This is a genomic window from Candidatus Symbiopectobacterium sp. NZEC151, assembly GCF_025962655.1.
Classification (GTDB): Bacteria; Pseudomonadota; Gammaproteobacteria; order Enterobacterales; family Enterobacteriaceae; genus Symbiopectobacterium.
Map to the genome: position 1 here is coordinate 57,672 of NZ_JAGFPE010000008.1, position 57,671 is coordinate 115,342.

General features: G+C 55.5%; 51 protein-coding genes (2 of these 51 cut by a window edge). 33 read left to right on the forward strand and 18 right to left on the reverse strand.

The window, feature by feature from the left end:
* The 3 genes from J5067_RS19855 to J5067_RS19865 form a co-directional block, all read left to right on the forward strand.
* Positions 1-110, forward strand: partial view of a M20 peptidase aminoacylase family protein gene (locus tag J5067_RS19855; RefSeq protein WP_264651843.1) — the 3' portion only. Its footprint begins 1,048 nt before the window's first position; the window shows 110 of its 1,158 coding nt (coding positions 1,049-1,158); its start codon lies off the left edge, out of view; it ends in the stop codon at positions 108-110.
* A 273-nt stretch (positions 111-383) separates the two neighbouring features.
* Entirely contained in the window at positions 384-737 is a 354-nt protein-coding gene (locus J5067_RS19860) for a hypothetical protein (protein ID WP_264645561.1), read from the forward strand.
* A 24-nt stretch (positions 738-761) separates the two neighbouring features.
* Positions 762-2,306 (forward strand): S10 family peptidase, encoded by a 1,545-nt coding sequence (locus tag J5067_RS19865; RefSeq protein ID WP_264651844.1) that lies wholly within the window; start codon positions 762-764, stop codon positions 2,304-2,306.
* A gap of 524 nt (positions 2,307-2,830) precedes the next feature.
* Here J5067_RS19865 and J5067_RS19870 read toward each other — a convergent pair.
* From J5067_RS19870 to hemC, 5 genes are all read right to left on the reverse strand, one after another.
* Complete coding sequence (locus J5067_RS19870) at positions 2,831-4,270, reverse strand: glycoside hydrolase family 1 protein (RefSeq protein ID WP_264651845.1); 1,440 nt, start codon at positions 4,268-4,270, stop codon at positions 2,831-2,833.
* Between the two features lie 141 nt (positions 4,271-4,411).
* Positions 4,412-5,602, reverse strand: coding sequence for a protoheme IX biogenesis protein HemY (gene hemY / locus J5067_RS19875; protein ID WP_264651846.1), 1,191 nt, complete (start codon positions 5,600-5,602; stop codon positions 4,412-4,414).
* A 2-nt stretch (positions 5,603-5,604) separates the two neighbouring features.
* Positions 5,605-6,750 carry a uroporphyrinogen-III C-methyltransferase gene (hemX, locus tag J5067_RS19880; protein WP_264645565.1) on the reverse strand — a complete coding sequence of 382 codons (1,146 nt, stop codon included), beginning with the start codon at positions 6,748-6,750 and terminating at the stop codon, positions 5,605-5,607.
* Between the two features lie 46 nt (positions 6,751-6,796).
* On the reverse strand, positions 6,797-7,537 hold the full coding sequence (hemD, locus tag J5067_RS19885) for a uroporphyrinogen-III synthase (protein ID WP_264645566.1): 741 nt from the start codon (positions 7,535-7,537) through the stop codon (positions 6,797-6,799).
* Complete coding sequence (gene hemC / locus J5067_RS19890; protein ID WP_264645567.1) at positions 7,534-8,475, reverse strand: hydroxymethylbilane synthase; 942 nt, start codon at positions 8,473-8,475, stop codon at positions 7,534-7,536. Before hemC ends, hemD begins: the two co-directional genes overlap by 4 nt.
* A 335-nt stretch (positions 8,476-8,810) precedes the next feature.
* Between hemC and J5067_RS19895 the strand changes: the two genes are divergently transcribed.
* On the forward strand, positions 8,811-11,366 hold the full coding sequence (locus J5067_RS19895; RefSeq protein ID WP_264645568.1) for a class I adenylate cyclase: 2,556 nt from the start codon (positions 8,811-8,813) through the stop codon (positions 11,364-11,366).
* Positions 11,367-11,408: 42 nt separating this feature from the next.
* Here J5067_RS19895 and cyaY read toward each other — a convergent pair whose 3' ends face one another.
* Positions 11,409-11,744 carry an iron donor protein CyaY gene (cyaY, locus tag J5067_RS19900; RefSeq protein ID WP_264645569.1) on the reverse strand — a complete coding sequence of 112 codons (336 nt, stop codon included), beginning with the start codon at positions 11,742-11,744 and terminating at the stop codon, positions 11,409-11,411.
* Positions 11,745-11,821: 77 nt separating this feature from the next.
* Between cyaY and J5067_RS19905 the strand changes: the two genes are divergently transcribed.
* From J5067_RS19905 to J5067_RS19945, 9 genes are all read left to right on the forward strand, one after another.
* Complete coding sequence (locus tag J5067_RS19905) at positions 11,822-11,977, forward strand: lipoprotein (RefSeq protein ID WP_319801690.1); 156 nt, start codon at positions 11,822-11,824, stop codon at positions 11,975-11,977.
* Positions 11,978-12,060: 83 nt separating this feature from the next.
* Entirely contained in the window at positions 12,061-12,885 is an 825-nt protein-coding gene (gene dapF, locus J5067_RS19910; RefSeq protein ID WP_264651847.1) for a diaminopimelate epimerase, read from the forward strand.
* On the forward strand, positions 12,882-13,586 hold the full coding sequence (locus tag J5067_RS19915) for a DUF484 domain-containing protein (protein WP_264645572.1): 705 nt from the start codon (positions 12,882-12,884) through the stop codon (positions 13,584-13,586). The genes dapF and J5067_RS19915 overlap by 4 nt, the downstream gene beginning before the upstream one ends.
* Entirely contained in the window at positions 13,583-14,500 is a 918-nt protein-coding gene (xerC, locus tag J5067_RS19920; protein WP_264645573.1) for a tyrosine recombinase XerC, read from the forward strand. Before J5067_RS19915 ends, xerC begins: the two co-directional genes overlap by 4 nt.
* The gene (gene yigB / locus J5067_RS19925; protein ID WP_264651922.1) at positions 14,500-15,216 is read left to right on the forward strand and encodes a 5-amino-6-(5-phospho-D-ribitylamino)uracil phosphatase YigB; all 717 of its coding nucleotides are present in this window, start codon (positions 14,500-14,502) and stop codon (positions 15,214-15,216) included. Before xerC ends, yigB begins: the two co-directional genes overlap by 1 nt.
* An 83-nt stretch (positions 15,217-15,299) precedes the next feature.
* The gene (gene uvrD, locus J5067_RS19930) at positions 15,300-17,462 is read left to right on the forward strand and encodes a DNA helicase II (protein WP_264645574.1); all 2,163 of its coding nucleotides are present in this window, start codon (positions 15,300-15,302) and stop codon (positions 17,460-17,462) included.
* 47 nt (positions 17,463-17,509) lie between these two features.
* Positions 17,510-18,256, forward strand: a complete 747-nt coding sequence (locus J5067_RS19935; protein WP_264651848.1) for a cyclase family protein — start codon at positions 17,510-17,512, stop codon at positions 18,254-18,256.
* Between the two features lie 393 nt (positions 18,257-18,649).
* Entirely contained in the window at positions 18,650-19,600 is a 951-nt protein-coding gene (corA, locus tag J5067_RS19940; protein ID WP_195314450.1) for a magnesium/cobalt transporter CorA, read from the forward strand.
* 204 nt (positions 19,601-19,804) lie between these two features.
* On the forward strand, positions 19,805-20,863 hold the full coding sequence (locus tag J5067_RS19945; RefSeq protein WP_264645576.1) for an AbrB family transcriptional regulator: 1,059 nt from the start codon (positions 19,805-19,807) through the stop codon (positions 20,861-20,863).
* Here J5067_RS19945 and rarD read toward each other — a convergent pair.
* Both rarD and J5067_RS19955 read right to left on the reverse strand, forming a co-directional pair.
* Positions 20,834-21,742 (reverse strand): EamA family transporter RarD, encoded by a 909-nt coding sequence (gene rarD, locus J5067_RS19950; RefSeq protein WP_264645577.1) that lies wholly within the window; start codon positions 21,740-21,742, stop codon positions 20,834-20,836. The two genes, J5067_RS19945 and rarD, sit on opposite strands and share 30 nt — an antisense overlap.
* A gap of 146 nt (positions 21,743-21,888) precedes the next feature.
* Entirely contained in the window at positions 21,889-22,395 is a 507-nt protein-coding gene (locus J5067_RS19955) for a thioesterase family protein (protein ID WP_319801691.1), read from the reverse strand.
* Between the two features lie 206 nt (positions 22,396-22,601).
* On the opposite strand from J5067_RS19955, the gene pldA reads away from it, so the two are divergent.
* The 3 genes from pldA (at position 22,602) to rhtC (ending at position 26,088) form a co-directional block, all read left to right on the forward strand.
* Positions 22,602-23,468: a phospholipase A gene (gene pldA / locus J5067_RS19960; RefSeq protein WP_264651849.1), complete on the forward strand. Its 867-nt coding sequence runs from the start codon at positions 22,602-22,604 to the stop codon at positions 23,466-23,468.
* A 128-nt stretch (positions 23,469-23,596) separates the two neighbouring features.
* Positions 23,597-25,429 carry an ATP-dependent DNA helicase RecQ gene (gene recQ, locus J5067_RS19965; RefSeq protein ID WP_264651850.1) on the forward strand — a complete coding sequence of 611 codons (1,833 nt, stop codon included), beginning with the start codon at positions 23,597-23,599 and terminating at the stop codon, positions 25,427-25,429.
* 41 nt (positions 25,430-25,470) lie between these two features.
* Entirely contained in the window at positions 25,471-26,088 is a 618-nt protein-coding gene (rhtC, locus tag J5067_RS19970; protein WP_264645727.1) for a threonine export protein RhtC, read from the forward strand.
* 59 nt (positions 26,089-26,147) lie between these two features.
* On the opposite strand, the gene rhtB is transcribed toward rhtC, so the two are convergent.
* A complete protein-coding gene (rhtB, locus tag J5067_RS19975) occupies positions 26,148-26,768 on the reverse strand; it encodes a homoserine/homoserine lactone efflux protein (RefSeq protein WP_222158854.1) in 621 nt (206 codons plus the stop codon).
* Positions 26,769-26,983: 215 nt separating this feature from the next.
* Between rhtB and pldB the strand changes: the two genes are divergently transcribed.
* Together pldB and yigL are read left to right on the forward strand one after the other, a co-directional pair.
* A complete protein-coding gene (pldB, locus tag J5067_RS19980; protein ID WP_264651851.1) occupies positions 26,984-27,994 on the forward strand; it encodes a lysophospholipase L2 in 1,011 nt (336 codons plus the stop codon).
* A 51-nt stretch (positions 27,995-28,045) separates the two neighbouring features.
* Positions 28,046-28,852: a sugar/pyridoxal phosphate phosphatase YigL gene (gene yigL / locus J5067_RS19985; protein ID WP_264651852.1), complete on the forward strand. Its 807-nt coding sequence runs from the start codon at positions 28,046-28,048 to the stop codon at positions 28,850-28,852.
* A 48-nt stretch (positions 28,853-28,900) separates the two neighbouring features.
* Here the strand turns inward: yigL and glpT are convergent, their stop codons facing one another.
* Positions 28,901-30,250, reverse strand: coding sequence for a glycerol-3-phosphate transporter (gene glpT, locus J5067_RS19990; RefSeq protein ID WP_264645582.1), 1,350 nt, complete (start codon positions 30,248-30,250; stop codon positions 28,901-28,903).
* 311 nt (positions 30,251-30,561) lie between these two features.
* On the opposite strand from glpT, the gene glpA reads away from it, so the two are divergent.
* The 3 genes from glpA to glpC are packed head-to-tail and all read left to right on the forward strand — an operon-like array spanning position 30,562 to position 34,674.
* On the forward strand, positions 30,562-32,217 hold the full coding sequence (gene glpA / locus J5067_RS19995) for an anaerobic glycerol-3-phosphate dehydrogenase subunit A (protein ID WP_264651853.1): 1,656 nt from the start codon (positions 30,562-30,564) through the stop codon (positions 32,215-32,217).
* On the forward strand, positions 32,207-33,469 hold the full coding sequence (gene glpB / locus J5067_RS20000) for a glycerol-3-phosphate dehydrogenase subunit GlpB (protein ID WP_264651854.1): 1,263 nt from the start codon (positions 32,207-32,209) through the stop codon (positions 33,467-33,469). The genes glpA and glpB overlap by 11 nt, the downstream gene beginning before the upstream one ends.
* Positions 33,466-34,674, forward strand: coding sequence for an anaerobic glycerol-3-phosphate dehydrogenase subunit GlpC (glpC, locus tag J5067_RS20005; RefSeq protein WP_264651855.1), 1,209 nt, complete (start codon positions 33,466-33,468; stop codon positions 34,672-34,674). The genes glpB and glpC overlap by 4 nt, the downstream gene beginning before the upstream one ends.
* 195 nt (positions 34,675-34,869) lie before the next feature.
* On the opposite strand, the gene J5067_RS20010 is transcribed toward glpC, so the two are convergent.
* A complete protein-coding gene (locus tag J5067_RS20010) occupies positions 34,870-35,145 on the reverse strand; it encodes a type II toxin-antitoxin system RelE/ParE family toxin (RefSeq protein ID WP_264651856.1) in 276 nt (91 codons plus the stop codon).
* Positions 35,132-35,332 carry a stability determinant gene (locus J5067_RS20015; protein ID WP_264651857.1) on the reverse strand — a complete coding sequence of 67 codons (201 nt, stop codon included), beginning with the start codon at positions 35,330-35,332 and terminating at the stop codon, positions 35,132-35,134. Before J5067_RS20015 ends, J5067_RS20010 begins: the two co-directional genes overlap by 14 nt.
* A 236-nt stretch (positions 35,333-35,568) precedes the next feature.
* Here J5067_RS20015 and J5067_RS20020 point away from each other — a divergent pair, with 236 nt between their 5' ends.
* Positions 35,569-36,264, forward strand: a complete 696-nt coding sequence (locus tag J5067_RS20020) for a pirin family protein (protein WP_264651858.1) — start codon at positions 35,569-35,571, stop codon at positions 36,262-36,264.
* 43 nt (positions 36,265-36,307) lie between these two features.
* Here J5067_RS20020 and J5067_RS20025 read toward each other — a convergent pair whose 3' ends face one another.
* Together J5067_RS20025 and J5067_RS20030 are read right to left on the reverse strand one after the other, a co-directional pair.
* Positions 36,308-36,895 (reverse strand): CpmJ protein, encoded by a 588-nt coding sequence (locus J5067_RS20025; RefSeq protein WP_264651859.1) that lies wholly within the window; start codon positions 36,893-36,895, stop codon positions 36,308-36,310.
* A 55-nt stretch (positions 36,896-36,950) separates the two neighbouring features.
* Positions 36,951-37,544: a YhgN family NAAT transporter gene (locus J5067_RS20030; protein WP_195314464.1), complete on the reverse strand. Its 594-nt coding sequence runs from the start codon at positions 37,542-37,544 to the stop codon at positions 36,951-36,953.
* Between the two features lie 356 nt (positions 37,545-37,900).
* Here J5067_RS20030 and asd point away from each other — a divergent pair, with 356 nt between their 5' ends.
* On the forward strand, positions 37,901-39,004 hold the full coding sequence (gene asd, locus J5067_RS20035) for an aspartate-semialdehyde dehydrogenase (protein WP_264651860.1): 1,104 nt from the start codon (positions 37,901-37,903) through the stop codon (positions 39,002-39,004).
* A gap of 104 nt (positions 39,005-39,108) precedes the next feature.
* On the opposite strand, the gene J5067_RS20040 is transcribed toward asd, so the two are convergent.
* Positions 39,109-40,599: a nucleotidyltransferase domain-containing protein gene (locus J5067_RS20040; protein WP_264651861.1), complete on the reverse strand. Its 1,491-nt coding sequence runs from the start codon at positions 40,597-40,599 to the stop codon at positions 39,109-39,111.
* A gap of 286 nt (positions 40,600-40,885) precedes the next feature.
* Positions 40,886-42,511: a thiamine pyrophosphate-binding protein gene (locus tag J5067_RS20045; RefSeq protein WP_264651862.1), complete on the reverse strand. Its 1,626-nt coding sequence runs from the start codon at positions 42,509-42,511 to the stop codon at positions 40,886-40,888.
* Positions 42,512-43,003: 492 nt separating this feature from the next.
* On the opposite strand from J5067_RS20045, the gene nikR reads away from it, so the two are divergent.
* From nikR to opp1C, 5 genes are all read left to right on the forward strand, one after another.
* A complete protein-coding gene (gene nikR, locus J5067_RS20050) occupies positions 43,004-43,402 on the forward strand; it encodes a nickel-responsive transcriptional regulator NikR (protein ID WP_264645593.1) in 399 nt (132 codons plus the stop codon).
* A 215-nt stretch (positions 43,403-43,617) separates the two neighbouring features.
* The gene (locus J5067_RS20055) at positions 43,618-44,415 is read left to right on the forward strand and encodes a class I SAM-dependent methyltransferase (protein WP_264645594.1); all 798 of its coding nucleotides are present in this window, start codon (positions 43,618-43,620) and stop codon (positions 44,413-44,415) included.
* Positions 44,416-44,460: 45 nt separating this feature from the next.
* Positions 44,461-45,993, forward strand: a complete 1,533-nt coding sequence (gene nikA / locus J5067_RS20060; RefSeq protein ID WP_264651923.1) for a nickel ABC transporter substrate-binding protein — start codon at positions 44,461-44,463, stop codon at positions 45,991-45,993.
* Positions 45,994-46,008: 15 nt separating this feature from the next.
* Entirely contained in the window at positions 46,009-46,947 is a 939-nt protein-coding gene (opp1B, locus tag J5067_RS20065; protein WP_264645595.1) for a nickel/cobalt ABC transporter permease, read from the forward strand.
* On the forward strand, positions 46,944-47,804 hold the full coding sequence (gene opp1C / locus J5067_RS20070; RefSeq protein ID WP_264651863.1) for a nickel/cobalt ABC transporter permease: 861 nt from the start codon (positions 46,944-46,946) through the stop codon (positions 47,802-47,804). Before opp1B ends, opp1C begins: the two co-directional genes overlap by 4 nt.
* Positions 47,805-47,846: 42 nt before the next feature.
* On the opposite strand, the gene J5067_RS20075 is transcribed toward opp1C, so the two are convergent.
* On the reverse strand, positions 47,847-48,089 hold the full coding sequence (locus J5067_RS20075) for a type II toxin-antitoxin system ParD family antitoxin (protein ID WP_264628940.1): 243 nt from the start codon (positions 48,087-48,089) through the stop codon (positions 47,847-47,849).
* Positions 48,090-48,172: 83 nt separating this feature from the next.
* A complete protein-coding gene (locus J5067_RS20080; RefSeq protein WP_264645597.1) occupies positions 48,173-49,891 on the reverse strand; it encodes a sensor histidine kinase in 1,719 nt (572 codons plus the stop codon).
* A 450-nt stretch (positions 49,892-50,341) separates the two neighbouring features.
* Between J5067_RS20080 and glgB the strand changes: the two genes are divergently transcribed.
* From glgB to glgP, 5 genes are all read left to right on the forward strand, one after another.
* Complete coding sequence (gene glgB / locus J5067_RS20085; RefSeq protein WP_264651864.1) at positions 50,342-52,522, forward strand: 1,4-alpha-glucan branching enzyme; 2,181 nt, start codon at positions 50,342-50,344, stop codon at positions 52,520-52,522.
* A complete protein-coding gene (gene glgX, locus J5067_RS20090; protein ID WP_264651865.1) occupies positions 52,519-54,516 on the forward strand; it encodes a glycogen debranching protein GlgX in 1,998 nt (665 codons plus the stop codon). The genes glgB and glgX overlap by 4 nt, the downstream gene beginning before the upstream one ends.
* 3 nt (positions 54,517-54,519) lie before the next feature.
* The gene (glgC, locus tag J5067_RS20095) at positions 54,520-55,797 is read left to right on the forward strand and encodes a glucose-1-phosphate adenylyltransferase (protein ID WP_264645600.1); all 1,278 of its coding nucleotides are present in this window, start codon (positions 54,520-54,522) and stop codon (positions 55,795-55,797) included.
* 80 nt (positions 55,798-55,877) lie between these two features.
* Positions 55,878-57,308 (forward strand): glycogen synthase GlgA, encoded by a 1,431-nt coding sequence (glgA, locus tag J5067_RS20100; protein WP_264651866.1) that lies wholly within the window; start codon positions 55,878-55,880, stop codon positions 57,306-57,308.
* A gap of 217 nt (positions 57,309-57,525) precedes the next feature.
* A protein-coding gene (glgP, locus tag J5067_RS20105) for a glycogen phosphorylase (RefSeq protein ID WP_264645602.1) crosses the window boundary here: on the forward strand, positions 57,526-57,671 show its 5' end (the start). It continues 2,302 nt past the right edge of the window; the window shows 146 of its 2,448 coding nt (coding positions 1-146); the start codon lies at positions 57,526-57,528; the stop codon falls past the right edge of the window.

Genomic DNA, 57,671 nt, shown 5'->3' on the forward strand with positions numbered 1-57,671 from the left:
TTGCGCTGCATCACCCGAAATTCCGCGTTGATGACAGTGCGCTGTTCCCTACCGCGCACTACCTCCATCAGTTGGCGAAACAGAGCCTGGAACAACTGGCTTCTCGTTGATGCTTCGCTCCGCGCCGTTCTCACGGCGCGGAGCATCTATTTATATACCCGTCATACTTCTCGTTGCGTTCGCTTGCGTTATTAAGAGAATATCCCTGTTTTTATTTAGACAAAACAGCTAAATACCTTTCATTTGTTGCTCGATACTTCCCTTTTTAATAGTAAACGCAAGTTAAACGATGTGTCATTGATCGTATCAATTGCTATGCAGAGAATGAACCAATAATACGATTTTATGCCGAAGGTAGGAAATCTGTATTAAAAGGAATCGAAATGACGTTTAAATTTACATTATTTTTTGCCACGCTTCTGCTTTCTGGTTGTACGACACAATGGGTAAAAAGCAGCGCAAATGCTGATGATTTCACCATCTCGAAAGGTGCCTGTGAAGCGCTGAGCGAGGAAAAATTCCCCGTGAAAAATGAGGTGGCGCAGCGAACGCAATATACGTCCTACTATTTGCCGTGTGGAAAAAAGGACGACTGTAAAAATGAAAAATATATCAGTGGGCAACGGCCAGAAACACAAAGTTATGTGATGGATGTTAATAGTGGTAGCCGTCAGGCCCTTTTCAATCAGTGCATGAAATTGAGAGGATGGACATCGGAAACCAAATGGTTCCCATAAGGACAGTAATCTAAAAGGAATACCATGAATAACCTGCAACGTTATGTTTTTATATTTTTGTCTTTATGTTTTAGTTCCGCGTTTGCCATGGCGTCGCCGCCGCCGCTACCCGAACAGGCTCAGGCGTTGAATGATGTGGTGGTGAGCGAAGGGAAAGTGAAACTTAGTCAGGGTCGCCTTGACTATCATGCCGAAGCGGGCGCATTAGCACTCAACGCCGACGATCCCGAGGAACCGATCGCGACCTTGTCCTATGTGGCTTACTTCAAGACGGTAGATAAGATGGCGAAGCCGGAGAATCGGCCGGTCACGTTTATTTATAACGGCGGTCCGGGTTCTTCTTCCATCTGGCTGCATATGGGCGGTTTAGGGCCAAAACGGGTGGTCACCAGCACGCCGGACAAACCGGTATTGCCGCCTTATCCCGTTATCGACAATGCCTATTCTCTGTTGGATGTCAGCGATCTGGTCTTTATCGATGCGCCGGGCACCGGGTTTGGTCAGTTTATCAGCCATGCTGCCAATGCTCAGGAGCGGCAGGTGCAGAAGCACCAAAAGGCGAATGACGCCTACAGTATTGATGGAGACGCACAGGCGTTTGCGCAATTTATCACGCAGTTTCTGAGCCGCTATCAGCGCTGGAATGCGCCGCGTTACCTGCTCGGTGAGAGCTACGGCACCACACGCACGGTGGCGCTGGCTAACCGGCTAAAGGTGCAGCACAACGTGGATGTTAACGGTATTATTTTGCTGTCGCAGTATCTGAGCCAGGATATTGATATCGATCGTCCCGAATCCAACCCCGGCATCGATCAGCCCTATTATCTGGCGCTGCCGACCTATGCGGCTATCGCCCATTATTATCAGCAGCCACCACACGTCGCTGAAAACCTGGATCATTTGCTGACTGAAGTTGAGCAGTTCTCCCTCGGCCCTTATGCTCAGGCGTTAACTCAGGGCAATCTGTTGCCAGAATCGCAGAAAGCAGAACTCGCTGAGCAGCTTGCCCGCTACACCGGTATACCCGCGCGCGAGTGGGTTAAGGCCGATTTGCGCATTTCAGGCCCGCTGTTTGTCAAAAAACTGCTGGCAGATCAGGGCGACACCGTCAGCCGCACGGATGGTCGCTACCGTGGCGCTTCGCTGGACAGAATGGCTGCACGAAGCGATTACGATCCCGTTATGACTATCGGCTCGGGGTTTATTTCGGCGTATCGCGACTATCTGGCAAAGGGATTGAACGTGAACACGCTGCAAGACTATGTTTCTGACTCGAATGCCATTTACCATTGGAATATGACGCCAGAAAACCGTTCTTTCAATCTGCTGCCTGCATTGTCCGAAACCATGAAAATGAATCCGCGTATGAAAGTGATGGTGCTCGGGGGGATTTACGATCTGGCGACACCTTACTTTGTCGCGCAATATCACCTTAATCACCTCTCTTTGCCGGAAAAACTGCGCGCTAATCTGCAATTTCATCGGTATGAGTCGGGGCACTTGCCTTATCTTGACGACAAATCGCTGCAACAGTTACACCAGGATTTGCATGGCTTTATTGTGGGGTAGTCCAGCTGACTGTTGGAAAATGGCGACAGAAGCCATGTTTATATGTCTCCATTAGGAGACATATAATTAATTGAAATTAAACAAAAATAAATAAACATTAGCATTGTGTCTCTATATGGAGACAGTTGGTGCATTCGTGCGTGGCGCACGCTGTCACTGATGAGGACGTTGTGCCAACCAGATGACTTTTAAATTATATATTTTTCAATGAGTTAATTTTTATTCTTTTTTTGTTTTTACTATGGCAACGATCTGGCACGTTTCATGCTAGTATAATACTGTAGATGCTCATTCCACCTTCTATGTTTGCTTCGGCTTCATAATCCTGGGAATGATGCAGAGCCGTTTACAGGTGCCTATCGTCCACCGCCAGATGACGTTGTGGTTAGCAGTTTTGCTGCGTTTCACAACACCATCGGACTTTTCGGACATTACGTTGAGTGAGGCACTTAACTGTAGTCTTTTATGACCTGATCTTATTCAACGCTTGCCGTTTATTGGCAAGCGTTTTTTTTGCGCCGTTTTTAGTGCGTGAGATCTTCACCGTGGCTGGCAATGACCTTTTGATACCAGGAGAAGGATTTTTTCTTGTGACGATCGCCGCTGCCTGAGAGGGTGTCATCGAGATCAACATAAATAAAGCCGTAGCGCTTGGACATTTCGCCGGTCGACATGCTGACCAAATCGATACAGCCCCAGGGGGTGTAGCCCATCAGGGTCACACCGTCAGCAATGGCATCAGCCATCGCCTCAATATGCTGGCGCAGATAATTGATGCGGTAATCGTCCGCCACGTAGAGGTTGCTGTCGGGTTTATCGATCGCACCCAATCCGTTTTCGACGACAAACAGGGGTTTACCGTACCGGTCATAAAGCTGATTCAGCGCGATGCGCAGGCCGATCGGGTCGATCTCCCATCCCCATTCGCTGGCCTCAAGGAACGGATTGCGCGTTCCGCCCAGTAAATTGCCTTCAGCATCGTCTCCCTCCGCGTGGGTTTCATCCACGGTGGTCGACATGTAGTAGCTGAAACCGATGTAATCAACGGTATTATTCGCCAGCAGTTCAAGATCGCCGGGCTCGATCTTCAGTGTGACGCCGAGTGAATCCCACAACCGTGGTGCATAGTAGGGATATTTGCCGTTGGCTTGCACATCGGCGCAATAGAAGTTGAAGGATTGCGTGCGTTGCATGGCCGCCAACTGATTCACCGGGTTGCTGTCGTAGGCGTAGGTGGTGGCATAAATAATCATGCAGCCCATCTGGATAGTGGGATTGACCTCGCGGGCAATTTTGGTTGCCAGACTGCTGGCGACAAACTGGTGATGCCATGCCTGAAATTTTGCCTGTGCGTCCCGAGCCCCGGTTTTGACCACCAGCCCTTGGCTCATGATCGGAAAATGCGCCGCGCTGTTGATCTCATTGAAGGTCATCCAATACTTGACCTTCTGCCCGTAACGCTCAAGCACCGTGCGAGAAAAACGCTCGAAAAAACCGACCAGCGCGCGGTTTTTCCAGCCGCCATAGACGGTAGCCAGATGCAGCGGCAGTTCGTAGTGAGAAATCGTGATAACCGGTTCGATGCCGTGGGCGAGACAGGTATCAATCACCGCATCGTAGTGCGCCAGACCCGCTTCATTAGGTGTTTGTTCCACGCCGTTAGGATAGATACGGGTCCAGGCAATGGAAAAACGGTAACACTTGAAGCCCATTTCAGCGAACAGCGCGATATCTTCTTTGAAACGGTGGTAATGATCGATGCCCTTGTGGTTAGGGTAAGTATAGCGCTCGGTATCCAGCGAAAAATCGAAGGATTCAGACGCGACGATGGCTAAGCGTGCTTTGCCGCCAGGGAGGGTGTCCACAATCGACAGTCCCTTGCCCGCTTCATCGTATGCGCCTTCCACCTGATTGGCGGCGGTGGCGCCGCCCCACAGGAATTCGGGAGGAAATCGTGTACTCATGGGCTGCTCCTTTGATTATCTGGTGATCCAAAAATGAAACCGGTTTCATTTTACTGCGCAACAGTACAAAAGCGTGTCTGTTTTGCTGATTTTACGGGGGGGGTAGCGCTGCCCCAGAAGGAGGGGCAGCGGGGAGTGCGATTAAGACGGGGCTTGTAGTGTGAGTAACAGGCCTTCACGACGCATTTGAGCCGCTTCTTCCGGCAGGCGCAGATGGTCAAAGGCATCGGCACGCCAGGCGTAATCAAAGGCATCCGGGCGCAGCGCCAACGCGGCGGCAAACGCATCGCTGGCCTGCTGCCATTCCCCCTGTTTCAGCATTAACTGTCCCAGCGTACTGTGCAGCAACGCGCTGTTATCATGCTGTTTTAGCAACTGGCGCAGGAGTTTTTCCAACGCGGCCGGTTCGCCTGCGGCCAGACGAGGCATCAGCAGTACCAGACGCTCATCGTAGTGGCGCTTCAAACCGTCGATCACGATCTGCTGGGCGGTGTGGTGATCGTCACAGGCGATAAGGTGCTCGGCCATAGCCACTTGCAATGGCAAATCTTGTCGTACCTTGCGGCTTTGTTCTTTCCACCACTGCTTCAGGCCTTCACTGCCGCCTTCCGCCATCGCTTGTTCCATCAGGCCGAGCAAAGCGGATTGGCGCAACGCCTCCACCTCCTCCTCGGTACGGATCTGGGTTTTGCGCATGGCAGGCAGAATATCCAACAGCGCACCGTAAGCGTGGGTACGTTGGAATGCCAGCTCAGCCAGGCGTAATACTTCAGGATGGCGCGGCGCGTATGCCAGTAAACGATCGACGCCATGGCGTGCGGCGTGATCCTCGTTGCGAGCCAGTTGGATGCGCACGCGGGTGATGTCTACCGGCAGCTGATCGGTGTCGGCCATTTCAGCCGCTCGCTCCAGATACTGTCGGGTGCGAAATTCGTCACCACGCTGTTGTGCGGCTTCGGCGGCCAGCAAATAGTTCACCACCGGTTGCTCTGCATGATCCGCGTTACGCGTCAGCAGTTTTTCTACCTGAAGATAATCGCCTTCGGCCAGTTTAAGCAGGGCTGCTTTGGTCTGTTTTCTGGCGCGCGTGCGTTTACGGCCCAGGAACCAGCCGCGGGTGCGCTCGCCGGTACGAAACACGCGACGCAACAGCCACTCCAGTGTAAACAGGACCACCAACAGCAGCACCAGCATGATCGCCAGCGCTGTGATGCTGGTTTCGATATTGTAGGTATCGGTTTGCACCAGCACATAGCCCTGACGCCCGGCGAGCATCGGGCCAATCACTACGCCAGCAACAAGGATCAGGAACAAGAACAGCACTTTCAGCATGATCAGCCCTCCTGTTGCTGCGCAGGCGATTGCGCCAGCAAATTACGCACTCGCGTTTGCATCAGTTTTTCCAGCAGCGGCTGGCTTTGCAGCGTAGTAGGAACATCCAGAGAGACCGGCTGCTGGCTTAAGCTGTCAACCTGTTCCAGAAAGGCTTTGGTGCCGGGATCGCTGGTATCAAAATAAGCCCGAACCCAGGTGGATACCGCTTCCAGTGACTGTTTATACGTCTCGTTCTGATGACGCGGCACGGCTTGTGCGGCGGTCAGCAGGCGTGCACGGATGTTTTCACGCAGGTAGAAATCTTGATTCGGGGCCAGCAGCGGCTCGGCATTGCTGTCACGGCGGCGAATGGTAATAAAATCGGCCATGAAGTTGTGCCAGCTTTTACTCAGATTCTGCCGCCATTCGCTGAGGGTGGCTGAAAGCTCGCCGTCGGTTTCATCCATTGGCGCGTCATCGTCCTGGGTGTTATCGGCCAGACGCAGATTGTCGACCTGATCGGTTAACTGATTCACCCGCAAAATAATGCCGTCGAAATCCACCTGACCGACTGAGGCCAGCGCGCTGATATCATTAGCAATGGCGCGGCGCAGTTCAAGCAGGCTCGGATCGTTCATGTCAGCCAGACTGCCATCGGCACTTTTCAGCAGCGCGCCCGCGGTCAGCACATCTTTATCACTCCACAGCTTGCGTCCGGCCAGTTTGACCAGAAAATCCGCCTGTGCCAGCAGCCAGGTACTGGTATCGTGATTGGAAAGGGCGGCCAGTTTCTGACTGAGTTCGCTGGATTGACGCGTAACCACGTCCAACTGGTGCGCGGCGCTGTCCTGCCACTGTTTTTGTTGTGCCAGCGCGGCCTGCCACGCCGTTTTATCCTGCTGATACTGTTGCTGTAGCGCCGCCAACTCGCCCTTCGTTTGCGCCAGGGACGCGGCGTTTTGTTTCTCCTGCTGCTGTCCGAGGTAGTACACGCCCCCGCTTAACAGCAGAGCGATAGCAATGGCTACGCCACCCAGCACGCGGCCATGTCCTGCACGGTCCCGGCGCGGTTCATCCTGCGACGCGGCGTCGGAGGACGAAAACGTGGCATCAGGGCGCTCTGTCACCGTTTCCGGTGGGGTTGAAGGGGTATGGTGTTCCGTCATAATGGGTCATCCCATGGTCTGGTTTGTTGTACGGTTGGCCGTGCAGTCACGATAGCAGACGCACAAGCGCGTCGTTATCGGCATTGTCCGCGATAAGCACGTCACGCCAGCCAAGCTGGCGCGCCTCTAGCGCCAACCGTTCGCTAACAACGATAACCTGGCAGTGGAGCAGCCAGGATTCGCGATAATAATTCGGCACCAGCGCATACAGCTGATGCAGCATATCGCCGCTGGTGATCACCAGACGATCGATACCGAGTTGCTGCCAATGTCGGCTCTGTTCCGGCCCATCATAATAGACCGGGCTGCGCTGATAACATTCACAATAACTGACCTGTGCGCCGCGTTCTGCGAGCGTGGTTGCCAGCAGCTCTCTGCCGCCATTCCCTCGTAATAATAGCGCGTTTTTGCCACTAATATTTTGTAATTCTGGCAGTTGCAGCAGCATTTCGCTGGTTTCCCGCTCGGGAGGATAGGCCACGGCGCGAGAGGCGGCCTGGTGCAACGCCAGCGCGGTGGTGCGTCCGATGGCGTAATAGACCGGGATGGCGGGCCAGGATAAACCCGCTTGCGTGAGTGCGGCGGCGGCATAGCGCACGGCGTGCTGCGACAGCGCGAACAGCATATCGCCCTCGCGCAGCGCCGCCAGCCGTGCTGACAGGGAAGGTAATTCACTGCCAGGGGAGAAATCGATAAGCGGGCTGTGGCAGGCGGCGCGGCCGAGCTTGCGCAGCCGTTCCACCAGAGCCTCCCCCGCCGGTGACGGGCGCGTCACCAGAATGGTCATGATGAGCCGGCGCCCTGATAAACGGCGTGCAGAATGGCGTGTGCGCCGTTAGCTAACAGCTCTTCCGCCAGATCGATACCCATGCGTTCCGCCTCGCTGGCGGGGCCGATGCGCTCGCCGCGAATCATCTTGCTGCCATCGGGGGCGCCAACCAAGGCTCTCAGCCAGAGTTGCCCCGCATTGAGTTCAGCATAGCTGCCGATGGGAACCTGGCAGCCACCGTCGAGGCGAAGATTCATGGCGCGTTCAGCAAGCACGCGGCAGGCGGTCGGTTCATGGTTGAGCGGTGCCAGCAGTTCGCGCACGCGGGCGTCGTTTTCCCGGCATTCGATACCAATCGCACCCTGACCGACGGCGGGCAGCGACTCTTCCGGGGTGAGCGGCGTGCGAATGCGTTCAGACAGATTCAGGCGTGACAGCCCGGCGACGGCCAAAATAATGGCGTCATAGTCGCCGTTGTCCAGCTTGCCCAGGCGAGTTCCGACGTTACCGCGCAAATCGCGGATGATCAGGTCAGGGCGGCGAGCGCGCAACTGGCACTGGCGGCGCAGGCTGGAGGTACCGACGCAGCTTCCGAGCGGGAGATCGGCCAGGCTGGCATAGTGGTTCGAAACAAAGGCATCGCGCGGATCGTCACGCTCACAAATGGTATACAAACCAAGGCCGTCGGGGAACGATACCGGCACATCTTTCATCGAGTGCACGGCGATATCCGCGCGGTCTTCCAGCAAGGCGCGTTCCAGCTCTTTAACAAACAGCCCCTTGCCGCCCACTTTAGCCAGCGGCGTATCCAGGATGATGTCGCCGCGCGTCACCATGGGAACCAGTTCAACCTGCAACGTAGGGTAATAGTGCTGCAACCGTTGTTGCACATAGTGTGCTTGCCACAGCGCAAGCGGGCTTTGTCGGGTGGCAATTCTAAGGGTGTTGTCTACCATGCTTAATACCGTTTTTATCATTTAGCGCCATCGTATCACTGAGACGCCCAGGTGTCAGCGTTCCGGCGCTGAAGGTGCTGGATAGCGACGGGAAGGTGCGTGTTTTCACCATGAGGTGGGAGGATCGCGGCGTAATCATGCCAGAGAGCGAGGGGCAATAAGAGAAAGTAAGCTAATAGTGGCTAACTTTCTTTAGTTTCTTTACGCTCAATGAGCAAGGTGTTAGATTGATCACGTTTCCAGCACTATCTTATCAGTCACTCCTCTAATTCTATTGCTGATAAGTTTGGAACACGGGGTTTTTTCTAGGCACTGGGATAATCAGGCGGACCGTCTTGTACTTCTACATCGAGACTTTGAAGCAGAGACTGGACGCGATCAACCAACTGCGAGTTGACCGCGCTCTGGAAGCAATGAAACCCGCTTTTCAGCAGGTTTATCGCCTTCTGCCCGTATTATTGCACCACCATCATCCGCTCATGCCGGGTTACCTTGAAGGTAAGGTTCCGCACGGTGTGTGCACTTTCACGCCTGATGAAAACCAACAGCGCTACGTCGACAGCATTGAGCTGCGCTGGGGAGAGATCCCCGCCATCAATTCGCAGGGTGAATTGCCGATTACCGGCGTTTACTCCATGGGCAGCACCTCGTCCATCGGCCAGAGTTGCTCCTCCGATCTGGATATCTGGGTGTGCCACCAATCCTGGCTAGACCACGAAGAGCACCAGCGTTTACAGCAGAAATGTACCCTGCTGGAGCAATGGGCGGCGGCGCAAGGGGTGGATGTCAGCTTCTTCCTGATTGACGAGAACCGTTTCCGTCACAATGAAAGCGGTAGTCTGGGCGGCGAAGATTGCGGCTCGACGCAGCATATCCTGTTGCTGGACGAGTTTTACCGCACCGCCGTGCGCATGGCCGGTAAACGCCTGCTGTGGCATATGGTGCCGGTTGAAGAAGAAGAGCATTACGACGAATACGTCCTGTCGCTCTATGCACAGGGTGCGCTTGCGCCCAACGAGTGGCTGGATCTGGGCGGATTGAGTTCGCTCTCGGCGGAAGAGTATTTCGGTGCCAGCCTGTGGCAACTGTATAAAAGCATCGATTCCCCGTATAAAGCGGTATTGAAGACCCTGCTGCTCGAGGCCTATTCCTGGCAATACCCTGACGCGCGCTTGCTGTCGATGGATATCAAAGCCCGGCTGCACAAAGGGGAGATCGTGGCATTTGGGCTCGATCCCTATTGTATGATGTTGGATCGGGTGACCGAATACCTCACGCAAATTGAAGACCCGACGCGCCTCGATCTGGCGCGGCGTTGTTTTTATCTCAAAGTGTGCGAAAAACTGTCGCGTGAAAAAGCCTGCGTAGGCTGGCGGCGGCAAATCCTAAGCCAGTTGGTGCAAGAGTGGGGCTGGAGCAGCGAACACCTTGCCATGCTGGATAACCGCGCCAACTGGAAAATCGAGCGCGTGCGTGAAGCGCACAACGAATTGCTCGATGCGATGATGCAAACTTATCGCAACCTGATCCGCTTCGCGCGGCGCAACAACCTGAGCGTGAGCGCTAGTCCGCAGGATATCGGCGTGCTGACGCGTAAGCTGTATGCCGCCTTTGAAGCGCTGCCGGGTAAAGTGACGCTGCTCAATCCGCAAATTTCGCCGGACCTGTCCGAAGCGGATCTGACCTTTATCTATGTCCCGGCGGGCCGCGCCAACCGCTCCGGCTGGTATCTGTACAATCAGGCACCGTCTATGGATGCCATCATCAGCCATCAGCCGCTGGAATATAACCGCTACCTGAACAAGCTGGTGGCGTGGGCCTATTTTAACGGACTGCTGACCCCGAATACGCGCCTGCACATCAAAGGCAGCGAACAGATCGATATTGCCCGTCTGCGTGAATTGGTGGATGACGTTTCCTGTCACTTCCCGCTGCGTTTACCGGCTCCAACGCCTAAGGCGCTGTACAGCCCGTGTGAAATTCGGCATCTGGCGATCATCGTTAACCTGGAGCACGACCCAACGGCGGCATTCCGCAATCAAGTGGTGCACTTTGATTTCCGCCATCTGGACGTGTTCAGTTTCGGCGAGCAGCAGCAGTGCCTAGTAGGCAGCATTGACCTGCTGTACCGTAATTCGTGGAATGAAGTGCGAACCCTGCATTTCAACGGCGAGCAATCCGTGCTGGAAGCGCTGAAAACCATTTTGGGTAAAATGCATCAGGATGCGGCGCTGCCGGAGTCGCTGGAAGTGTTCTGCTACAGCCAGCACCTGCGCGGTTTGATTCGCACGCGCGTGCAGCAACTGGTGTCCGAGTGTATTGAACTGCGCCTGACCAGCACCCGACAAGAGCCGGGCCGCTTCAAAGCGGTTAAAGTGGCAGGGCAGACCTGGGGTCTGTTCTTCGAACGCCTGAGCGTATCGGTGCAGAAGCTGGAAAATGCGGTGGAGTTTTACGGCGCGATTTCCAACAACAAACTGCAAGGGTTACCCACGCAGGTGGAGACCAACCATATCCACCTGCCAGCGGTAATAGACGGCGTGGCGAGTGAAGGGATCATCCAGTTCTTCTTTGAAGATCTGCCGGAAGAGCAAGGATTCAATATCTTTATTCTGGATGAATCGAACCGCGTTGAGGTGTATCACCACTGTGAAGGCAGTAAGGAAGAGCTGGTACGTGACGTGAGCCGTTTTTATTCTTCGTCCCACGACCGCTTTACCTACGGCTCCAGCTTTATCAATTTCAACCTGCCGCAGTTCTACCAGATTGTGCAGTTAGAGGGTCGGGCGCAGGTGATTCCTTTTCGCAGCACCACGCTGTCTCATTTGAACCTCTCGTCGGGCAAAGAAGGTGCCTCTCCCGCGATCAAACAGCGACTGCACATGCTGTAACGCTCTGGTTGTCCTTGCTGACAACAGAGCGTTATTCCCGCGTTAACCGAATGAGACGGCCTCACCGGCCTGAGCACTGCATGCCTGCGCCAGCAGCGCAAAAAAGGATTCGCCGCTGCGATCGCAGATCCACTGCTCGTTCTGACCATTTTCTGGCTGATACGTAAAGTGGTAGCCACCGGCTTTGGTCGCCAACCATACCTGATGCAGCGGCTCCTGGCGGTTGATGACAATCTTGCTGCCGTTTTCGAAACTCAGTGTCATCACGCCGCCGTTGGTTTCGTAATCGATATCGGCATCACCGTCGAAGTCGTCCAACGCTTCTTCGATCGTCAACATTAACGCATCCGCTAATTGATGAAACTCACTGTCGTTCATTTTCGATTCCTATTGCTTTTCATGATCCACCTGCGATTATAGAGAGCATGCATAGATGATTGACAGGTCTTAATGACATGAAGCAGGTATTTCGTTCATTTTCTCTGGCGCTGACGCTGCTGGGATTGGTGGGTTGCGGGCTGAAAGGGCCGCTGTATATGCCAAACGGTGAGCCGACCAACACCTCAGACTCACAGAAGAATACGCATCAAAAGCCGTCGATGCGTCCGTAACCGGCACGGTTATGTTTTATTACCACGAATAACAGGTCACGATAGCAATTACCGCGCCCGGTTACATCAGCGGAGTCAGAATAATGCAGTTCGCTAAAATGCATGGTTTGGGCAATGATTTTATGGTTGTCGATGCCGTTACGCAAAATGTCTATTTTTCGCCTGAGCTGATTCGGCGTCTGTCGGATCGCCATCGCGGGGTGGGGTTTGATCAACTGCTGGTGGTCGAACCGCCCTACGATCCTGAGCTGGATTTTCACTACCGCATTTTCAATGCGGATGGCAGTGAAGTGGCCCAGTGCGGTAACGGCGCGCGCTGTTTCGCCCGTTTCGTGCGTATCAAAGGGCTGACCAACAAGCGCGATATTGCGGTGAGTACCCATACCGGGCGCATGGTGCTCAGCGTCACGGATGATGAGCTGGTGCGGGTGAACATGGGCGAGCCGGATTTTGAACCGCAGCGCGTGCCGTTTCGGGCCGCCAAGGCGGAGAAAACCTACATTCTGCGCGCCAACGATCATACGGTGCTGTGCGGCGTGGTCTCCATGGGCAACCCGCACTGCGTGATTCAGGTTGACGATGTTGATACGGCCAATGTGGAAACCTTAGGTCCGGTGCTGGAAAGCCACGAGCGTTTCCCTGAGCGCGTCAACGTCGGGTTTATGCAGATTGTCGATCGCAGCCACATTCGCCTGCGGGTGTATGAGCGCGGTGCCGGTGAAACGCAGGCCTGCGGCAGCGGCGCCTGTGCCGCCGTGGTGGTGGGCATTCAGCAAGGGTTATTGGCGGATGAAGTTCGCGTCTCGTTGCTGGGGGGCGATCTGGATATCCATTGGAAAGGGGTCGGGCATCCGCTTTATATGACCGGTCCTGCCACCCATGTTTATGATGGATTTATTCATTTATGAAGCAGGTCGAGGAACAGGCAGAACGCCAGAACGCACTGAGTGACGAACTGATTTTGCAGTTCCTGCAACAGAACCCTGATTTCTTTATCCGCAATGCGCGGCAGGTCGAGCAAATGCACATCCCGCACCCGGTGCGGGGGACCGTCTCCCTGGTGGAATGGCAGTTGGCGCGTCAGCGGAACCACATCGCGCAGTTGGAAGAAGAGATCACCTTGTTGATGGAGCAGGCGCGCGGCAACGAAGTGTTGTTCCGTCATCTGCTGGAGTTACAGACCGATTTGTCAGCGGCTACTGGCCTGCATGACTTGCTTGAACGCCTACAGCGCTGGGCGCGCCAACAAGGGTTGGTTGGCGCGGATATCCGCCTGTTCAGTGACAAATGGCGCATCAGCGCGCCTTCGCGTTTTACCCACCTGGCGCTGTCGCGTTCATTGTTCGAACCGCTGCGCATACAGCGCCTGCGTGACAATAACCACTATCTGGGCAGCCTGAACGGGCCGGAGTTGCTGTTACTGCTACCGCAGGCGCGGCAGGTGGGTTCCGTGGCGCTGTCGCTGCTGGGAAAACACGACTCACTGGGCGTGGTGATTTTCAGCAGTCGCGACAGCCATCACTATCAAGACGGCATGGGCACCGTGCTGCTGCAACATCTGGCCAACTTGCTGCCGGATATGCTGGCGCGCTGGGTTGAACGGGTATGAGCGACCCCGCGCTGCCCTCGCCACTGCTGACCTCGGTCGCCGCGTTTTTACGTTATTTGAAAGCGGAACGCCAGCTTAGCCCACTGACGCAGGAAAATTACTGCCGCCAACTGGGTGCCATTGCCGCCATGCTCGATGAAATGGGCATTACCGACTGGCGCACGCTGGATGCGGCGGGGGTACGCTCAGTGGCCGCGCGCAGCAAACGCGGCGGGTTGCAAGCGGCAAGTCTGGCGCTGCGTCTTTCGGCACTGCGCAGTTTTCTTGATTGGCAGGTGGCGCAAGGGGCGTTAACCGCCAACCCGGCGCGCGGTATTTCTGCGCCCAAAGCGGGTCGGCATCTGCCGAAAAACATGGATGTGGATGAAGTGAATCGCCTGTTGGAGATCGATCTCAACGATCCGCTGGCGGTGCGCGATCGCGCCATGCTGGAAGTGATGTACGGCGCTGGCTTGCGTTTAGCCGAACTGGTCGGCATGGAATGTCGTCACGTTGATTTGGACGGCGGCGAAGTGTGGGTAGTCGGTAAGGGCAGCAAAGAGCGTAAGCTGCCGCTGGGTCGTACCGCTGTGCACTGGCTGCGCGAGTGGCTGGAACGGCGTGAGCTGTTTGGCCCGGAAGATGACGCCATCTTCATTACGCGGCAGGGGAAGCGCATTTCGATGCGCAACGTGCAAAAGCGCTTTGCCGAATGGGGTATCAAGCAGGGGCTGAACAGCCACGTTCATCCACATAAGCTACGTCACTCTTTTGCCACCCATATGCTGGAATCGAGCGGTGACCTGCGCGCGGTGCAGGAACTGCTGGGGCATGCCAATCTTTCGACCACGCAAATCTATACCCATTTGGATTTTCAGCATTTGGCGACGGTGTACGATGCCGCACACCCGCGTGCCAAACGAGGGAAGACATGATGCACTTTTACCGTCCACTGGCACCGATAGCCGCCATGACGTTTGATTTAGACGATACGCTGTACGATAACCGTGACGTGATTCGGCGCACGCAACAGGAGTCGGTGCGTTTCCTGCAAGCGTTTCACCCTGCTCTGAGTGCGGTGCAGTCCAGCGATTTGCAGCGCATCCGCGAAGCGCTGCGCGAGCAGGAGCCAGAGATATACCATGATGTCACAGAGTGGCGTCGCCGGGCAGTAGAGCAATTGCTGCGTGAGGCGGGGCTGGATGCAGCGACGGCCAGTAGCGGTGCAGCGCAGGCGATGGCGAACTTTGCCCACTGGCGCAGCCAGATTACGCCTTCGCAAGAAACCCATGATACGTTGCACGCCTTGTCCCAGCGCTGGCCGCTGGTGGCTATCACTAATGGCAATGCCGATCCCAGCCGCTTCGGGCTGGATCGCTACTTTCAGTTTATCCTGCGCGCGGGGCCGGATGGTCGCGCCAAGCCCTTTGGTGATATGTATCATCGAGCGGCGCAGGCGCTGGGCGTGGAACCGGTGCAGATTTTGCACGTGGGTGACGACTTGACCACCGACGTGGCAGGCGCAGTGCGTAATGGCTTGCAAGCGTGCTGGATTAACCTGCATGAAGGCAACCTGATGCAGATTGAAGATGCACGGTTGTTGCCGCATGTGGAAATTTCCCGGTTGGCATTGCTCACAACGCTGCTATAATTCTGCTAATTTAGCTGTATAAATCACCAGTGAAGTAAGTGCCCCTGGGGTTACTGCTTGTCTGTTAACGGATGACTGTACCGATGGACGTTTCTGAACTTCTTGATGGCCTGAACAATAAACAGCGCGATGTGGTTGCCGCGCCGCGTGGGAATCTTCTGGTACTGGCGGGTGCCGGAAGCGGAAAAACGCGGGTGCTGGTGCACCGTATCGCCTGGTTGACGTCCGTTGAGCAGTGTTCGCCCTATTCCATTATGGCGGTGACGTTCACCAATAAGGCGGCGGCGGAGATGCGTCACCGCATCGAGCATTTGATCGGCACCAGTCAGGGCGGCATGTGGATCGGCACCTTCCACGGTCTGGCGCACCGTCTGCTGCGCGCGCACCATCTTGATGCCGGTCTGCCGCAGGATTTTCAGATTCTGGACAGCGAAGATCAGCTGCGTCTGCTCAAGCGCCTGATTCGGGCGCTGAATCTGGATGAGAAACAGTGGCCTGCACGCCAGGCGATGTGGTACATCAACGGCAAGAAAGACGAAGGACTACGCCCGCAGCATATCGAAAGCTATGGCAATCCCGTCGAGCAGACCTGGCTCAAAGTGTATCAGGCCTATCAGGAAGCGTGCGATCGCGCCGGGCTGGTCGATTTTGCCGAACTGCTGCTGCGCGCCCACGAACTGTGGCTGAACAAACCCCATATCCTCAGCCACTACCGCGAACGCTTCACCAATATTCTGGTGGACGAATTTCAGGATACCAACCGTATTCAGTACGCCTGGATCCGCATGCTGGCTGGCGACAGCGCCAGCGTGATGATCGTCGGTGATGACGATCAGTCAATTTATGGCTGGCGCGGGGCGCAGGTGGAAAACATCCAGCTGTTTTTAAATGACTTCCCCAAAGCCGAAACCATTCGTCTGGAACAGAACTATCGCTCTACCGGCAATATTCTTACCGCGGCCAATGCGTTGATTGCGCACAACGGCGGGCGCTTGGGTAAAAACCTGTGGACGGACGATGCGCAGGGGGATCCCATCTCCCTGTACTGCGCGTTTAACGAGCTGGATGAAGCGCGTTTTGTGGTTAATCGCATCAAGGTGTGGCAAGAAAATGGCGGTGCACTCAAGGAAAACGCCATCCTGTATCGCAGCAACGCCCAATCGCGCGTGCTGGAAGAGGCCTTGTTGCAACAGAGCATGCCGTACCGGATTTATGGTGGTATGCGCTTCTTCGAACGTCAGGAAATCAAAGACGCGCTCGCCTATTTGCGCCTGATTGCCAACCGCAATGATGATGCGGCGTTTGAGCGCGTGGTGAATACCCCAACGCGCGGCATCGGCGATCGCACCTTGGACGTGGTGCGCCAGACTGCGCGCGATCGGCAGGTGACGCTGTGGCAATCCTGCCGGGCACTGTTGCAAGAGAAAGCGCTGGCAGGGCGTGCCGCCTCTGCATTGCAGCGCTTCCTGGAACTGGTGGAGGCACTGGCCTATGAAACGGCCGATTTGCCGCTGCACGTGCAAACCGATCGTGCTATCAAAGATTCCGGCCTGTGGCAGATGTACGAGCAGGAAAACGGTGAGAAAGGGCAAGCGCGGGTAGAAAACCTGGAGGAACTGGTGACGGCAACGCGCCAGTTCAGCTATCAGGAAGAGGATATGGACCTGATGCCGTTGCAGGCCTTTCTCTCTCACGCCGCATTGGAAGCGGGTGAAGGGCAGGCTGATGCTTATCAGGATGCGGTGCAACTGATGACGCTGCACTCCGCTAAAGGGCTGGAGTTTCCGCAGGTGTTTATCGTTGGCATGGAAGAAGGCATGTTCCCGAGCCAGATGTCGCTGGATGAGGGCGGGCGTCTCGAAGAAGAGCGCCGTTTGGCCTATGTCGGCGTGACGCGTGCCATGCAGAAGCTCACCCTGACCTACGCCGAAAGCCGGCGCTTATACGGCAAAGAAACCTATCATCGCCCATCGCGTTTTGTCGGTGAACTGCCTGTCGAGTGCGTGGAGGAAGTGCGCCTGCGTGCCAGCGTGTCTCGTCCGGTCAATCACCAGCGCTTGGGTACGCCGATTAGCCAAAGTGACAGCGGCTATGCGTTAGGCCAGCGGGTGCGCCACGACAAATTTGGCGAAGGGACCATCATCAATCTGGAAGGCAGCGGTGAGCATGCTCGCTTGCAGGTGGCATTTCAGGGGCAAGGTATCAAGTGGCTGGTCGCCGCCTATGCGCGGTTGGAGACGGTATAACACAGGCATCAATACTGTCGCATTGCACGGAAAAGGAGAGCACCGGGATGACGTTAGACGAGATAATCACTGCGCTGCGTGGCAAGAAATGGATAGACCTGACGCACAGCGTAACAGAATCTATTCCTATCTTTAGCGCGTTTCCCGGCGTGCAGCGTAACACGCTGTATACGGTTGAGCAGGATGGCTTTTTTGCCCAACAGCTCACCTTTGTGACCCAGACCGGTACGCACATCGATGCGCCTGCGCATTTTTCTCTGGGTAAACGCTGTCTGGAGGGGCTTGACAACAAAGCGTTGCTGCTGCCGCTGCGCGTGATCCACAAGCAGGAAGCGGTGGCACTGGATGCAGACTACCGTCTCAGCGTGCAGGACATTGTGGATTTTGAGCAACAATACGGTCAGATCCCGGCGGGATGTTTTGTGGCATTCGCCAGCGGTTGGAGCACGCGCTGGCCGGATACGCAGGCCTTTGCCAACAACGATGCCGATGGCAATAGCCACACGCCGGGCTGGTCCATTGAGGCATTGCGTTTTCTGTTTGAGCAGCGCCAGATAGCTGCCGTCGGCCATGAAACGCTGGACACCGACGCCGCTGTGGATTTTCGTCGCAACAATGGGCTGATTGGCGAATTCTATGTGCTCGATCGCGATGCCTGGCAGGTCGAGGTGATGAACAATCTGGATCAGGTGCCTGCGGTGGGTGCATATCTTCAGGTCAGCTTTCCCAATTTTGCCGGTGCGCCGGGCTTTCCGGTACGGGCGATTGCCTATCTGCCTGACGATGAGCGCTAAACGGCATTAAGGCGGCGCGGGAAAATCACCTCCGCCGCTCGTGCTTATCGTTCGACGCAGAATTGAACAATTCGTGCATCTTTTAACTGTCACAGTTTAAAAGTTGACAGCCTTTTTCATCTCGGCGTAACATGCGCCCATCATTATTCCCGGAGGACCCCGCCTTGGACACACCCAGTCGATACTGGCTCATTAATCAATTGATTACTAACCATTCCTAAGGCTTCCCGCTGTTATATCGGTAGCCCTGGTGGTTATCGGTGATGTTGTATCCCTCCGTCATCAAATTGAGTCAGCACCGTCGGTTCGAAACCTGTTGGTGCCCTGTCATCACCGTTTCTGTGCTTCATCGCGTCCGTCTTTCTCTGTTACCGCACTAGGAGCACATGGCCTATGCTGAGCGCATTTAAACTGGATAACTGCCGTTTATCCCGTCTGGAACTGGACGACACCGATGATATCGCCGCCTCCGTGTGGGTGGATTTGGTCGAGCCTGAAGATGAAGAGCGTGAGCTGGTGCAAAACCGGTTGGGGCAGAGCCTGGCAACGCGCCCTGAACTGGAAGATATCGAAGCATCGGCTCGTTTCTTCGAAGACGAAGACGGCCTGCATATCCACTCCTTTTTCTTCTTCGAAGACGCGGACGATCACGCTGGAAACTCCACCGTGGCATTCACCATTCGCGACGGGCGTTTGTATACGCTGCGTGAGCGCGAGTTACCGGCCTTTCGTCTGTACCGGATGCGCGCGCGCAACCAGACGCTGGTGGACGGTAACGCCTACGAACTGCTGCTCGATCTGTTTGAAACCAAGATTGAACAGCTGGCTGATGAAATTGAAAACATCTACAGCGATCTGGAATCGTTGAGCCGCGTGATCATGGAAGGGCGTCAGGGTGAAGAGTACGACGAGGCGCTGTCGACGCTGGCGGAATTAGAAGACGTGGGTTGGAAGGTGCGCCTGTGTTTGATGGATACCCAGCGTGCGTTGAATTTCCTGGTGCGCCGCGCGCGCTTGCCGAGTGGGCAATTGGAGCAGGCGCGTGAGATCCTGCGCGATATCGAATCCCTGTTGCCGCACAATGAATCCCTGTTTCAGAAGGTCAACTTCCTGATGCAGGCGGCGATGGGCTTTATCAATATCGAGCAGAGCCGCATTATCAAGATCTTCTCGGTGGTATCCGTGGTGTTCCTGCCACCGACGCTGGTGGCGTCCAGCTACGGCATGAACTTTGAGTTTATGCCGGAACTGCACTGGTCGTTTGGTTATCCGGGGGCCATCGTGCTGATGATCCTGGCTGGATTGGCACCGTACCTCTACTTCAAGCGCAAAAACTGGCTGTAACAATATCCCTATGCTTCCCGGCGCAAGCCGGGAACGCGCTCATTTTCGGCTTCTATACCCCAAATAATTCGAGTTGCATGAACGAGTGCAGCCAACGCACAGGCAGCTTGAAGTATGACGGGTATACGATCATTTCCATATTCATGAGTCCCCCTTCTGTTTAGAATGAAACCTCTACAGGTTTTGTCATATCAGGTTGTCGCTATGGGAAGGGTTTCGCCCTTGGCGCAGTGGGGAGTGCTGCTGGTTGCTTCTCTGCTGCTGGGGTTGGTATTGCAGTGGTTCCATGTTCCGGCTGCGTTTCTGTTAGGGCCGATGATGGTTGGCGTCGTCATGGGGTTGAAAGGGGCGACGATCCGCATGCCTCCCGCTTATTTTTGGGCCGCCAATGCCATCCTTGGCTGTCTGGTGGCGCAAAGCCTCTCCCTCTCTATTTTGAGTCCGCTGTTGCAGGAATGGCCGTTAGTGTTGGGCATTCTGGTAGCGACCCTTGCCGCCAGCGGTTTTTCTGGCTGGTTACTGGTCAAATTCAGCGCCTTACCCGGCACCACCGGGGCCTGGGGCGCGTCACCCGGCGGAGCCTCGGCCATGGTCGCCATGTCGAGCGAATTTGGTGCCGATGTACGTCTGGTGGCGTTTATGCAATACCTGCGCGTGCTGATGGTGACGGCTGCCGCCGCGTTTGTGGCGCGCTTGAGCCTGGGTGAAACGGCAGCACATAACACCGCCGCACTGATCTGGTTTCCGGCGCTCGACTGGCGTTTTTTTGCCACGCTCGGCGTGGCATGTTGCGGCGTGCTGTTGGGGCGCTGGCTGCGCCTGCCGTCCGGCGCGCTGCTGGGGCCGATGATCCTCGGGGCCGCGCTGCACTCTACCGGCACGCTGATGCTGCAAACGCCGGAGTGGATACTGGCCTTGGCCTATGCGTTTATCGGTTGGAGTGTCGGCTTAAGCTTTACCCGCCCGATCTTCCTGCTGGCAATCCGCACCTTGCCGCATATGATGGCCTCGATCGTCGGTCTGATGGTGCTGTGCGGAGGGATGGCTTACGGGGTAACGCTGTTGCTGCCGGTGGATATTCTTACCGCCTATCTGGCGACCAGCCCCGGCGGGCTGGACTCCATTGCCGTCATTGCGGCGGGCAGCAACGTCGATATGGCCTTCGTGATTGCGATGCAAACCCTGCGGCTGTTTTCGACGCTGCTGTTCAGCCCGGTACTGTCACGCTACATCTCACGCCACACGGCGCTGAACGCGACGTAATTTATGCTGGGCGATGAGGGCATCAATGATAAACAGCGCCAGCGCCGCCCAGATAAAACCGAATGCGACCATTTTGTCGCTGCCGAGCGGTTCGCCATATAACGTCACGGCGATAATAAACATCAGCGTCGGGCCGAGGTACTGAAAGAACCCGAGCGTGGACAGGCGCATTCTCATTGCAGCGGCGGTGAAAAACAGCAGCGGTACGGTGGTCACGATGCCTGCGCTCACCAACAGCAGGTTGAGCGTCGTACTGTTATTACCAAGGTGGCTGCTCGGTGTGTCGGCGATAAAAAACAGATAGATAATTGCCGCAGGCAGCAGCCACAGGGTTTCAATCAGCATGCCGGTCTGGCCGTCTACGCCGAGTTTCTTGCGCAATAGGCCATAGATAGCGAAGCTAAAGGCCAGCGCCAGAGCAATCACCGGTACCGAGCCAAACTGCCAAAGCTGAATCAGCACGCCGCTGAACGCCAACAATACCGCACACCATTGCAGGCGGCGAAAACGCTCACCGAGAAAAATCATTCCCAGCATCACGTTAACCAGTGGGTTGATAAAATAGCCCAGGCTGGCTTCCAGAATATGATTGTGGTTTACCGCCCAAATGTAGAGCAGCCAGTTGCCGCCCACCAGCACGGCGGTCAGCGCCAGCAGCATCAGCGTTTTGGGTGACCCCATAACGTGCTGTACCTGACGCCATTTGCGGCTGACGCTCACCAAAACCAGCATGAAGAGAAACGACCAGATAATCCGGTGCGTAAGGATTTCTGTGGCAGGCACCGCGCCAATCAGCTTGAAGTAGACGGGTGCGATGCCCCAAATGAAATAGGCGCCAAGAGCGAATAATACACCCTGGCGTGATTGCTGTTCATTCATGTGGAAGGCTTACTCAACGGACTGAAGAGGGAGTACTGTACGCGAAACCGCAGTGACTTTCATCTTCTCGTCCCGTTTTGGTGCTTCGTTTGGGTAAATTCGGATTATCCGTTTTTTTATATCGTTACCGTGCGAATAGTTCGCCGTTATCCGACGATATAAGTGGCGGTAGCGGTGGCGATATGTACCTGTGATTCGTTGTGCAACTCGGCGCGTGCCACAGCGATTTTATTGCCGCCACGCAGCAGCGTGCTGGTCAGGGTAAAGTGCTCGCCGCGGCCCGGACGCAAATAGTCCACGCGCAGATCGATAGTGCCCATGCGTGCCAGCCGCTGATGAAATTCCTGAGCGCTGATGCTGGGGTGGCGTAACAGAGCGCTGCCGACACAGACCAGTCCGGCCGCCACATCCAGACCGGCGGCGATCACACCGCCGTGGAGAATTTTTTGCAGCGCATTGCCGACCAATCGCTCCTGACGATCGAACACCAGAATGGCATGGTCGGCCTCAAACTCACGCAGCTCGAGCCCCAGTTCCCGATTGAACGGCATCTGGTAGATGAAGATATCGCTGACGCGTTGGCGCACGCTCTCCTGCGGCAACATCGCATCAGGGGGAAGCGTGTCATCCTGCTGTACAAGCGGTAGTGACATAGCGAGCGGCCCTCAATAAAGATCGGAACAGAGAATAAGGATAGTGTAACGTTAATTTTTTGTTTATTTTGTGAGGTGTTTTTGTTTCTTTTCAGAAAAGCATGAATAACTAGGAAGTGGATGATTCAAGTACAGATTATGAAGCTAGAATAATAACGAGCGTGTCTATCATTTTTCCTTACTTTCATGTTGGTCGGAGATACCGTATGCGCAAAATTGCGGGCGTAGTGGCGCTCTTGTTGGCGGCACAAGTTCAGGCAGAAGAAGCAAAGGTTCAGGTTGTACACGACAGGCCCGCAGTGCGTGGCAGCATTATTGCCAATTTGCTGCAAGACCATGATAACCCTTTTATCCTTTATCCTTACGAAAGCAACTACCTGCTTTATACCTACACCACCAACATCAACAAGCAGGCGATCAGCAGTTACGACTGGGCTAACGAGGCGCGCAAAGATGAAGTGAATTTCCAGCTTAGTCTGGCCTTTCCCATCTGGCGTGGCATCATGGGCGACAATTCGCTGTTGGGGGTCTCTTATACCCAGCAATCCTGGTGGCAGATGTCGAATGCCGATGAATCCTCTCCGTTTCGTGAAACCAACTATGAACCACAGATATTTCTTGGCTGGGCGACCGACTACAGTCTGGGCGGATGGACATTGCGCGATGTGGAAGTGGGGCTGAATCACCAATCCAACGGTAAAGCGGATCCAACCTCGCGCAGTTGGGATCGCGCCTATATGCGCCTGATGGCGCAAAACGGCAACTGGAAGGTGGATCTCAAACCCTGGTTCCTGATCCCCGACCGCAAGGATGACAACCCGGATATCACCAAGTATCTGGGGTATTATCGGGTGCGTGTCGGCTACGTCTGGGGCGACAGCATTTTCAGCGTCGCAGGGCATTACAACTGGAACAGCGGTTACGGCAATGCTGAGCTGGGGTGGAGCTATCCGATAACCAAGCATGTACGCTTCTATACCAAGGTGTTTAGCGGCTACGGCGAATCGATGATCGACTACAACCACAGGCAGACACGCTACGGCGTGGGGGTGATGTTGAACGATATCTTTTGAGGCGCGTTTTCAGAAAAAATAATTCTCGTGGTCAAAAGATTGCAGTTTTTATCACAGGCGCTGAAAATAGCGCCTGTTTGATTTTATCGACCACGGGTCGATGTGGCGCAAAGGGGATCGGGGAACGCGTGTCTACGGCGGAAGTGTTAAATAAGGAAGCGTTAGCGGCTCAGGTTCTACGCGATACGTTCGGTTATCAGCAATTCCGTCCCGGTCAGGATGCGGTCATTCAGGCTGCCGTCAACGGTCAGGATTGTCTGGTGATTATGCCGACCGGGGGCGGGAAATCGCTGTGCTACCAGATCCCTGCATTGGTGCTGGATGGCCTGACGCTGGTGGTGTCTCCGCTGATCTCTTTGATGAAAGACCAGGTGGATCAGCTTCTTGCCTACGGCGTGAGTGCCGCCTGTCTGAACTCGACCCAAACCCGTGAACAGCAGTGGGACGTGATGACCCGCTGTCGCAGCGGCGAGATCAAGTTGCTGTATATTGCGCCGGAGCGTTTAACCACGGACAGCTTCTTTGACCAACTTGTCCAGTGGAATCCGGCACTGATTGCCATCGATGAAGCGCACTGTATCTCCCAGTGGGGACATGATTTCCGCCCGGAATACCGCGCCCTTGGGCAAATCAAGCAGCGTTTCCCCACGCTGCCAGTGGTTGCCTTGACGGCCACCGCCGACGACGCTACGCGCAGTGATATCGTGCGCCTGCTCGATCTGCGCGAACCGCATATTCATCTGAGCAGCTTCGACAGGCCCAATATCCGCTACACGCTGGTGGAAAAATTCAAACCGCTCGATCAACTGTGGATGTTTGTGCAGGGTCAGCGCGGTAAAAGCGGCATTATTTATTGCAACAGCCGGGCGAAGGTGGAAGACATCAGCGCCCGTTTGCAAAACCGTGGTCTCAGCGTGGCGGCCTATCATGCCGGGCTGGACAACGAACGGCGCGCTCAGGTGCAGGAAGCGTTCCTGCGTGACGATTTGCAAGTGGTGGTGGCTACCGTCGCTTTCGGAATGGGTATCAACAAACCCAACGTGCGCTTTGTGGTGCACTTTGATATTCCGCGCACTATCGAATCCTATTATCAGGAGACCGGACGCGCCGGGCGTGATGGCCTACCTGCGGAAGCCGCGCTGTTTTACGATCCGGCGGATATGGCGTGGTTGCGCCGCTGCCTTGAGGAAAAACCGCCGGGCGCGCAGCAAGAGATTGAGCGACACAAGTTGAACGCGATGGGTGCGTTCGCAGAGGCGCAAACCTGCCGCCGTCTGGTGCTGCTCAATTATTTTGGCGAAGGGCGGCATGTCCCCTGCGGCAACTGTGACATCTGCCTCGATCCACCTAAGCGTTATGATGGGCTGGTGGATGCGCAAAAGGCGCTCTCCTGCGTGTATCGCGTGGGGCAACGCTTTGGCCTGGGCTATGTGGTAGAGGTGCTGCGCGGGGCCAATAACCAGCGTATTCGCGAATGGGGACACGACAAGCTGCCGGTGTATGGCATTGGTCGTGAGCAATCCCATGAGCATTGGGTCAGCGTGCTGCGCCAACTGATTCACCTGGGGTTCCTCACGCAAAATATTGCATTGCACTCGGCGGTGCAGCTTACCGAATCGGCTCGTCCAGTGTTGCGCGGTGAGATTCCTTTGCAGTTGGCGGTGCCGCGCGTGATCAACTTGAAACCCAAGGCGAACCAAAAATCGTATACCGGGCTTTACGATCGCAAATTGTTTGCCAAACTGCGCAAATTACGCAAAGCCATTGCTGATGAGGGCGATATCCCGCCTTACGTGGTATTCAGTGATGCCACGCTGCTGGAAATGGCCGATCGCTTGCCGGTGACCGCAAGCGAATTGCTGACGATTAACGGCGTCGGGCAGCGTAAACTGGAGCGATTCGGTACGCCATTTATGTCGCTGATCCGTGAGCATCTAGACGATGATGACGACGTACGCTGATCGGGTTTGAATTTCGTGACTCTGTAGTAACAAAGGAAAATATTATGATGTTGTTTTTGACCGTGGCGATGGTGCATTTCGTGGCGTTGATGAGCCCGGGACCGGATTTCTTTTTTGTTTCCCAGACGGCGGCAAGCCGCTCGCGCAAAGAAGCCATGATGGGCGTGCTGGGGATCTCTCTCGGCGTGATGGTGTGGGCTGCGATTGCGTTGATGGGTTTGCACCTGTTACTGCAAAAAATGGCGTGGTTGCACGATGTCATCACCATTGGCGGCGGATTGTATCTGTGCTGGATGGGGTGGAACATGTTGCGCGCGGCGCGCCGCAAAGGGGAACAGCAAACGGTTGAAACGGTAGAACTGCCTTCAAAAGGGAAAACCTTTATGCGTGGTCTGCTGACCAATCTTGCCAACCCGAAAGCGCTGATCTATTTCGGCAGCGTGTTCTCTCTGTTTGTGGGAGACAGCGTTGGTACCGGTGCGCGCTGGGGGCTGTTTGCGTTGATCTCACTGGAAACGCTGCTGTGGTTTAGCCTGGTAGCACTGGTATTCGCTCTGCCTGCGATGCGTCGCGGCTATCAGCGTTTGGCAAAATGGATCGATGGTCTGGCTGGGGTGCTGTTTACCGGCTTTGGGCTACATCTGATTATTTCGCGCTAAGCGAGTGGCGTAGCCCTCTCGCTGTTTTATCCTCGCCGCCGTTGGCGGCGAGTCACTGATCACACCTTACGCGCCGTTGCCAGTAGCGCGCCAACCAGCATAAACAACGAGCCAAACAGCCGGTTAAGCAGGCGAATTTGGCGCGGTCCTTTCAGCCATACCGCAATGCGAGTGGCGAGCGTGGCGTAGCCTATCATCACCACAATATCGACCGCCACGGTGGTCACCCCCAAAATCAGATACTGAGCGACTTGCGGCTGGTGTGGCACGATAAACTGCGGGAACAGCGCTGCCAGAAAAACGATGCTTTTCGGGTTGGTGAGGTTGACCAGAACGGCGCGACGAAACAGCTGGCGGCGTGGCAGGGTGCCCGCCAGCGCATGCAGATCGAGTGAACCTGCCGCGCGCCACTGCTGGATGCCGAGCCAGATCAGATAAGCAGCACCAAGCCACTTCAGAATGTCAAAAGCCAGCAGCGATTGCGACAGCAGCGCGCCAAGACCGATACCCACTAATACGATATGGATAGCCAGCCCGACTTGCAGCCCGGCGATAGACGCCGCCGCCCCGCGATAGCCGTGGCTGATGGCGGTGCTCATGGTGTTGATAGCCCCCGACCCCGGAGAAAGGCTGAGAATAAGCGTTGTGAGTAGATAGGTTAACCACCAGTCGAGGGTCATAGCTGCTTCCTGATTGCAGGTTGTTGCGTTGGCATTGTTTGCGATCGCATGCAACGGATGCGGTATTGTTTGCCGATGCGTTACGTGGTTAAACATTGCGGTCGAATGTGCCACAATACGCCATTGCTGATTGTTGTGCCAGCGATCACAAAACTCTCTTGTGGACCCTGCGTTGCAGGTGTTTAGCGCGGTGCCGTGCATCAAGGAGAAACGCGATGTCACCCGAAATTTCCGGCCTTTTATTCAGAGAAAACCAGTTTTCTGCCTTTGTCACCGGCACGCTGTTGGATTTCTGGCGTCAGCGTGAGGAGGGTGAATTTCCCGGCGTTGACAATGTGCCGATCCGTTTTGTGCGCTTTACCTCTGCACAGCACTCGCGTTTGGTGGTGGTGTTCCCCGGTCGCATTGAAAGCTATGTAAAGTATGGTGAAGTCGCCTACGATTTGTTCCAGGCAGGCTATGATGTGCTGATCATGGATCATCGCGGTCAGGGGCGCTCCGGGCGGATGCTGGAAGACGGCAATCGTGGCCATGTGGTACGCTTTGGCGACTATGTAGACGACGTCGAGCAATTCTGGTTGCACCAGGTGGATGCGGTGAAAACCGCCGATCCCTTGCGCTATCAGCGCTGCTTTGCACTCGCCCACTCAATGGGCGGCGCGATCCTGGGGCATTTTTTGGCCCGTCGGCCGGACGCATTCGATGCCGTGGTGCTGTGTGCACCCATGTGTGGCATTAAATTGCCGATGCCGGGCTGGCTGGCCTCACGCATTGTTGCCTGGGCAGAACTGCATCCGCGCATTCGCGATTATTACGCTATCGGCACCGGGCAATGGCGTCCGCTGCCCTATTTGATCAACGTGTTAACGCACAGCCGTGAGCGTTACCGTCGCAGCGTGCGTGCCTATGCCGACGAACCCGCCCTGCGCGTTGGCGGCCCGACCTATCATTGGATGCGGGAATCGATGGCTGCCGGGCGCGAGCTGATTGCATTGGCGGCGCACATTACCACGCCCTTGCTGTTGCTTCAGGCGCAGGAAGATATCGTGGTGGATAATCACAGTCAGGATGCCTTTTGTCAGGCGTTGGCTGAGGCCGGACACCCCTGCGCTGGCGGTGCTCCGGTGGTGATTGCGGGTGCCCGCCATGAACTGTTATTCGAAGAAGATGGGATTCGGGCACAGGTGTTTACCCATATTCTCAATCATTTTGCACAATATCCGTAAATGTTGCGGCCGACGCCGCGCCATGTCCCTTAGAGGTGAGAGTTCACTGTTATGTATCACGTCGTTGCTTCCGATTTAGATGGCACGCTGCTGTCGCCAGACCACACGCTGTCTCCGTTCGCCAAAGAAACCCTGAAACTGCTGACTGCACAGGGCATCCACTTTGTGTTTGCTACCGGGCGGCATCATCTGGATGTGGCACAGATTCGTGACGGGTTGGGCATCAGTGCCTTTATGATTACCTCTAACGGCGCGCGCGTGCACAACACGCAGGGCGAGCTGATCTTCAGCCACAATCTGGATCAGGATATTGCGCACGATCTCTACGGCATGGTGTACCGCAACCCGGAGATGCTGACGCACGTCTACCGCGATGATGAATGGTTTATGAGTCGCTCCCGTCCGGAAGAGGAACGCTTTTTTCAGGAGTCGGTGTTCAAATACAAGCTGTTTGAACCGGGTCTGCTCGGCACTGACGGCGTAAGCAAAGTGTTCTTTACCTGTGACAGCCATGAGAAGCTGCTGCCGCTGGAAGAGGCGATCAATGCGCGCTGGGGCGATCGGGTTAACGTGAGCTTTTCCACGCTGAGCTGTCTGGAAGTGATGGCCGGCGGCGTATCCAAAGGTCATGCGTTGGAACACGTGGCGAAACTGATGGGGCATACCCTGACATCGTGCATTGCGTTTGGCGATGGGATGAATGATTTTGAAATGCTGTCGATGGCCGGTAAAGGGTGCATTATGCGCAACGCGCATCAGCGTCTGAAAGATTTACTGCCGCAGTTGGAGGTCATTGGCAGCAACGCAGACGATGCGGTGGCGCACGAGTTGCGCCGTTTGTTTCTCTCTGTGGTGTAACGGTGTTGCTGGCGGCCAAGGCCGCCAGCAGACAGAAGGCGCTCGCGATTAGGCGCGTTTCTCCATTTCTGCCTTATGTTTCTTCTCATTGATCATGGTGATAAACAGCAGTACCACCGCCATGACGCTGCCGCCGATCATCACCATAAAGCCGCCGTCCCAACCGAAGAAGTCAACGGTATAACCGACGATGGCGCTGGCCGCAACGGAGCCGCCGAGGTAACCGAACAGACCGGTAAAGCCCGCCGCCGTGCCCGCCGCTTTTTTCGGTGCCAGTTCCAGCGCGTGCAGGCCGATCAGCATAACAGGGCCGTAGATCAGGAAGCCGATAACAATCATGCAGGCCATATCGACGCCTGGATTGCCCGCCGGGTTCAGCCAGTAAACCACGGTCGCGATGGTGACCAGCGTCATAAAGAATACCCCGGTGGCACCACGGTTGCCTTTGAACACCTTGTCAGACATCCAACCGCACAGCAGCGTGCCGGGGATCCCCGCATATTCGTACAGGAAGTACGCCCAGGAGGACTTGTCCAGCGCGAAGTGCTTCACTTCTCTCAGGTAGGTCGGCGACCAGTCGAGAATACCGTAACGCAGCAGGTAGACGAACACGTTGGCAATCGCGATATACCACAGCAGCTTGTTCGGGAACACATACTGCATGAAGATCTCTTTTGCCGTCAGTTCCTTCTCTGAGGTTTCGGTGTAATCCACCGGGTAGTCATTTTTATACTCTTCAATCGGGGGCAGGCCGCAGGATTGCGGGGTGTCGCGCATCATCACGAAGGCAAACACCGCAATCAGGATCGCACCAAACGCCGGCATGTAGAGTGCCGCTCTCCAGTCATGGAACCAGGCCATCCCCAGCAGGAACAGCAGCGGCGGGATCCCGCCACCCACGTTATGGGCACAGTTCCAGACCGAAACAATACCGCCGCGCTCTTTCTGCGACCACCAGTGCACCATGGTACGTCCGCACGGCGGCCACCCCATGCCCTGGAACCAGCCGCACAGGAACAGCAGTACAAACATGACGGCGATGCTCGACGTTGCCCAAGGCACAAAGCCCATAAACAGCATCACTGCCGCCGCCAGAATCAACCCTGCGGGCAAGAATACGCGCGGGTTGGAACGGTCGGAGATGGAGCCCATGATAAATTTGGAAAAACCATAGGCGATAGAAATCCCTGATAACGCAAAGCCAAGGTCGCCGCGAGAGAACCCCTGTTCAATCAGGTACGGCATGGCTAATGCGAAGTTTTTTCTGACCAGATAGTAAGCGGCATAACCGAAAAAGATCCCAAAAAAAATCTGCCAGCGCAGACGACGGTATAACGGATCGACCCGATCGTCGCTCACTCTGGGCTGGTGCTGGGCGGGCTTAAAAATACTCAGCATAACGTTCTCCAATACGCTTAAAAGCGATAATTATTTTGTGCTAAATCGCGCGTATGGTAGCGAAATGGCGCAGGGTTTCAATGTGAGCCACCGCTAAAATGTTACATTTTTATGACGGTCGTGCAATTATTGTGCTTTGCTTAACAAAATGCTCCCCTATAGACCTCATATTGGTGTGACTTTTATCGCGAAACGATTACATATCCGGTTCGTTATTTTCGTTTTTTGCTCGAATTTGCTCTTTATCAATCATTTTTTTCCTTTTCTGTGTCTGAATACCCTTAATGAAGATCCGGAAAGGTGACACCATCATGGAAAACAGCACGGCCTACCGCGAAACCGACGTTATCGTGATTGGCGGCGGCGCGACGGGCGCGGGAACCTTGCGCGACCTGGCACTCAGGGGACTGCGTTGCCTGTTGCTGGAGCGCTTTGACATTGCGACAGGCGCAACCGGTCGTAACCACGGGTTGTTGCACAGCGGTTCGCGCTATGCGGTAACCGACAGTGAATCCGCGCGCGAATGCATTGAAGAAAACCAGATTTTACGCCGTATCGCCCGCCACTGCGTGGAGCCAACCGACGGCCTGTTCCTGACGCTGCCCGAAGACGATCTGGCCTATCAATCCCAGTTTATCGCGGCCTGTCAGCAGGCGGGTATCAATGCGCAGGCGATTGATCCGCAAGAAGCGCTGCGCCTTGAACCTGCTGCCAACCCGCAGCTTATTGGCGCGGTACGCGTGCCGGACGGCACCGTTGATCCATTTCGCCTTACCACCGCCAATATGGTCGATGCCTGCGAACACGGGGCGGAAGTATTGACCTATCACGAAGTGCTGGGACTGATACGTCAGGGCGATCGTGTTACCGGTGTGCGCGTTTTCGACCATAAACAACAACGCACTCTCGATCTCTATGCGCAAGTGGTGATCAACGCCGCTGGCATCTGGGGACAGCGCATTGCCGAATATGCGGATCTGCGCGTGCGCATGTTCCCTGCCAAAGGCGCACTGCTGATTTTGGGCCACCGTATCAACAATATGGTGATTAACCGCTGCCGTAAGCCTGCCGATGCCGACATTTTGGTGCCGGGTGACACCATTTCACTGATCGGCACCACCTCAACCCGCGTGGACTATGACCAGATAGACAACATGTCCGTCACGCCGCAAGAAGTAGAGATCCTGATGCGTGAAGGGGCGAAACTGGCTCCGGCGATGGCGCAGACGCGTATTTTACGCGCCTATGCGGGCGTGCGCCCGCTTGTCGCCAGCGATGACGATCCGAGCGGGCGCAGCGTGAGTCGCGGTATCGTGCTGCTTGACCATGCCAGCCGCGACGGGCTGGAAGGATTTGTCACCATTACCGGCGGCAAGTTGATGACGTACCGCCTGATGGCGGAGTGGGTCACCGACAAGGTGTGTGAAAAGCTGGGGCACAGCGCACGCTGCACCACGGCGGAACGGCCACTGCCCGGCTCCGCCAACGCGTCTACTGAGCAACCGGCCGCCGCAACCTCAGGTACGCGCGCGTTTTCTGCGCCGCTGCGCGGCTCCGCGATTTACCGTCATGGCGACCGTGCCGCGCGCGTGCTGTCCGGCGAGTATGCCGACAGCAGTCTGGTGTGTGAATGCGAAGCGGTGACCGCGGGTGAAGTTCGCTATGCGGTGGAAGCGCTCAAGGTCAACAACCTGATCGATCTGCGGCGGCGTACCCGCATCGGGATGGGGACTTGTCAGGGCGAGCTCTGCGCGTGCCGTGCCGCCGGATTGCTGTGCAGGCTGGGGCAATCGACACCGCCGCAGGCGTTGGCGCAGTTGAGTCAGTTTTTAAACGAGCGCTGGAAAGGCGTTCGCCCCATTGCATGGGGTAACGCACTGCGTGAAAGCGAATTCACCAGTTGGGTGTATCAGGGCTTGTGTGGGCTGAGTATTGAGGATCAGCAGGAGGAACAACATGCGGTATGACGTCGTCATTATCGGTGGCGGGTTAGCCGGGCTCACCTGCGGTATTCGTTTGGCGGAGCAAGGAAAACATTGCGCCATTGTCAGTTCAGGGCAAAGCGCCCTGCATTTTTCTTCGGGATCGCTGGATCTGTTGTCCTTTTTGCCGGATGGCGAGCCGGTTCATCATCCGCTTGAGGCGCTGTCAGCGCTGGCAAGTCAGGCTCCCGAGCATCCCTATTCCCTGATGGGCGAAGCCGCCGTACGCCGTTGGGTGCCAGAAGCAGAAGCCTTGCTGACGCGCTGTGGCGCGACCATGACGGGCAGCCATCAGCAGAACCATCTGCGCTTGACGCCGCTCGGCAAATATCGCCCGTGCTGGCTGAGTCCGCCGGAAATTGTCACGCGTGAGCAGGGCAAACCGCTGGCGTGGCGCGCCCCGCTGATTGTGGGCATAGACGGTTTTCTGGATTTCCAGGCCTCTATCGTGGCAGATGCGCTGCAAGCGCAGGGCATTGCGGCAAAGAGTGCCGATTTACGCCTGCCCGCGTTGGATCGTCTGCGCGGTAACCCCAGCGAATTCCGTGCGGTAAATATCGCTCGCGTGCTGGATTTGCCGGAAAACGCCAGCGCATTGCTGGCGGAGTTGACGCGGCTGAGCGCACAGCACGATGCCGTCATTTTGCCTGCTTGCCTGGGATTGGATACGCCGGATGCCGTGGCGATGCTGCAAAATGCCTTGGGCAAACCCGTAGGTCTGCTGCCAACGCTCCCGCCGTCGTTACCGGGCGTGCGCTTGCATCAGGCGATGGTACGCCGTTTTCGCCAATTGGGCGGTATGGTGATGCCGGGCGATAAAGTCGAGCGTGCCGTGCTGGGAGCAACAGAAAAGGCGCTCTATACCCGTAATCACGTCGATATTCCGCTGCGGGCTCAGCAGGTGGTGCTTGCCAGCGGCAGCTTCTTTAACAACGGGCTGGTGGCAGAGTTTGATCGGGTTGTGGAGCCGGTATTTGGTCTTGATGTGCACTATGCCGCAGATCGTAGCGACTGGAGTCGGGAGCAGGTGCTGGCACCTCAGCCGTATCGCCTGTTCGGTGTTAAAACCGACGAGACGCTGCGCCCGCATATCAACGGCGTGACGGTGCCTGGCGTCTATGCGATTGGCGCGGTATTGGCCGGTTTTGACCCTCTGGCGCAGGGCTGTGGCGCGGGGGTATCTTTATTAAGCGCGTTGTCGGTTGCCGATACGTTGCTGCAAGGGGAGGTCGCATGAGCCTGCTCAATGACACCAGCTTTGATAACTGTATCAAGTGTACGGTGTGCACCACGTACTGCCCGGTTTCCCGGGTGAATCCCCTTTACCCGGGGCCGAAGCAGGCTGGGCCGGACGGCGAACGTCTGCGTCTGAAAGATCCGGCGCTGTATGACGAGGCGCTGAAATATTGCACCAACTGCAAACGCTGCGAAGTGGCCTGCCCGTCGGATGTAAAAATTGGCGATATCATTCAGCGCGCCAAAGCACGCTATAACCCGCATCGTCCTTCACTGCGTGACACCATCCTCAGTCATACCGACCTGATGGGCACCGTATCTACGCCCTTTGCGCCATTGGTGAACGCGGCGACCGGGCTGAAACCGGTGCGCCAGTTGCTGGATAAAGCGCTGAAAATTGACCACCGACGTCAGCTGCCTAAATACTCGTTCGGCACTTTCCGCCGTTGGTATCGTCAACAAGCTGAAGCGCAAAAACAGTTTAGCGAGCAAATCGCGTATTTCCACGGCTGCTACGTTAACTACAACCATCCGCAGTTGGGCAAAGACCTGATCCGCGTATTCAATGCGATGGGGATTGGCGTGCAATTGCTGGAAAAAGAGAAGTGCTGCGGCGTGCCGCTGATTGCTAACGGTTTTCATGCCAAGGCCAGAAAGCAGGCGCAGCAAAACGTGGGCTATCTGGAAGGCGCGGTACAGGGTAAAAATCTCACCGTGGTGGCGACGTCATCAAGCTGTACGGCGACGCTGCGTGACGAATACCCGCATTTGCTGGGGGTTGATAACCATGCGGTGCGCGATAGCATCACGCTGGTGACGCGTGAGCTGTATCGCCTGTTAGAGCAAGGCAAAACGCTGCCGCTTAATCCGCTGCCGCTGCGCGTGGCGTATCACACGCCGTGCCATATGGAGAAAATGGGCTGGACTTCCTACACGCTGGATTTACTGCGCCGTATTCCTGGATTGGAGCTGGTGGTGCTGGAGTCCCAGTGCTGCGGTATCGCCGGAACCTACGGTTTTAAAAAGGAAAACTACACCACCTCGCAGGGGATTGGCGCGCCGCTGTTCCGCCAGATAGAGGAGAGTGGGGTGGATATGGTGGTCACTGACTGCGAAACCTGCAAATGGCAGGTTGAGATGTCGACCAGTAAACCTTGTGAGCACCCGATCACGTTATTAGCACGTGCGTTGGTGACGGAAAAATAATCCTTTACAGACGCGAATGATAATGATTATTATTGTCATGCGTTCCAGAGAGACTCGCGCATCGCTTTTCATGCGCTGACCGTCTCGCTGTGAAGGCACGACATTGCTCACATTGCTTCCAGTGTTTATTTAGCCAGCTCGGGTGCTGGCTTTTTTTTTGCCATATCAGAATCATGATTGCCCAAAAAATTATTTTTAAGGATATTCTTGTCTGGCATGAAGCACTCGCAGAATTTCTATCTGCAACTCGTCAATAGTGTAAACAACAAGGTAATTGGGATGAACGACGATTTCCCGTGTACCAGGAACTCTGCCGGAGCGATAGAGGTAGGGATGTTGAGAGAGGTTTTCAGTGACATGCACGATTTGCTGATGTAACTTGCTGCTGGCAACGGTGTTGTGTTGTTCGATGTAATCAATAATTTCTGCTAGATCGTAGAGTGCTGACGCTTTCCATTTAACCCATTGCACGCTTTCCCCTCAATGCGCGTTTTTCTTCCAGCAACTTATCTAACGTTGCCATGGCTTCATCATGTGGAATCCCGGGACGCGGGTCGTCTAGTGCTGCCTGCACTTTTGTACGAAACCAACTGTCGTAGCTGTCTGCCTGTTCCTGTGTTTCAAACTCGGACACAATAGGGGACAATTTGGTTACCATAGCGATAGGCTCCTTATCCTGCTGATGTTTTAACCAGTATAGCTTGTTCCATTATCCAGACCAAGCCGAGATAGGGCCGAATAGCAAGTCTGCGCGTCGCCTCGCCTATTCTTAATCGGTTGGTGTGCTCCCCCCACCTCTTTTAAATTTTTTGAACTGAGCGATGAGTTTTTTGCGCTTTCTTATTCGCCGCCTCCCGGTAGACTTAACATAACGACAACATTTGTGGAGGCGATATGATTTATTTACGACAGGCTGAGGCGCGTGGTCATGCGAACCACGGTTGGCTGGATAGCTGGCACAGTTTCTCCTTCGCAGACTATTACGATCCCAACTTTATGGGGTTCTCTGCGTTACGCGTGATCAACGAAGACTGCATTGAAGGCGGACAAGGGTTTGGCACCCACCCGCACAAAGACATGGAAATTCTGACCTATGTGCTGTCCGGCAAGGTGGAGCATCAGGACAGCATGGGAAACAAGGAGCAGATTCCGGCGGGTGAGTTTCAGATCATGAGCGCAGGCACCGGGATCCGCCATTCGGAATACAACGCCAGTCAGAATGAACTGCTGCATTTGTATCAGATCTGGATCATTCCGGAAAAAGCGGGCATCACGCCGCGTTACGAACAACGACGCTTCGACGCACCGCAGGGACGTCAGCTGGTGTTGTCACCGGATGCGCGTGACGGTTCGCTGAAGGTGTATCAGGACATGACGCTGTCGCGTTGGGCGCTGAAAGCGCAAGAGCAGTCGGAGTATCAGGTGCCAGCAGGCCGTCGCGTGTGGGTTCAGGTGGTACGGGGCGAGGTGGAAATCAACGGTCAGGCGGCAGGCGAGAGCGATGCGTTGGCGATATGGGACGAAGCAACCCTCTCGATTCACGCCACGCAACAGAGTGAAATCTTGCTGTTCGATCTGCCGCCGGTGTAACGGATAACGGTGCGTACCGGTGACGCACCGTTTTTTGTCCTTCTCAGGGGGCCTCTGCGGGAAGCAGCGTGCAGAGCGCCGCGCTGTCGGTCAATACCGTATCGACATCTTCATAGGATTGTGGGGTGACCACGCTTTTCTCTTCGTGCCAGGTATAGAGCGGCACGCCAGGGTCGTCGTGACTTTCCTGCAACACGTAACGTTGCAGTTTGATCGGTTGTGCGTCGGTTAAATCCTCTCCCACTTTCTCGGCGGTGATTAACCGCAACCCTTGCGGGTAGCGCACCAGTTGAAAATCGAAAATTTTCTGCCGCGATGCCGCAATACGATAATCAAACCAGATAAACGCGTCGCTGTTGGGAAGGGGCACCAGCGAGTAACCGTCCGGGGTTTTGATGTAAAAACTCAAGCCGCGGTTGGGGTGCGAGGTGTTGTTTTCGAAGGTGGCTAGCACCGCGAAATCCGCTGAGGTCGGGTGTGCCAGCGCCAGATTATTCACACCCTGTTGCAGCGGCACCAGACTCAGACCGATGGGGCTCGAGCCCGCCGCACTCGGACTAGCAGCTATCGTCATACCGCTGTAAAACAGCAGCGCGGCGAGGATGCGCCGAGCGTTGGTAAGCAAAAACATAGCGGTGATTATCCCTTTCATGCCCACGGAAGGCGAAAACCGGTCAGTAACCGTCTCATTTCATCAGGTAAGTGCGGATGCCATCCAGGAACATCTGGGTCGAAAGCATCACCAGAATCAGCCCCATCAAGCGCTCCAGCGCGGCGACGCCTTTCTCACCCAGCAAGCGCAAAAACAGATCGGACATCAGCAGGATGATAAACGAAATCCCCCAGGCGATGCAGAGTGCCAGCGTTAAATGCGGCAACTGATCCGGATATTGATGCGATAGCAGCATCAGTGCCGCCAGAATCGACGGTCCGGCGACCAGCGGGATCGCCATCGGCACCAGAAAGGGTTCTTCCCCGGCGGGCAACCCGCTGCTGTTGCTTTCCTGCGACGGGAATATCATGCGGATAGCGATTAAAAACAGCACGATGCCGCCCGAAATCGAGACGGTTTCGGTACGCAGATTGAGAAACGCCAGAATACGTTCGCCCGCAAACAGAAAAATCAGCATCAACCCAAGGGCGATTACCATCTCACGAATCAGTACCACCCGTCGGCGCTTCGGGTCCAGATGTTTCAGCACCGACATAAAAATGGGCAAATTACCCAACGGATCCATAATTAACAGCAACAAAATGGTTGCTGAGATCATTTCGCTCATGGTGGTGGTGGACTCCTGTTATCCCTTTAATGATGCCACCGCATTAGCCTCATTGCTGAAAAAGCCGGTGTCATCGAATAAATTCACTTGCGACTTCTGATACATTTTGTAAGGTTGATAGTCATCACTTTATGTAATATTTGCTGAGTTTGGTGATAAACCGATTTTTATTACCCCTCGCTCTGCCGTCATGATAGTCCTGCCGCCACGGTTTTCGCGCGTTTGCGTGCGGTAAACCTATTGTTCTGCAAGACATTCACCTGACAAGAACAGGGTAACAGAGTGTGTGTCGGCCGTCAGTACTGCCTGTGTGGCAGTCCAAATTCTTTGTGTCATCCCAAGGCAGGATTGTTACCATGAAAAATGTTGGTTTTATCGGCTGGCGCGGTATGGTGGGTTCCGTTCTGATGCAGCGTATGCAGGAAGAGCGTGATTTTGACCTGATTCGTCCGGTGTTCTTTTCCACGTCACAACACGGCCAGGCTGCCCCGGTGCTGGGTGGACAGCAGGGCACGTTGCAAGATGCCTACAATCTGGATGCACTGCGCGCGCTGGATATCATCATTACCTGCCAGGGCGGTGATTACACCAACGAGGTTTACCCTAAGCTGCGCGAAAGCGGCTGGCAGGGTTACTGGATTGATGCCGCCTCCTCGCTGCGTATGCGCGATGACGCCATCATCATCCTCGATCCGGTCAACCATGATGTGATCAAACAGGGCTTGGACAAAGGCATTAACACCTTCGTTGGCGGCAACTGTACCGTCAGCCTGATGCTGATGTCACTGGGTGGCCTGTTTGCGCACGATCTGGTGGAATGGGCTTCTGTGGCGACCTATCAGGCGGCATCCGGCGGCGGTGCGCGCCATATGCGCGAATTGCTGGTGCAAATGGGTCTGCTGCACAATGATGTGGCGAAAGAGTTGCAGGATCCAGCCTCTGCCATTCTGGATATCGAACGTAAAGTTACTGCGCTGACGCGCAGTGGCACGCTGCCGACCGACAATTTCGGCGTGCCGTTGGCGGGCAGCCTGATCCCATGGATCGATAAGCAACTGGACAACGGCCAAAGCCGCGAAGAGTGGAAAGGTCAGGCGGAAACCAACAAGATCCTCGGCACCCAGTCGGTGATCCCGGTTGATGGATTGTGCGTCCGCGTCGGGGCGCTGCGCTGCCATAGCCAGGCGTTCACACTGAAACTGAAGAAAGATGTTCCGGTGTCTGAAATCGAACAACTGCTGGCAACCCATAACGATTGGGTGAAAGTGGTGCCAAACGATCGCGAGATCTCCATGCGTGAGTTGACGCCTGCTGCGGTAACCGGCACGCTCTCCACGCCGGTGGGTCGTCTGCGTAAACTGAACATGGGGCCGCAGTATCTCTCTGCCTTTACGGTGGGTGACCAACTGCTGTGGGGCGCGGCGGAACCGCTGCGCCGTATGCTGCGCATCCTGCTGTAGTCCCCGCTGGATTGCATGCCCCGCGCTGCGCGGGGCATGTTATTTTTCACTTCCTGCCGTTACTTTCTTTGTGCTGATATCACCTGTCATGCTCTCCACCGCTGTTAGCGGCATGCGGCATCAATCCCGTTGACCTTTTCAGTGACGTTTTGCCTGACCACGTTTTCGATACGGTGGGCAAAGGTATTCAATCTCAGCCAGTGCCGCGTGAGTGCCTGACGATTTCCCACCATGAGCTGCATGCGCAGCGCCTCTTCCTCTGTCGTTAGTCGAGAGGCATGTTCAAGCAGGGCGGAGGCGAAGTCACAGTCTGAAAAATAAGCGATCGCCTCGTTGCGGTTAGCGGGGTAGTGGTGGCTTTGCCATTGCTGCAAGGGGCGAAGGCAGCCGTGATCGGCCAGCTTCACCATCAGGCTCAACTGGTAATGTGCGCGCTGACCATAGCATCCGCTCATCAGATATCCGCGTGCGACCTGGCGGATGATAGAGAGATTATTCAAAATGGCGTTCACGTTATCTGGCGGGCCGCCGGTCTGTGCCAAACAGAATGGCCCGGCGAGATGACGCGTGCCGTTGAGCAAGCCATGGCGGCGAAATGTGGGGTATTGTCGGACATTGTTGAGGCTATAGACGCAGAGCGAGAGCTTCTCGAAGCGGTGCTGGATGCGTCGCACCTGCTCCAACGTGGGATGGTCGACACTGTCGAACACCGCCATAAGGTCGATATCCGAATCCGTCCCCATATCGCCGTGTGCCGCGCTGCCATGCAGATAAAGCGATAGCAGACGGTCACCGAAGGCGGCGTTGAGCGCATCGACGATAGGCGTCGTCATGGCATGAATCGCCGCAGGCGCTGTTTCAGCGCGTTGGGCGATCACGCCCTGTGTATCCGGGTAGCCTGCGGCAATGTGTTGGGCGTAACACTCTACGATGGCGCTCAGTCGTGCAGCGGCGGCGCGAAAGGTATTCGCGTTTTCCAACAGTGAGCGTTCAAAGGGCTGCCAGTGGCTGTTGGTATAGGTTAACCAGCGTAGGTCTTCTTTATGCATTCCCGCGACTGACAGCGGACTGTGATGACGCGTTTCCAACTGTCCCAGCAATTTGCTGAGTCCCTTTTCGGCATAGCGCATTGCCCAGCCCAGTTGACGCACGCCCCAGGCATGCACCTTTGCGGGCAAATCACGCAGATAGTAGAGGCGAGCAATATGGGTTGTGGCGAAAACCGCCTGTCGCAGAGCATCCGGATAGTCGGGCTCGCACGCGGCGAGCGCGCGTTCTGTCGAGGCGTTACGGTAGGGCCAGGGACAGATGTGGAACTGCCAGCGACCGTGAGCAGGATAGTCGGCTAATTCTCTTTCTGTGAGATAATTCAATGACAGCTCGGGAAACTCCGCGTGCAGATACTGTGCTGCAAATGCCATTTTTTCCCCACCGTCCTCGTGCACGATCAAATAATAATGGCCGACAGCGCGTGATGAATAATCAGGCTGTCGTAAAAAGGCATCTGTCTCTGCAATACCGGACAGGTTATCGCCAAACAGATATTTGGCTGTGGTGCAAAAATGCTGCGTACGGGCATCTGTTTTTTGATTCATGATGGCTATAGATCCATGTGTTTTATGTCATTGACTAAACGAGGTGAACCCGGTATTTACGCGGCGATGTTTTTCAATCTGGGTAAATACATGCTTAACCCTGTTTTCTATTTTGCGTTTCGATAATAATTGGTGTTCAGCGTTCTGATGGTTTTCTGCGTATTTCAGCAGAAAATGTTTTCATGTAATTAGCCTGATTCGTTAAGTGTCGTTTTTTATAAAATAAGTGGTGTGTGCTTGAGTGATGACAGTCAATTGCGGGTCAGGCGATAGGCTGTAAAAGGTTTTAATCATAGTTAACGGGTATCTCTATTAAATGGGGCCGGTGTGTCTGGAATGCTTTTTCGAGCGCATCAGAAAGATCGGCGATATCCAAAATTTTTGTCGCTGATACCCCATTGGCATTAGCCAGCAGGGTGAAATCGACCGGGCCGAATTCGGTCAGATGACGTTGCGGTTCAGAACCCTCGAGATGCTGGTAATACTTGATAAGGCCAAACGCTGAATCCGACAGAACCACGATAACCACCGGTAGCGAGTAACGGGCAAGGGTTTCAAGTTCCTGGCTGGTGGTGTGAAATCCGCCGTCGCCGCAGAAGGCAATAACGCGCGTTTCGGGATGGCATATCTGCGCCGCCATGGCAGCGGGGAGGCCAAAGCCGAAACTGCCGCAGACGTTGGAACACAAAAAGTGGTTTGAACGGTAGGTGGTAGCCAGCAGCCCGGCATACTGCTGGTGCAACCCGACGTCGCTACAGAATATGCCATCATGCCCCAGCGCGGTGCTCAAGGCAGCCACAATGCGTGGAATATCGGTGAGGGTGTCAGGCTGTGCTGCGGGCTGGCGCATGTCAAAAAAACGCTTCAATCGCTGATGAGACGCCAGCCATTCCTGCTGAGGCAACGCGTAGTGGGCAAGTTGGTCAAGGCTGCGTGTGATATTGCCCAGACAGAGAATATCGGGTTGGAAAATATCGCCCATGGGGACATCTACGCTGTTTATCATCAGCGTGGGTTTATCGTTACCCCACAATGCCGGTTTCAGGTCCTCACCGAAATCGTAGCCAATCAAAATCATCAAATCGACGCCCTCAAACAGCGGGTGCAGCACGGATGTGCGGTATACGCTATCCAGATATTGATTGGCGGCAGTCAGAAACTGAGGGTGATCGTCGGGCACGGCGCCCTTGGCTGCGAGGGCGCAGATAATTGGCGCATTGATCTGTTGTGCGAAGCGGCACACGCTTGCCTGTGCAGTGTCGCGGATAACCTGATTACCAATGACAATCATCGGATGCGTGGCATCGGTGATGCTCTGGGCGGCGCGAATAATGTCGGCGCGCGCAGGCTTGGCTTTCTTCGACCGGGTGAGTGGCTGCACGGCTTGCAACATGTCCAATGCCGCCCGATCCGGCACCTCGGTTTTCAGCAGATCCAGCGGGATACTGAGGTAGGCGGGGCCGGGCAAGCCCTCCAGCGTGCGCTGCAATGCGGTTTGGACGTGTGAAACCAGTTCTTGTGCCTTTTCGAGTTGCAGGCAGGATTTGGTGATGCCTGCCATCAACCCGACGTTATCAATACATTGATGCGTCAGGTTAAACCTGATCTGCGGGCGCGGAATCTGCGCGGAGCAGGCGACCATGGGCGAGTGGTCCAACATGGCGGAACACACACCCGTAGCCATATTGGTTAACCCAGGGCCAAACGTGGCCCAACACATATGGGGCATTCCGGTGAGTCGCCCCGCGACGTCTGCCATAATTCCCGCCGCACATTCATGTCTGGTTAAATAAAAGGTAATACCAAACGATTTATCAAAACGTATTGCCTCCGCCTCACCGCCAATAATGCCGAAACACGTTGTTATGCCCATGTTGGACATCGCCTTAAGAAAAAGTTCATCAAATTGCATGTTCATCTCCTGTCGTGAGGTTCGGTCAATAATTATGGCCCCGGATGTGGTAAATATATTAAATAACCCTGCGGAATGATTTCGTTTATCAGATGCTGTATTTTTATCTTTTTATTTATGAAAGCCACAGGTTGTTATCTCTGTGAATGACAGTGAGTAAAAAAGTAAAACTTGATGGTACGGAGTATAAAGGCTGTACATCAATAAAAAATAAACGTCAGGTGAAAATAAAAGAATCGTTGATGACGGCAGGATAGGGTTTCAGTCTTATTATTGTTACTGGTGTTATTATGCTATTTTGCCGAATTGGTTGATTTTCTACATTAAATATATTCGACATGATAATGGTATTCAATGGGTGTTTATGTTCAACGAATATGAAACCCGCACTTTTCTCTTTGCATCTGAAGAAGAAAGATATCACTTAAGTCAACATCCTATTATAATACCTTCATTCTTAGTCCCAAAATGGGTTTTCGAAACGAGAGCAACATGCAACGACTGACCATCTCTATGGATGACGAACTGGCACAGGACTTTGACGAACTGATGCGCCGCAAAGGGTATGCCAACCGCTCTGAGGCGTTTCGCGATATGTTGCGGCGTGAACTCGGCGAAATGACCCTGGAACAGGATAAGGAAGGCCCGTGTGTGGCGATATTGAGCTATATTTACGACCATCATGAACGTCAGCTTTCCAGTCGTCTGGCGGAGATGCAGCACGACCACCATGGGTTGACCGTGTCAACCATGCATGCCCACCTCAGCCACGATGAGTGCGTGGAAACCTTGATTCTGCGCGGCACCACGGCTCAGGTAGAAGTGTTTGCCGAATCGGTGATGGCGCAAACCGGCGTGCGACACGGCCGACTCAACCTGATACCGTGCTGATATTCGCCCGCTAAAGTGGGCAGGAATTAAGCAAGATCAAAGAAGTATGATTTTTTTAAAAAACTTCATACTCCGCGGTTAAACTGCCTGCGCCAATCTGCTATAAATCGCCTCACAATAATACCATATTCCCCTTTGGGCTCGGTGCACCAAGCACGCTAGTCAACATCGTGTTGCCGCATTCGGCCTGAACGGCATTGAACAGGAATGACCGAGTGAGCTCGATACTTGCTGAAGATAATGACCTTGTCGTTGATGAAAACACCGTATTAAATCAGGACGTCCAGCGCTATTGGACGCACCGCGCCGCCGAATATAGCCACATCAATGCCACCGAACTGGCGAATGCCAAGCGTGCCCGCTGGCTGAAAAAAATCATGGAATATGCCCCTGACGCTCCTTTGCTGCGCGTGTTGGATATTGGCACCGGTCCCGGTTTTTTTGCCGTAACGCTGGCGCTGGCCGGGCATCGGGTTACCGCTGTGGATATGACGGAAGCGATGCTCTCTGAGGCTCGCGCCAATGCTGCGCATTACGGCGTTCACGTTGATTTTGTCTCCGCCGATGTGCATGCGATGCCGCTGGTGGATAATCAGTTCGATCTGATCGTTACGCGCAACGTGACCTGGAATCTGGCCGAACCGCTGCGCGCTTACCGAGAGTGGCACCGTCTGCTGGCCCCCGGCGGTCGCCTGCTGAATTTTGATGCCAACTGGTATCTGCAACTGTTTGATGAATCCTCACGCCTCGGCTATCTGGACGATCGCGCTAATGCGCGCTATCTCGGGCTGGACGACCACTACGTGAATACCGACACCAGCGCCATGGAGGCGATAGCGCGCCAACTGCCGCTCAGCCGCGAGCACCGCCCGGAGTGGGATACCCAGGCGCTGCTCCAGTGTGGCTACCATAAAATCATGCTGGATACGCGCGTGGGCGACACCCTGTGGGATGAGACCGAAAAGGTTAACTACGCCTCGACGCCGATGTTTATGGTGTGTGCGGAAAAATAGGGAGGTGGTATGCGAGCGATAACCGGATTTTTTCTGGCGGCGCTGATGTTGCTGGGCATGGCAAGTGCAACGGCGCAAACGCCTACGACGCTCAATTATGCCAGCACCAAGGACATTCGTGATATCAACCCGCATCTCTACAGTGGTGAGATGGCGGCGCAGAATATGGTGTTTGAGTCGCTGGTGGTGAATACCGACAATGGCGTGCAACCCTGGCTGGCGGAGCGCTGGGTGATTTCGCCAGACGGTAAAACCTATACCTTCCATCTGCGACAGGGCGTGAGCTTCAGCGACGGCGAGCCGTTCAACGCGCCGGCGGTAAAACTGAATATCGATGCGGTGTTGGCCAATTATCAACGTCATGCCTGGCTGGAGCTGGTGCGGCAGATTGAACGCGTTGAGGTCATTGACGATGCCACCGTGGTGCTGCATTTACGCCATCCCTACTACCCGACCTTGGTGGAATTGGGGTTGACGCGGCCGTTTCGTTTTATCTCACCGAAAAACTTTATCAACGGCCAAACCAAAGAGGGCGTCAGCGGCTACGCAGGCACCGGGCCGTGGCTGCTCAGTGAACAGGTAAAGAATCAATATGCGGTTTTTACTGCAAACCCACATTACTGGGGGAGCGTGCCAGCCTTACAGCGCGTGGTCTGGCGGGTGATTCCCGACAGGCAAAGCATGTTGATGGCGTTTGAAAAGGGCGATATTCAACTGATTTTCGGTGCTGATGGCGACATGCTGGACGGTGATAACTTTGCTGCGCTGCAAGCGGCAGGACGCTTTAACACGCTGATCAGTGCGCCTATTGCCTCGCGTGCTTTGGTGTTGAACAGCAGTCGCCCTGCGTTATCTGACAGGCAGGTGCGGGTTGCGTTGCAATATGCGGTGGACAAACAGGCGATTGCGCAAGGGGTGATGTCTGGCAGTGAAAGCGTGGCCGACACGCTGCTGGCACGCACGGTGCCCTACGCCAATATTGCCGATTTGCCAATTTATCCCTTTGACCGCGCACGCGCAGCGGCGTTGCTGGACGCCGCTGGCTGGGTGCTGCCAAAAGGTGCCGCGCAACGAGAAAAGCAGGGAGTGGCATTACGTCTGGTGTTCTCCTACAACAGCAATAATGCGGGCGAACGGCAGATTGCTGAGGTGGTGCAGAGCGATTTCCGGCAGATTGGCGTCACTGTCGATCTGCTGGGCGAAGAAAAACAGGCGTATCTGGACAGGCAGAAGTCTGGCGATTTTGATATTCAGTACTCGCTTTCCTGGGGCACGCCTTACGATCCGCAATCCTATGTGTCGTCGTTCCGTATTCCGGCGCACGCCGATTATCAGGGGCAAAAGGGGTTGCCGAATAAAGCGGAGATCGATGCTGCCATTGGTGCCGTGCTGATCGAGCCTGATGACGTGAAACGCCAGGCACTCTATCGCCAGATATTCTTGACGCTGGCGCAGGAAGGGGTGTACATCCCGCTGACCTACTCGCGCACCAAAGCGGTGTTTAGTCCGGCGTTACAGGGGGTATCTTTCAATCCTTCACAGTATGAAATCCCCTTTGAAAAAATGTATTTTCGATAGGTCTGGGCGAGTGTAATGGGGCGTTATGTGTTGCATCGGCTGCTGTTAATGGTGCCGCTGATGCTCCTGATTACCGTTGTCACGTTTTTGCTTATCCAATTATCGCCTTCCGATCCGGCGGAGGTGGCGTTACGCGTCAATATGATCGTTCCGACGCCGGAGGCCATTGCCGCACTGCGTCTGGAACTGGGGTTGGATGCGCCCTTGTGGCAGCAGTATCTGCGCTGGTTGGCGCGCTGCGTGCAATTGGATTGGGGCACGTCGTTTGTGACGCGCACGGCGGTCAGCCATGAATTGGCGCAGGCGCTGCCAGCAACGCTGTGGCTGGCAGCAACGGCGCTGGCGATGATTGTGATGTTATCGCTGGCGATAGCCTCACTGTGCGTGGTGAGCGCCGGGCGTTGGCCAGACAAACTGCTGCGCGCTGGCCTGTTTTTTCTGACGGCGATGCCTAATTACTGGGTGGGGCTGCTGCTGCTCTGGCTGCTGGCGGTGAAATGGCAATGGCTGCCGGTGGGCGGGATTGATGCGCCGGGGGCGGTTATCCTGCCCGCACTGACGCTGGCGTTGGGCTATCTGGGCACCTATGTGCGCCTGCTGCGTGCCAATATGCTGGCACACCTGCATCAACCCTATGTCGATTATGCGCGCGCGCGCGGGCTGAGTTCGAGTCGTATTCTGTGGCGTCATGTCCTGGTCAATGCACTGTATTCGCCGTTGGTGGCGCTTGGCATGAGTATCCCGAAGCTGTTTGCCGGTACGCTGATCATCGAGAACATCTTTTCCTGGCCGGGGTTGGGGCGTTTGTGCGTTTCGGCAATTTTTCAGCGTGATTACCCGATAATTCAAGCCTATGTGCTGTTAATGGCGTTGCTGTTTGTGGTGGGCAATTTTCTCATCGATATCCTGCTGATGTGGCTCGATCCCCGTTTGCGTCGTGGGGTAGCGCAATGATTCGCCGCCTGTGGTGTAGCATTACGCGCGATCCGCTGGCGTTGCTCAGTCTGGTGTTTCTGCTGGCTGTGATGGTGGCGGGTCTGCTGGCTCCCTGGCTGGCACCCCACGATCCGTTGCTGGTTTCCTGGCGCGATAAATACCACGGCATCAGCCTGAATTATCCGCTGGGGGCCGATCATCTCGGTCGCTGTGTCTTGTCGCGCTTGCTGTTTGGCATCCGCAATACGTTATTTGTCGCTCTGTTGGCGATGGCGGCTACCATGCTGACGGGCACCGTGCTCGGCATGCTGGCAGGTTACCTGCGCGGGCGGATTGACGCTGCGCTGATGCGTTTGTGCGATCTGATACTCTCTTTTCCCGGCGAGGTGATGATCTTTGCGCTGGTCGGCATTTTGGGGCCGGGGCTGCAAAATATCCTGCTGGCGGTGGTGCTGGTGAAGTGGGCATGGTATGCCCGTATGGTGCGCGGCATTGTGCTTCAGTACAGCGATAAACACTATATCCACTATGCTCGCCTGCTGGGTGCCTCTCCCGGTTATTTGATACGGCGGCACCTGCTGCCCGTGACGGCGGCGGAACTGATCGTGCTGGCAACAACGGACAGCGGCGCGGTTATCCTGCTGCTCTCGGCGCTCTCTTTTCTCGGGCTGGGCGTGCAGCCCCCCACCCCGGAGTGGGGGGCGATGCTGGGGGAGGCGAAAAACGTGATGATGGTGCATCCGGAACAGATGCTGCCCGCCGGGATCGCTATCGTGCTGGTGGTTGCTGCCTGTCACTACCTTGGGGATAGCTTACGTGATGCGCTGGATGTTACCGGCGGGGATGAAGGCCGCGCGGCGTCTCCGTTTTCCTAGCCATAGATTCTGGCAAAATCGTCTACTGCAAAATTAGAGAGCTTATACATTTAGCTCCCGTTTTTTTCGCGCGGCGATTTCACGCAGCGTCAGGTCGCTTTCACCGCTGTTTTCTCCTGCATCAATAGCATTGCGCAGTGTTTCCAGGTGACACTCTTGCTGTTCAAGCAGGCGCAGTGCGGAACGCACCACTTCACTGGTCGAACCGTAACGGCCGCTGTCAATCAACCGGCTGACAAAGGTGTCAAGTTGTTCACCAATAGTGATACTGGTTGTTCTGGCCATAGCGCCTCCTGTGTTAATTATTAACACAATGATATAAAGCGGGCCTGATGGTGTCAATCAACCCCAGAAATCCATTACCGCTTCTACGCCGCACGCTCGATATCTGCCAGCGCCTTTTTCGGTTGAATCAGCGGAACACGCACTTCCACCCGGGTAAAGGTATCGGCTTCGCTCTCGACGGTAATGCCGTAGCGGTTGCCGTAGCGCGCCTTGATGCGGCGGTCGACCAGATTCATGCCTAGACCGTCACCCCCGGTGGGCGGCTGATAGGTGCCTGCATTATCCTCGACCATCAGTTCCAGCGTATTGGCGCGGTAGCGGCCGCTGATGTGGATGTGGCCGCTCTCTATCATCTGCGAAATGCCGTGTTTAATGGCGTTTTCTACGATAGGTTGCAACGAGAATGCAGGCAAACGCGCATCCATCAGTTCTTCCGGCAGCGTAATCTCGACCGTCATGTGGTCGGCGAAACGCGCCTTCTCAATTTCCAGATAGGCGTTGACGTGTTCCATCTCATCGCGCAGCGACACTTCATCGTTGCTGCGCTTCAGGTTTTTGCGAAAGAAAGTGGAAAGCGAAAGCACCAGTTGCCGCGCGTGGTCCGGGTTGCGCCGGATGACGGCGGAAAGCGTGTTGAGCGCATTAAACAGAAAATGCGGGTTGACCTGCGCGTGCAACAGCTTGATTTCCGACTGCGCCAGGAGCTGTTTTTGCTGCTCGAAACGCCCGGCCAGAATCTGGGCGGAAAGCAAGTGCGCAATACCTTCTCCCAGCGTGCGGTTGATGCTGGAAAACAGCTTGTTCTTGGGCTCATACAGCTTGATGGTGCCGATCACGCGCTGTTCTTCGCCGCGCAGCGGGATCACCAGCGTCGAGCCGAGCTTGCAGTGGGCCGAGACGGAGCAGGTATAGGGCACTTCATTGCCGTCGGCGTACACCACCTGATTATTGTCGATGGCGCGGTGAGTATGCAGCGAGGTAATCGGTGAGCCCACCTTGTGGTGATCGTCACCCAGTCCGATAAACGCCAGCAGCTTATCGCGATCGGTAATGGCAACGGCACCGACGCCCAACTCTTCGTAGAGAATGCGCGCTACGCGCGTGCTGTTTTGCTGATCGAACCCTTGGCGTAACGCCCCTTCCGCGCGCGCGGCGATTTGCAGCGCCTTGGCAGAGAACGCCGAAGTGTATTTTTCGAAAATGGCGCGTCTGTCGAGCAGAATGCGCATAAACATGGCGGAACCTACGGTGTTGGTGATCATCATCGGCAGCGCAATGTCTTTGACCAGCTCAACTGCGCTGTCGAACGGGCGTGCCAGCAGCAGAATAATGACCATTTGCAGCAGTTCCGCCACCAAAGCGGTCAACCCCACCACCAGCGGCTGGAACAGCATATCGATACGGTTACGTCGCAGCAGATAACGGTGCAGCAGGCCGCCGATCAATCCTTCCGTAATCGTCGATACCATGCAAGCCAGCGCCGTCATCCCCCCCATGGAGTAACGGTGCAACCCGCCGGTCAAGCCGACCAGAAAACCGACCGATGGCCCGCCCAGCATCCCGCCCAGCACCGCACCGGTGGCGCGCGTATTGGCGATGGAATCGTCAATGTGCAGGCCGAAATAGGTGCCCATGATGCAAAACATGGAAAACACCAGATAGCACACCAGCTTGTGCGGCAAACGAATGGTGACTTGCATCAGCGGGATAAACAGCGGCGTTTTACTCAGCAAATACGCAATCACCAGATAGACGCACATCTGCTGGAGCAACGAGAGAATCAAATCGATTTGGCTGACCATGAAAAAAATACCTCACTACGCATGCAGGGGAGACATGCATCGGCAATTGTAACGCGATCGAATGCGGATAAGTACGGACTGTGAAGAATTTTTGCACTTTTCTCTGGCTGTTTTTGCCAGATTTTCGCGCCGTAGTGCAAAAGTGCTGAGGGAAACGTAAGGAGGGATGAATAGAATCATTAACAACTGTGTCATAACTTATTCATATAAAAATTAAAGGAAAATTTTAAGTTTCGCCCCGTGCTTTCTGTTTTATTGACTAGACTTACAAATAACGGCGTATGAGTTGTTGCCTTTTCCTGTGCGTGATTACACCTCATTAGGGTACTTCGTTAGATTTCTATTAACGTATTGTTTTTTATTGATTTATTTGAGGTGGTAAAAATACGACATCGGACTGATGACGTATTTGCATAATAAATTCAATCGGTTAATTAGAGGATGGATACCATGTCGGAATTATCCGGTGCGATCAACTCGCTGATTGCTGGTCATTACGCCGATCCTTTCTCCCTGTTGGGCATGCATGAAACCGAAAATGGGCTTGAAGTGCGTGCGCTGCTGCCTGATGCGCTGGACGTCTGGGTGCTGGATGGTGCTACCGGGCGCAAAGTCGGGCAGCTACCGCGCATCGACGATCGCGGTTTTTTCTGTGCGGTGCTTCCCCGTCGTAAACGCCCCTTTAGTTACCAACTGGCCGTCACCTGGGCGCATACCGCTTTGGTTATCGACGATCCCTACCGGTTTGGCACGCTGTTGGACGCCATGGATATCTGGCTGCTGGCAGAGGGAACTCACCTGCGTCCCTTCGAACGCCTTGGTGCGCATCTGGTGACGTTGGATGGGGTTGAGGGCACTCGATTTGCCGTGTGGGCACCGAACGCACGACGGGTCTCCGTGGTGGGCGAGTTCAATTTCTGGGACGGTCGCCGCCATCCGATGCGTTTGCTGCGTGAAAACGGCATCTGGGAAATTTTCCTGCCTGCGGTGCATGCCGGGCAGCTATACAAATATGAAGTGGTTGATGTGCACGGCAATGTGCAGCTCAAGGCCGACCCTTACGCGTTTGAAGCGCAGATGCGCCCGGAAACCGCCTCCTGCGTGGTCCGGTTGCCGCCCAAAGTTGAACCGAATGCGCAGCGGCGACAGGCGAACAACTTCGATGCACCCATCTCGATTTATGAGGTTCACCTCGCCTCCTGGCGACGCCATACCGACAATAACTTTTGGCTGAGCTATCAGGATTTGGCAACGCAGCTGGCGGAGTATGCCAACGAGATGGGGTTCACCCATATTGAGCTGCTTCCCATCAACGAACATCCGTTTGACGGTAGCTGGGGCTATCAGCCGCTCGGTCTGTACGCGCCGACGCGACGTTTTGGTACGCCGCAGGATTTTCGCGGCTTTGTCGATACCCTACACCAGGCGGGCATTAACGTGCTGCTGGATTGGGTGCCGGGTCATTTTCCGACCGATGCTTATGGTTTGGCGCAGTTTGACGGTACGGCGCTGTATGAATATGCCGATCCGAAAGAGGGTTTTCATCAGGATTGGAACACCCTGATTTATAACTATGGCCGCCATGAAGTGCGCAACTATCTGGCGGGTAATGCGTTGTTCTGGATGGAGCATTACGGCATCGACGGCCTACGGGTGGATGCCGTCGCTTCGATGGTTTACCGCGACTACAGCCGGGCACAAGGCGAATGGGTGCCCAATTACTACGGTGGCAAAGAGAATCTGGAAGCCATCGCCTTCCTGCGTTACACCAACAATATGCTGGGACATGCGCGTCCTGATGCCATCACCGTGGCCGAAGAGTCCACTGACTATCCGGGGGTGACGCTGCCGCCGGGTTGCAACGGATTGGGCTTCCATTACAAGTGGAACATGGGCTGGATGCACGACACGCTGAGCTATATGCAGCAGGATCCGGTGCATCGCAAGTATCACCACGACAAGATGACGTTTGGCATGCTCTATGCCTACAGCGAGAATTTTATTCTGCCGCTGTCACACGATGAGGTGGTGCACGGCAAGCGTTCATTGCTCGATCGTATGCCGGGCGATGTGTGGCAAAAATTTGCCAATCTGCGCGCTTATTACGGCTTTATGTGGGCCTTTCCCGGTAAAAAACTGCTGTTTATGGGCGGCGAGTTCGCTCAGGGACGGGAGTGGAATCACGATGCCAGCCTGGACTGGCATCTGCTGGATGAACCGGAAGGATGGCACCGTGGCGTACAGCAGTTGGTGAAGGATTTGAACCACTGCTACCGCGCCCAGCCGCCGCTGTATCAGCTGGATTTTCAACCGGAAGGCTTTGAATGGCGGGTGGTGGATGACCGGGAAAACTCGGTATTCGCCTTTGTGCGCCGCGACAGGCAAGGCAACGAGGTGCTGGTGGTCAGCAATTTCACCCCGGTGCCGCGTGAAGGTTACCGCATCGGTATCAATCAGCCGGGACGCTGGCGCGAAATTCTCAATACCGACTCCTGGCATTATCACGGCGGCAATCTGGGTAACGGCGGCGCGCTGGAGAGTGAGGCCATCAGCAGCCACGGGCGCTCCCATTCGCTGGTGTTAACGCTGCCGCCGCTGGCGACGATCTATCTGGCGAAGGAGGTGCCATGACCGCACTGCTGCCGGGTAAGCCCGCGCCATTGGGTGCCAGCGTCGATCAACAGGGCATTAATTTTGCGCTGTTTTCTGCCCATGCAGAACGGGTAGAACTGTGTCTGTTTGATGCGCACCAGCAGGAGCACCGCTTTACCTTGCCATCCCGCACGGGAGATATCTGGCACGGCTATTTGCCGCTTACCGAGCAGGAGCCCATTGCGCGCCCCGGACTGCGCTATGGCTACCGCGTCTATGGCCCCTTCGCGCCGCAACAGGGCCATCGCTTTAATCCGAATAAACTGCTGCTCGATCCCTGTGCTCGCCAGTTAGATGGCTGGGTGGTTGATGACGATAGTCTACAGGGTGGCATTGATGTGCCAGACGAGCGCGACAGCGCTCAGGTGATGCCGAAAGGCATGGTAGTCGATGACGCCTATGACTGGGAGGATGACGCCCCGCCAGCCATCCCGTGGGGCGAGAGCGTGATCTATGAGGCGCACGTGCGTGGCTTAACCCAGCTACACCCCGAGATTCCCGCTGAACTGCGTGGGACGTACAGCGGTGTGGCACACCCGGTCATGATCAACTACCTGAAAAATCTGGGTATCACTGCCATCGAACTGCTGCCGGTGCAGCAGCACGCCGATGAGCCGCGCTTGCAGAAACTCGGGCTGCGTAACTACTGGGGCTACAACGTGCTGTTGCCGTTTGCCGTTGAAACCAGCCTGGCGGCGCGTGATGACGCACTCAATGAATTTCGCGATATGGTTAAGGCACTGCACCGCGCGGGTATCGAAGTGATCCTTGATGTGGTGTTTAACCACTCGGCGGAGCTGGATGTCGAAGGGCCGACGCTGTCACTGCGCGGTATCGATAACCAGAGCTATTACTGGCTGACCGAACAGGGCGAATACCACAACTGGACCGGCTGCGGTAATGCGCTGCGCCTCAACCATCCTGCGGTGATCGACTGGGTGATGCAGTCCCTGATTTTCTGGCGTGAAGCGTGCCACGTGGATGGCTTCCGTTTCGATCTGGCCACGGTATTGGGCAGAACACCGGCGTTTGACCCCGCAGCACCGTTGCTCACCGCGCTGCGTGAGGCGCCGCGGTTGCACGGCGTGAAACTGATTGCCGAGCCTTGGGATATTGGCGACGGCGGCTATCAGCTCGGGCGTTTCCCTGCGCCCTTCGCCGAATGGAGCGATCGCTACCGCGACGATATGCGGCGTTTCTGGCTGTGCGGCGATATTTCTCTGGGCGGTTTTGCCCGCCGCTTTGCCGCCTCGAGCGATATCTTTCAGCATCATCCCCGTTTGCCCCATGCGTCGGTGAACAAGCTCACCGCACACGATGGCTTCACGCTGCGCGATCTGGTCAGCTTCAACCATAAGCACAACCACGCCAATGGGGAAGATAACCGCGATGGCACAGACAGCAATTTCAGCAACAATCACGGCACCGAAGGGCTGGAGGCGGATGACGCCACGTTGGCGCGCCGCGCGGCCAGCCAGCGTGCGTTGCTGGCAACATTGCTGCTGTCGCAGGGCACGCCCATGCTGCTGGCCGGGGATGAGCAGGGTCACAGCCAGCAGGGGAATAACAACGCCTACTGCCAGGATAACGGCCTGACCTGGCTGAACTGGGAAACGGCGGATACCGCCTTAAGTGCTTTTACCGCCGGGCTGATTCGGCTGCGACGCGCCATTCCGGCGCTACGGCAGGATGCCTGGTGGCAAGATGGGGATGGCCGTGTGCAGTGGCTGAATGAACGGGCGCAGCCGCTCACGCCGTCGGCCTGGGAGCAAGGAGAGCGCCGTTTACAAATCGTCCTGTCATCTGATTGGTTACTGCTGATTAATGCGAGTGCGTCGCCGTGCGAGATGTCGCTGCCCGCAGGAGATTGGCTGGTGTCGCCGCCGTTCGAGGCCTCGAAAGCGCTGCGCGGCGGGTGTTGGCAAGGGAATGCCCAATCGGTGTGTGTCTGTACACGCCGCAGTAAGGAGTAGGCCATGGTAAATAATGAGAAGCATGATCCCTTGATGCTCGCACGGCAGCTTCCACTGAAATCAGTGGCGCTGATTCTGGCAGGCGGGCGCGGCTCGCGCCTGAAAGACCTGACCGCGCTGCGCGCCAAGCCCGCCGTCCATTTTGGCGGCAAATTCCGCATCATTGATTTCGCCCTGTCGAACTGTCTGAATTCGGGGATTCGCCGCATCGGCGTGATCACCCAATATCAATCTCACACGCTGGTGCAGCACATTCAGCGTGGCTGGTCTTTCCTCAATGCTGAGATGAATGAATTTGTCGATCTGCTGCCTGCACAACAGCGGCAGGAGACCGATCACTGGTATCGCGGCACGGCGGATGCCGTCTGTCAAAACCTCGACATCATTCGGCGCTATCGTGCGGAGTATGTGGTGATTCTGGCGGGCGATCACATCTACAAAATGGACTATTCGCGTTTGCTTATCGATCACGTCGACAAACAGGCGCAGTGCACCGTGGCGTGCTTGCCGGTGCCGCTCAAAGAAGCGAATGCGTTTGGCATCATGAGCGTGGATAAACAGCGGCGTATTTTGAGCTTTGATGAGAAGCCGGAACAGCCCACACCGATGCCGGACGATCCCGAAATGGCGCTCGCCAGCATGGGGATCTATGTTTTTAATGCGGACTATCTTTATCGTTTATTGCAAGAGGACGTCAATCAGCCGGGCTCTTCACACGACTTTGGCAAAGATCTGATCCCGAAAATTGTTGCACAACGCGATGCCTGGGCGCATCCGTTCTCGCTCTCCTGCGTCACGTCGGGTCAGGATGACTGCCATTATTGGCGCGATGTGGGAACGCTCGAGGCCTATTGGCGGGCTAACCTCGATTTGGCCTCCGTTACGCCCGATCTGGATATGTACGACAGAAACTGGCCAATACGTTCTGCCATGGATCAACTGCCACCGGCCAAGTTCGTGCAGGACCGCTCGGGCAGCCACGGTATGACCATGAATTCACTGGTGTCCGGGGGTTGTATCGTATCGGGATCGGTGGTGACGCATTCGGTGCTGTTTCCCCGGGTGCGGGTGAACTCGTTTTGCAGCATCGATTCGTCCGTGTTGCTGCCGGATGTCAACGTCGGGCGTTCGTGCCGCTTGCGGCGCTGCGTCATCGACCGTGCGTGTATCCTGCCGGAAGGCACGGTAATTGGTGAAAATGCCGCCGAGGACAGCCGCCGCTTCTACCGCTCGGAAGAGGGGATTGTGCTGGTGACACGTGCCATGTTGGCGAAGCTGTAGTTCACGATGATGCGATGTGCGATGTGAGTGATGACGATGCATGTCACGACATCGCAGGTGAGGGGAATGTGGGAGCAAGAATGCGGGTATTACATGTATGTTCAGAGCTGTTTCCGCTGCTGAAAACTGGCGGATTAGCGGACGTTGCGGGGGCGTTGCCAGCAGCGCAAATCGAAGCCGGGCTGGATGTGCGTGTCATTCTGCCCGCCTTTCCCGATCTGAAAAAAGGTGTAGCCAACCTGCAAACGGTCTGTGAGCTGGAGACCTTTGCTGGGCGCATGGCGCTGCTTTATGGTCACTTCAACGGCGTAGGCATTTACCTGGTCGATGTACCGGAGCTGTATGAACGTGCGGGCAGCCCGTACCACGATCCGGCGCTGTACGCCTATGCGGACAATTACCTGCGCTTCGCGCTGCTGGGTTGGGTGGGCTGTGAAATGGCATGCGGGCTCGATCCCTACTGGCGGCCCGAGGTGGTACACGCCCATGACTGGCACGCGGGGTTAACCTGCGCCTATCTGGCGGCGCGCCATCGTCCCGCCAAATCGGTGTTTACCGTGCACAATCTGGCGTTTCAGGGGTTGTTCCACGCCCGTCATATGGCAGATATTCAACTGCCGGGTGATTTCTTCCAGGTGTACGGCCTGGAGTTTTATGGGCAGATCTCCTACCTGAAAGCCGGGCTGTTTTACGCCGATCGTGTCACCACCGTCAGCCCGACCTATGCCCACGAAATCACGCTGCCTGAATTTGGCTACGGGATGGAAGGGCTGCTGCGCACGCGGGAAGAGGAAGGGCGGTTGTCGGGCATTCTTAATGGTGTTGATGATGCCATCTGGAACCCGGCGCACGATGCGCTGCTGTCGCACCCCTACGCCCGTGACACGCTGGTCAATAAAGCGCATAACAAGCGCCAACTGCAAATCTCCATGGGATTGACCGTGGATGAGAAAATCCCGGTGTTTGCCATCGTCAGTCGTCTGACGCATCAAAAGGGACTGGATTTGGTGCTGGAGGCGGTGCCGGAACTGCTGGACCAGGGGGCGCAATTGGTGGTGTTGGGCGCGGGTGATGCCGATTTGCAGGAAGGGTTCCTGGCGGCGGCGGCGGAATATCCCGGACAGGTTGGGGTACAAATTGGCTATCACGAAGCGTTTTCGCATCGCATTATTGGCGGTGCCGATGTCATCATGGTGCCCAGTCGTTTTGAGCCCTGTGGGCTGACGCAGTTGTATGGGTTGAAGTACGGTACGCTGCCGCTGGTGCGTCATACCGGCGGTTTGGCGGATACCGTTGCGGATTGCTCGCTGGAGAATCTGGCTGATGGCCTTGCCACCGGTTTTTCCTTCAGCGATTGCAATGTCGGCGCGCTTTCCCGAGCGATTCGCCGCGTGTTTGTGTTGTGGTCTCGTCCCACGCTGTGGCGTTATGTGCAACGTCAGGCGATGACGATGGACTTTAGCTGGCAGGTAGCTGCGCAGGCATATCGTGCACTTTACCAGCGCTTATGACCCTAAATAATTCGAGTTGCGGGAAGGCGGCAAGTGAAGGAATCCCGATGAACTTACACCGGTAAGTGATTCGGGTGAGAGAACGCAGCCAACGCACCTGCAACTTGAAGAATGACGGGTATGGCCGTGCGTTGCATGGTGAGAACAACATGCAGGGGCGTTCGCGATCTCGGTCAAACAACGCTTGTCGTAATACTCATGATTGGGAATAAACGTAATGAACTCTCCGTTTATCTACAACTCACCCACGCTCAGCGTGGACGCGCTAAAGCATTCCATTGCCTATAAGTTGATGTTCAGCATAGGTAAAGATCCCTCTATCGCCAACAAGCACGAGTGGCTGAACGCCACGCTGCTCGCGGT

Coding starts and splice junctions, on each gene's coding strand:
- J5067_RS19860 (WP_264645561.1), top strand. CDS start 384: ATGACGTTTAAATTTACATTATTTTTTGCCACGCTTCTGCTTTCTGGT.
- J5067_RS19865 (WP_264651844.1), top strand. CDS start 762: ATGAATAACCTGCAACGTTATGTTTTTATATTTTTGTCTTTATGTTTT.
- J5067_RS19870 (WP_264651845.1), bottom strand. CDS start 4,270: ATGAGTACACGATTTCCTCCCGAATTCCTGTGGGGCGGCGCCACCGCC.
- hemY (WP_264651846.1), bottom strand. CDS start 5,602: ATGCTGAAAGTGCTGTTCTTGTTCCTGATCCTTGTTGCTGGCGTAGTG.
- hemX (WP_264645565.1), bottom strand. CDS start 6,750: ATGACGGAACACCATACCCCTTCAACCCCACCGGAAACGGTGACAGAG.
- hemD (WP_264645566.1), bottom strand. CDS start 7,537: ATGACCATTCTGGTGACGCGCCCGTCACCGGCGGGGGAGGCTCTGGTG.
- hemC (WP_264645567.1), bottom strand. CDS start 8,475: ATGGTAGACAACACCCTTAGAATTGCCACCCGACAAAGCCCGCTTGCG.
- cyaY (WP_264645569.1), bottom strand. CDS start 11,744: ATGAACGACAGTGAGTTTCATCAATTAGCGGATGCGTTAATGTTGACG.
- J5067_RS19905 (WP_319801690.1), top strand. CDS start 11,822: ATGAAGCAGGTATTTCGTTCATTTTCTCTGGCGCTGACGCTGCTGGGA.
- dapF (WP_264651847.1), top strand. CDS start 12,061: ATGCAGTTCGCTAAAATGCATGGTTTGGGCAATGATTTTATGGTTGTC.
- J5067_RS19915 (WP_264645572.1), top strand. CDS start 12,882: ATGAAGCAGGTCGAGGAACAGGCAGAACGCCAGAACGCACTGAGTGAC.
- xerC (WP_264645573.1), top strand. CDS start 13,583: ATGAGCGACCCCGCGCTGCCCTCGCCACTGCTGACCTCGGTCGCCGCG.
- yigB (WP_264651922.1), top strand. CDS start 14,500: ATGCACTTTTACCGTCCACTGGCACCGATAGCCGCCATGACGTTTGAT.
- uvrD (WP_264645574.1), top strand. CDS start 15,300: ATGGACGTTTCTGAACTTCTTGATGGCCTGAACAATAAACAGCGCGAT.
- J5067_RS19935 (WP_264651848.1), top strand. CDS start 17,510: ATGACGTTAGACGAGATAATCACTGCGCTGCGTGGCAAGAAATGGATA.
- corA (WP_195314450.1), top strand. CDS start 18,650: ATGCTGAGCGCATTTAAACTGGATAACTGCCGTTTATCCCGTCTGGAA.
- J5067_RS19945 (WP_264645576.1), top strand. CDS start 19,805: ATGGGAAGGGTTTCGCCCTTGGCGCAGTGGGGAGTGCTGCTGGTTGCT.
- rarD (WP_264645577.1), bottom strand. CDS start 21,742: ATGAATGAACAGCAATCACGCCAGGGTGTATTATTCGCTCTTGGCGCC.
- J5067_RS19955 (WP_319801691.1), bottom strand. CDS start 22,395: ATGTCACTACCGCTTGTACAGCAGGATGACACGCTTCCCCCTGATGCG.
- pldA (WP_264651849.1), top strand. CDS start 22,602: ATGCGCAAAATTGCGGGCGTAGTGGCGCTCTTGTTGGCGGCACAAGTT.
- rhtB (WP_222158854.1), bottom strand. CDS start 26,768: ATGACCCTCGACTGGTGGTTAACCTATCTACTCACAACGCTTATTCTC.
- pldB (WP_264651851.1), top strand. CDS start 26,984: ATGTCACCCGAAATTTCCGGCCTTTTATTCAGAGAAAACCAGTTTTCT.
- yigL (WP_264651852.1), top strand. CDS start 28,046: ATGTATCACGTCGTTGCTTCCGATTTAGATGGCACGCTGCTGTCGCCA.
- glpT (WP_264645582.1), bottom strand. CDS start 30,250: ATGCTGAGTATTTTTAAGCCCGCCCAGCACCAGCCCAGAGTGAGCGAC.
- glpA (WP_264651853.1), top strand. CDS start 30,562: ATGGAAAACAGCACGGCCTACCGCGAAACCGACGTTATCGTGATTGGC.
- glpB (WP_264651854.1), top strand. CDS start 32,207: ATGCGGTATGACGTCGTCATTATCGGTGGCGGGTTAGCCGGGCTCACC.
- glpC (WP_264651855.1), top strand. CDS start 33,466: ATGAGCCTGCTCAATGACACCAGCTTTGATAACTGTATCAAGTGTACG.
- J5067_RS20015 (WP_264651857.1), bottom strand. CDS start 35,332: ATGGTAACCAAATTGTCCCCTATTGTGTCCGAGTTTGAAACACAGGAA.
- J5067_RS20020 (WP_264651858.1), top strand. CDS start 35,569: ATGATTTATTTACGACAGGCTGAGGCGCGTGGTCATGCGAACCACGGT.
- J5067_RS20025 (WP_264651859.1), bottom strand. CDS start 36,895: ATGTTTTTGCTTACCAACGCTCGGCGCATCCTCGCCGCGCTGCTGTTT.
- J5067_RS20030 (WP_195314464.1), bottom strand. CDS start 37,544: ATGAGCGAAATGATCTCAGCAACCATTTTGTTGCTGTTAATTATGGAT.
- asd (WP_264651860.1), top strand. CDS start 37,901: ATGAAAAATGTTGGTTTTATCGGCTGGCGCGGTATGGTGGGTTCCGTT.
- J5067_RS20040 (WP_264651861.1), bottom strand. CDS start 40,599: ATGAATCAAAAAACAGATGCCCGTACGCAGCATTTTTGCACCACAGCC.
- J5067_RS20045 (WP_264651862.1), bottom strand. CDS start 42,511: ATGCAATTTGATGAACTTTTTCTTAAGGCGATGTCCAACATGGGCATA.
- nikR (WP_264645593.1), top strand. CDS start 43,004: ATGCAACGACTGACCATCTCTATGGATGACGAACTGGCACAGGACTTT.
- nikA (WP_264651923.1), top strand. CDS start 44,461: ATGTTGCTGGGCATGGCAAGTGCAACGGCGCAAACGCCTACGACGCTC.
- opp1B (WP_264645595.1), top strand. CDS start 46,009: ATGGGGCGTTATGTGTTGCATCGGCTGCTGTTAATGGTGCCGCTGATG.
- opp1C (WP_264651863.1), top strand. CDS start 46,944: ATGATTCGCCGCCTGTGGTGTAGCATTACGCGCGATCCGCTGGCGTTG.
- J5067_RS20075 (WP_264628940.1), bottom strand. CDS start 48,089: ATGGCCAGAACAACCAGTATCACTATTGGTGAACAACTTGACACCTTT.
- J5067_RS20080 (WP_264645597.1), bottom strand. CDS start 49,891: ATGGTCAGCCAAATCGATTTGATTCTCTCGTTGCTCCAGCAGATGTGC.
- glgB (WP_264651864.1), top strand. CDS start 50,342: ATGTCGGAATTATCCGGTGCGATCAACTCGCTGATTGCTGGTCATTAC.
- glgX (WP_264651865.1), top strand. CDS start 52,519: ATGACCGCACTGCTGCCGGGTAAGCCCGCGCCATTGGGTGCCAGCGTC.
- glgC (WP_264645600.1), top strand. CDS start 54,520: ATGGTAAATAATGAGAAGCATGATCCCTTGATGCTCGCACGGCAGCTT.
- glgA (WP_264651866.1), top strand. CDS start 55,878: ATGCGGGTATTACATGTATGTTCAGAGCTGTTTCCGCTGCTGAAAACT.